This window comes from Amycolatopsis sp. NPDC050768, from assembly GCF_040654155.1.
Classification (GTDB): Bacteria; Actinomycetota; Actinomycetes; order Mycobacteriales; family Pseudonocardiaceae; genus Amycolatopsis.
This window is the reverse complement of record NZ_JBFAHL010000018.1, coordinates 54,973-110,824: the sequence shown is the minus strand read 5'-3', so window position 1 is coordinate 110,824 and position 55,852 is coordinate 54,973. Positions and strand designations below refer to the sequence as shown.

52 protein-coding genes (2 of these 52 running past the window's edge) are annotated in these 55,852 nt (G+C 69.6%); 22 read left to right on the top strand and 30 right to left on the bottom strand.

Annotation, left to right across the window (positions count from 1 at the left end; all coding sequences use genetic code 11):
• Positions 1-1,866, bottom strand: partial view of an acetolactate synthase large subunit gene (locus AB0H62_RS39140; RefSeq protein WP_220237607.1) — the 5' portion only. The gene continues 39 nt to the left of window position 1, outside the view; only the first 1,866 of its 1,905 coding nucleotides appear in the window; its start codon is at positions 1,864-1,866; its stop codon lies off the left edge, out of view.
• Positions 1,867-2,199: 333 nt separating this feature from the next.
• Here AB0H62_RS39140 and AB0H62_RS39135 point away from each other — a divergent pair, with 333 nt between their 5' ends.
• The gene (locus tag AB0H62_RS39135) at positions 2,200-2,736 is read left to right on the top strand and encodes a PH domain-containing protein (protein ID WP_220237606.1); all 537 of its coding nucleotides are present in this window, start codon (positions 2,200-2,202) and stop codon (positions 2,734-2,736) included.
• A 72-nt stretch (positions 2,737-2,808) separates the two neighbouring features.
• A complete protein-coding gene (gene ilvD / locus AB0H62_RS39130) occupies positions 2,809-4,653 on the top strand; it encodes a dihydroxy-acid dehydratase (RefSeq protein WP_220237605.1) in 1,845 nt (614 codons plus the stop codon).
• Positions 4,654-4,831: 178 nt separating this feature from the next.
• Here ilvD and AB0H62_RS39125 read toward each other — a convergent pair whose 3' ends face one another.
• Positions 4,832-5,407 (bottom strand): DoxX family protein, encoded by a 576-nt coding sequence (locus AB0H62_RS39125; protein ID WP_220237604.1) that lies wholly within the window; start codon positions 5,405-5,407, stop codon positions 4,832-4,834.
• A gap of 66 nt (positions 5,408-5,473) precedes the next feature.
• Positions 5,474-6,382 (bottom strand): 2-hydroxyacid dehydrogenase, encoded by a 909-nt coding sequence (locus AB0H62_RS39120; protein WP_220237603.1) that lies wholly within the window; start codon positions 6,380-6,382, stop codon positions 5,474-5,476.
• Positions 6,383-6,440: 58 nt separating this feature from the next.
• On the opposite strand from AB0H62_RS39120, the gene AB0H62_RS39115 reads away from it, so the two are divergent.
• Entirely contained in the window at positions 6,441-7,655 is a 1,215-nt protein-coding gene (locus tag AB0H62_RS39115; RefSeq protein ID WP_220247436.1) for a PQQ-dependent sugar dehydrogenase, read from the top strand.
• Between the two features lie 554 nt (positions 7,656-8,209).
• Here AB0H62_RS39115 and AB0H62_RS39110 read toward each other — a convergent pair.
• From AB0H62_RS39110 to gatC, 4 genes are read right to left on the bottom strand one after another with little or no spacing between them, the layout of a single operon-like run.
• A complete protein-coding gene (locus tag AB0H62_RS39110; RefSeq protein WP_220237602.1) occupies positions 8,210-8,728 on the bottom strand; it encodes a hypothetical protein in 519 nt (172 codons plus the stop codon).
• The gene (gene gatB, locus AB0H62_RS39105) at positions 8,729-10,234 is read right to left on the bottom strand and encodes an Asp-tRNA(Asn)/Glu-tRNA(Gln) amidotransferase subunit GatB (protein ID WP_220237601.1); all 1,506 of its coding nucleotides are present in this window, start codon (positions 10,232-10,234) and stop codon (positions 8,729-8,731) included. It lies immediately after the preceding gene.
• Positions 10,231-11,748 (bottom strand): Asp-tRNA(Asn)/Glu-tRNA(Gln) amidotransferase subunit GatA, encoded by a 1,518-nt coding sequence (gatA, locus tag AB0H62_RS39100; RefSeq protein WP_220237600.1) that lies wholly within the window; start codon positions 11,746-11,748, stop codon positions 10,231-10,233. The genes gatB and gatA overlap by 4 nt, the downstream gene beginning before the upstream one ends.
• Positions 11,745-12,044 carry an Asp-tRNA(Asn)/Glu-tRNA(Gln) amidotransferase subunit GatC gene (gene gatC / locus AB0H62_RS39095; protein WP_220237599.1) on the bottom strand — a complete coding sequence of 100 codons (300 nt, stop codon included), beginning with the start codon at positions 12,042-12,044 and terminating at the stop codon, positions 11,745-11,747. Before gatC ends, gatA begins: the two co-directional genes overlap by 4 nt.
• A 221-nt stretch (positions 12,045-12,265) precedes the next feature.
• On the opposite strand from gatC, the gene AB0H62_RS39090 reads away from it, so the two are divergent.
• Positions 12,266-12,919: an amino acid-binding protein gene (locus AB0H62_RS39090; RefSeq protein ID WP_220237598.1), complete on the top strand. Its 654-nt coding sequence runs from the start codon at positions 12,266-12,268 to the stop codon at positions 12,917-12,919.
• Positions 12,920-13,362: 443 nt separating this feature from the next.
• Here AB0H62_RS39090 and AB0H62_RS39085 read toward each other — a convergent pair whose 3' ends face one another.
• The 4 genes from AB0H62_RS39085 to AB0H62_RS39070 are packed head-to-tail and all read right to left on the bottom strand — an operon-like array spanning position 13,363 to position 17,833.
• On the bottom strand, positions 13,363-13,854 hold the full coding sequence (locus AB0H62_RS39085; RefSeq protein WP_220237597.1) for a GNAT family N-acetyltransferase: 492 nt from the start codon (positions 13,852-13,854) through the stop codon (positions 13,363-13,365).
• Positions 13,847-16,021, bottom strand: coding sequence for an NAD-dependent DNA ligase LigA (gene ligA / locus AB0H62_RS39080; protein WP_255637615.1), 2,175 nt, complete (start codon positions 16,019-16,021; stop codon positions 13,847-13,849). Before ligA ends, AB0H62_RS39085 begins: the two co-directional genes overlap by 8 nt.
• 11 nt (positions 16,022-16,032) lie before the next feature.
• Positions 16,033-16,749, bottom strand: coding sequence for a hypothetical protein (locus AB0H62_RS39075; protein WP_220237596.1), 717 nt, complete (start codon positions 16,747-16,749; stop codon positions 16,033-16,035).
• Positions 16,750-16,795: 46 nt separating this feature from the next.
• Positions 16,796-17,833 (bottom strand): methionine synthase, encoded by a 1,038-nt coding sequence (locus AB0H62_RS39070; protein ID WP_220237595.1) that lies wholly within the window; start codon positions 17,831-17,833, stop codon positions 16,796-16,798.
• A gap of 132 nt (positions 17,834-17,965) precedes the next feature.
• On the opposite strand from AB0H62_RS39070, the gene AB0H62_RS39065 reads away from it, so the two are divergent.
• The 4 genes from AB0H62_RS39065 to AB0H62_RS39050 all read left to right on the top strand — a co-directional run bounded on the left by AB0H62_RS39065 (position 17,966) and on the right by AB0H62_RS39050 (position 21,776).
• On the top strand, positions 17,966-18,670 hold the full coding sequence (locus AB0H62_RS39065) for a scramblase (protein WP_360591697.1): 705 nt from the start codon (positions 17,966-17,968) through the stop codon (positions 18,668-18,670).
• A 106-nt stretch (positions 18,671-18,776) separates the two neighbouring features.
• Positions 18,777-19,820: an MBL fold metallo-hydrolase gene (locus AB0H62_RS39060; RefSeq protein WP_220237593.1), complete on the top strand. Its 1,044-nt coding sequence runs from the start codon at positions 18,777-18,779 to the stop codon at positions 19,818-19,820.
• A 57-nt stretch (positions 19,821-19,877) separates the two neighbouring features.
• Complete coding sequence (locus tag AB0H62_RS39055) at positions 19,878-20,330, top strand: GNAT family N-acetyltransferase (RefSeq protein WP_220237592.1); 453 nt, start codon at positions 19,878-19,880, stop codon at positions 20,328-20,330.
• A 126-nt stretch (positions 20,331-20,456) separates the two neighbouring features.
• Positions 20,457-21,776, top strand: a complete 1,320-nt coding sequence (locus tag AB0H62_RS39050) for a DUF222 domain-containing protein (RefSeq protein ID WP_220237591.1) — start codon at positions 20,457-20,459, stop codon at positions 21,774-21,776.
• 9 nt (positions 21,777-21,785) lie between these two features.
• Here the strand turns inward: AB0H62_RS39050 and mnmA are convergent, their stop codons facing one another.
• From mnmA to AB0H62_RS39030, 4 genes are all read right to left on the bottom strand, one after another.
• Positions 21,786-22,877 carry a tRNA 2-thiouridine(34) synthase MnmA gene (mnmA, locus tag AB0H62_RS39045; protein ID WP_220237590.1) on the bottom strand — a complete coding sequence of 364 codons (1,092 nt, stop codon included), beginning with the start codon at positions 22,875-22,877 and terminating at the stop codon, positions 21,786-21,788.
• A gap of 3 nt (positions 22,878-22,880) precedes the next feature.
• Complete coding sequence (locus AB0H62_RS39040; protein WP_220237589.1) at positions 22,881-24,077, bottom strand: cysteine desulfurase family protein; 1,197 nt, start codon at positions 24,075-24,077, stop codon at positions 22,881-22,883.
• A 64-nt stretch (positions 24,078-24,141) separates the two neighbouring features.
• Positions 24,142-25,512 (bottom strand): MFS transporter, encoded by a 1,371-nt coding sequence (locus AB0H62_RS39035; protein WP_220237588.1) that lies wholly within the window; start codon positions 25,510-25,512, stop codon positions 24,142-24,144.
• Positions 25,513-25,557: 45 nt separating this feature from the next.
• A complete protein-coding gene (locus AB0H62_RS39030; protein WP_360591693.1) occupies positions 25,558-26,844 on the bottom strand; it encodes a LuxR C-terminal-related transcriptional regulator in 1,287 nt (428 codons plus the stop codon).
• Positions 26,845-26,993: 149 nt separating this feature from the next.
• Here AB0H62_RS39030 and AB0H62_RS39025 point away from each other — a divergent pair, with 149 nt between their 5' ends.
• Positions 26,994-27,899 (top strand): NADP-dependent oxidoreductase, encoded by a 906-nt coding sequence (locus tag AB0H62_RS39025; RefSeq protein ID WP_220237587.1) that lies wholly within the window; start codon positions 26,994-26,996, stop codon positions 27,897-27,899.
• Positions 27,900-28,445: 546 nt separating this feature from the next.
• On the opposite strand, the gene AB0H62_RS39020 is transcribed toward AB0H62_RS39025, so the two are convergent.
• The 4 genes from AB0H62_RS39020 to AB0H62_RS39005 all read right to left on the bottom strand — a co-directional run bounded on the left by AB0H62_RS39020 (position 28,446) and on the right by AB0H62_RS39005 (position 32,067).
• Complete coding sequence (locus AB0H62_RS39020) at positions 28,446-29,351, bottom strand: lysophospholipid acyltransferase family protein (protein ID WP_360591691.1); 906 nt, start codon at positions 29,349-29,351, stop codon at positions 28,446-28,448.
• Positions 29,348-30,130, bottom strand: a complete 783-nt coding sequence (locus AB0H62_RS39015) for a GNAT family N-acyltransferase (protein WP_220237585.1) — start codon at positions 30,128-30,130, stop codon at positions 29,348-29,350. Before AB0H62_RS39015 ends, AB0H62_RS39020 begins: the two co-directional genes overlap by 4 nt.
• A gap of 163 nt (positions 30,131-30,293) precedes the next feature.
• Positions 30,294-31,253, bottom strand: a complete 960-nt coding sequence (locus AB0H62_RS39010; protein WP_220237584.1) for an electron transfer flavoprotein subunit alpha/FixB family protein — start codon at positions 31,251-31,253, stop codon at positions 30,294-30,296.
• Between the two features lie 28 nt (positions 31,254-31,281).
• Positions 31,282-32,067: an electron transfer flavoprotein subunit beta/FixA family protein gene (locus tag AB0H62_RS39005; protein ID WP_360591688.1), complete on the bottom strand. Its 786-nt coding sequence runs from the start codon at positions 32,065-32,067 to the stop codon at positions 31,282-31,284.
• Positions 32,068-32,310: 243 nt separating this feature from the next.
• Here AB0H62_RS39005 and AB0H62_RS39000 point away from each other — a divergent pair, with 243 nt between their 5' ends.
• A complete protein-coding gene (locus AB0H62_RS39000; protein WP_220237582.1) occupies positions 32,311-33,147 on the top strand; it encodes a DegV family protein in 837 nt (278 codons plus the stop codon).
• Here the strand turns inward: AB0H62_RS39000 and AB0H62_RS38995 are convergent.
• Positions 33,128-33,553, bottom strand: coding sequence for a hypothetical protein (locus AB0H62_RS38995; RefSeq protein ID WP_220237581.1), 426 nt, complete (start codon positions 33,551-33,553; stop codon positions 33,128-33,130). The genes AB0H62_RS39000 and AB0H62_RS38995 overlap by 20 nt on opposite strands.
• A 53-nt stretch (positions 33,554-33,606) precedes the next feature.
• Here AB0H62_RS38995 and AB0H62_RS38990 point away from each other — a divergent pair, with 53 nt between their 5' ends.
• The 3 genes from AB0H62_RS38990 to AB0H62_RS38980 are packed head-to-tail and all read left to right on the top strand — an operon-like array spanning position 33,607 to position 36,414.
• Complete coding sequence (locus AB0H62_RS38990; RefSeq protein WP_220237580.1) at positions 33,607-34,380, top strand: class I SAM-dependent methyltransferase; 774 nt, start codon at positions 33,607-33,609, stop codon at positions 34,378-34,380.
• Positions 34,377-35,909 (top strand): glycoside hydrolase family 57 protein, encoded by a 1,533-nt coding sequence (locus AB0H62_RS38985; RefSeq protein ID WP_220237579.1) that lies wholly within the window; start codon positions 34,377-34,379, stop codon positions 35,907-35,909. The genes AB0H62_RS38990 and AB0H62_RS38985 overlap by 4 nt, the downstream gene beginning before the upstream one ends.
• A 16-nt stretch (positions 35,910-35,925) precedes the next feature.
• The gene (locus AB0H62_RS38980; protein WP_220237578.1) at positions 35,926-36,414 is read left to right on the top strand and encodes a glutathione peroxidase; all 489 of its coding nucleotides are present in this window, start codon (positions 35,926-35,928) and stop codon (positions 36,412-36,414) included.
• Between the two features lie 79 nt (positions 36,415-36,493).
• On the opposite strand, the gene AB0H62_RS38975 is transcribed toward AB0H62_RS38980, so the two are convergent.
• Positions 36,494-38,296: a sugar-binding domain-containing protein gene (locus AB0H62_RS38975; protein ID WP_360591685.1), complete on the bottom strand. Its 1,803-nt coding sequence runs from the start codon at positions 38,294-38,296 to the stop codon at positions 36,494-36,496.
• A gap of 79 nt (positions 38,297-38,375) precedes the next feature.
• Here AB0H62_RS38975 and AB0H62_RS38970 point away from each other — a divergent pair, with 79 nt between their 5' ends.
• On the top strand, positions 38,376-39,629 hold the full coding sequence (locus AB0H62_RS38970) for a glycosyltransferase family 4 protein (protein ID WP_220237576.1): 1,254 nt from the start codon (positions 38,376-38,378) through the stop codon (positions 39,627-39,629).
• 12 nt (positions 39,630-39,641) lie between these two features.
• On the opposite strand, the gene AB0H62_RS38965 is transcribed toward AB0H62_RS38970, so the two are convergent.
• Positions 39,642-39,770, bottom strand: a complete 129-nt coding sequence (locus AB0H62_RS38965; protein ID WP_255637610.1) for a hypothetical protein — start codon at positions 39,768-39,770, stop codon at positions 39,642-39,644.
• Between the two features lie 142 nt (positions 39,771-39,912).
• On the opposite strand from AB0H62_RS38965, the gene AB0H62_RS38960 reads away from it, so the two are divergent.
• From AB0H62_RS38960 to AB0H62_RS38950, 3 genes are all read left to right on the top strand, one after another.
• Positions 39,913-40,068, top strand: a complete 156-nt coding sequence (locus AB0H62_RS38960; protein ID WP_220237575.1) for a hypothetical protein — start codon at positions 39,913-39,915, stop codon at positions 40,066-40,068.
• Between the two features lie 5 nt (positions 40,069-40,073).
• Positions 40,074-40,694 (top strand): phosphoribosyltransferase family protein, encoded by a 621-nt coding sequence (locus AB0H62_RS38955; protein ID WP_255637609.1) that lies wholly within the window; start codon positions 40,074-40,076, stop codon positions 40,692-40,694.
• 152 nt (positions 40,695-40,846) lie between these two features.
• On the top strand, positions 40,847-41,425 hold the full coding sequence (locus AB0H62_RS38950; protein ID WP_220237573.1) for a metallophosphoesterase family protein: 579 nt from the start codon (positions 40,847-40,849) through the stop codon (positions 41,423-41,425).
• A 51-nt stretch (positions 41,426-41,476) separates the two neighbouring features.
• Here AB0H62_RS38950 and AB0H62_RS38945 read toward each other — a convergent pair whose 3' ends face one another.
• Positions 41,477-42,259: a class I SAM-dependent methyltransferase gene (locus tag AB0H62_RS38945; RefSeq protein ID WP_220237572.1), complete on the bottom strand. Its 783-nt coding sequence runs from the start codon at positions 42,257-42,259 to the stop codon at positions 41,477-41,479.
• Positions 42,260-42,318: 59 nt separating this feature from the next.
• Positions 42,319-42,777, bottom strand: coding sequence for a nuclear transport factor 2 family protein (locus AB0H62_RS38940; protein WP_220237571.1), 459 nt, complete (start codon positions 42,775-42,777; stop codon positions 42,319-42,321).
• A 94-nt stretch (positions 42,778-42,871) separates the two neighbouring features.
• Between AB0H62_RS38940 and AB0H62_RS38935 the strand changes: the two genes are divergently transcribed.
• Complete coding sequence (locus AB0H62_RS38935) at positions 42,872-43,450, top strand: TetR/AcrR family transcriptional regulator (RefSeq protein ID WP_220237570.1); 579 nt, start codon at positions 42,872-42,874, stop codon at positions 43,448-43,450.
• Between the two features lie 370 nt (positions 43,451-43,820).
• On the opposite strand, the gene aceB is transcribed toward AB0H62_RS38935, so the two are convergent.
• Both aceB and aceA read right to left on the bottom strand, forming a co-directional pair.
• Positions 43,821-45,428: a malate synthase A gene (gene aceB / locus AB0H62_RS38930; RefSeq protein WP_220237569.1), complete on the bottom strand. Its 1,608-nt coding sequence runs from the start codon at positions 45,426-45,428 to the stop codon at positions 43,821-43,823.
• Positions 45,429-45,494: 66 nt separating this feature from the next.
• Positions 45,495-46,784, bottom strand: a complete 1,290-nt coding sequence (gene aceA, locus AB0H62_RS38925) for an isocitrate lyase (protein WP_220237568.1) — start codon at positions 46,782-46,784, stop codon at positions 45,495-45,497.
• A 229-nt stretch (positions 46,785-47,013) separates the two neighbouring features.
• Here aceA and AB0H62_RS38920 point away from each other — a divergent pair, with 229 nt between their 5' ends.
• Both AB0H62_RS38920 and ilvA read left to right on the top strand, forming a co-directional pair.
• The gene (locus AB0H62_RS38920) at positions 47,014-48,441 is read left to right on the top strand and encodes a short-chain fatty acyl-CoA regulator family protein (protein ID WP_360591680.1); all 1,428 of its coding nucleotides are present in this window, start codon (positions 47,014-47,016) and stop codon (positions 48,439-48,441) included.
• A gap of 358 nt (positions 48,442-48,799) precedes the next feature.
• Positions 48,800-50,056 (top strand): threonine ammonia-lyase IlvA, encoded by a 1,257-nt coding sequence (gene ilvA / locus AB0H62_RS38915; RefSeq protein ID WP_354880368.1) that lies wholly within the window; start codon positions 48,800-48,802, stop codon positions 50,054-50,056.
• Positions 50,057-50,101: 45 nt separating this feature from the next.
• Here the strand turns inward: ilvA and AB0H62_RS38910 are convergent, their stop codons facing one another.
• The 3 genes from AB0H62_RS38910 to AB0H62_RS38900 all read right to left on the bottom strand — a co-directional run bounded on the left by AB0H62_RS38910 (position 50,102) and on the right by AB0H62_RS38900 (position 52,778).
• Positions 50,102-50,446 (bottom strand): nuclear transport factor 2 family protein, encoded by a 345-nt coding sequence (locus AB0H62_RS38910; protein WP_360591677.1) that lies wholly within the window; start codon positions 50,444-50,446, stop codon positions 50,102-50,104.
• Positions 50,447-50,491: 45 nt separating this feature from the next.
• Positions 50,492-51,952 (bottom strand): alpha/beta fold hydrolase, encoded by a 1,461-nt coding sequence (locus AB0H62_RS38905; RefSeq protein ID WP_360591675.1) that lies wholly within the window; start codon positions 51,950-51,952, stop codon positions 50,492-50,494.
• Positions 51,953-52,052: 100 nt separating this feature from the next.
• Entirely contained in the window at positions 52,053-52,778 is a 726-nt protein-coding gene (locus AB0H62_RS38900) for an FCD domain-containing protein (RefSeq protein WP_360591673.1), read from the bottom strand.
• 77 nt (positions 52,779-52,855) lie between these two features.
• On the opposite strand from AB0H62_RS38900, the gene AB0H62_RS38895 reads away from it, so the two are divergent.
• Both AB0H62_RS38895 and AB0H62_RS38890 read left to right on the top strand, forming a co-directional pair.
• Positions 52,856-53,737, top strand: coding sequence for a carbon-nitrogen hydrolase family protein (locus AB0H62_RS38895; protein WP_360591671.1), 882 nt, complete (start codon positions 52,856-52,858; stop codon positions 53,735-53,737).
• On the top strand, positions 53,734-55,068 hold the full coding sequence (locus AB0H62_RS38890) for an APC family permease (RefSeq protein ID WP_360591669.1): 1,335 nt from the start codon (positions 53,734-53,736) through the stop codon (positions 55,066-55,068). Before AB0H62_RS38895 ends, AB0H62_RS38890 begins: the two co-directional genes overlap by 4 nt.
• Positions 55,069-55,143: 75 nt before the next feature.
• Here AB0H62_RS38890 and AB0H62_RS38885 read toward each other — a convergent pair whose 3' ends face one another.
• Positions 55,144-55,852, bottom strand: the 3' portion of a protein-coding gene (locus tag AB0H62_RS38885) for an acyltransferase (RefSeq protein WP_220237559.1). It continues 47 nt past the right edge of the window; only the last 709 of its 756 coding nucleotides appear in the window; its start codon lies beyond the right edge, outside the window — the gene reads right to left on this strand; its stop codon occupies positions 55,144-55,146.

Sequence of the window (55,852 nt, the reverse complement as noted above, 5' to 3'; positions counted from 1 at the left end):
GAGGGTCTCGGCGGCTTCCTGCGAAACCTCGTCGTCGTCGAACAGCGGCCGGATGCCGCGGACGGCCATGATCTCGTCGTTGCCGGTGCCCGCGGCCACCATCGGCCACACCTGGGCATCCTTCCCCACGACGAAATCGATCACGACAGGACGGTCGTTGATCTCCATCGCGCGTCGGATCGTCGCGTCGACGTCCTCCTTGGTCTCACAGCGCAGCCCGGCGCAGCCGAGGGCCTCGGCCAGCAGCGTGAAGTCGGGGATGCGGTGCTTGTGGGTACCGAGATCGCTGTTGGAGTACCGCTCCGAGTAGAAGAGGTTCTGCCACTGCCGGATCATGCCGAGGTTGCCGTTGTTGATCACGGCGACCTTGATCGGCGCGCCCTCGATGGCGCACGTGGCTAGCTCCTGGTTGGTCATCTGGAAGCAGCCGTCGCCGTCGATCGCCCACACCTGCGTGTCGGGCAGGCCGAACTGCGCACCCATGGCCGCCGGGACGGCGAAGCCCATGGTGCCGAGGCCACCGGAGTTGATCCATGTACGCGGCTTCTCGTACTTCACGAACTGCGCGGCCCACATCTGGTGCTGGCCGACGCCGGCGGTGAAGACCGCGTCGGGACCGGCGAGCTCACCGATGCGCTCGATGACGTACTGCGGCGACAGCGAACCGTCGTCGGGCCACTCGTAGCCGGCCGGGTAGGTGTCGCGCCAGGAGTCGACCTGCGTCCACCAGTCGGTGAGGTCCGGCTGGTGCCCGTGCTCGAACTCGGCCTTCACGGCGGCGATCAGCTCGCCGATGATCTCGTTGCAGTCACCGACGATCGGCACGTCGGCCTTGCGGTTCTTGGAGATCTCGGCCGGGTCGATGTCGGCGTGGATCACCTTCGCGTCGGGCGCGAACGACGACGTCGCGCCGGTGACGCGGTCGTCGAAGCGGGCGCCGAGCGCGATCAGCAGGTCGGACCGCTGCATCGACGCGACCGCGGCGACGGTGCCGTGCATGCCGGGCATGCCGACGTGCTGGCGGTGCGAGTCGGGGAACGCGCCGCGCGCCATCAGCGTGGTGGCGACCGGGATGCCGGTCAGCTCGGCCAGCTCCAGCAGCTGCTGCGAGGCCTCGGCCTTGATCACGCCGCCGCCGACGTAGAGAACGGGCCGGCGCGCGTTCGCGATGAGCTTCGCGGCTTCGCGCACCTGCTTGCCGTGCGGGCGCAGCGTCGGGCGGTAACCCGGCAGCCGCATCTCGGGCGGCCAGGAGAACGAGGTCATCTCCTGCAGCACGTCCTTGGGGATGTCCACCAGCACCGGGCCGGGTCGGCCCGTGAGCGCCAAGTGGAATGCCTCGGCGATGGTCCGCGGGATCTCGGCCGGGTCGGTGACGAGGAAGTTGTGCTTGGTGACCGGCATGGTGATGCCGCAGATGTCGGCTTCCTGGAACGCGTCGGTGCCGATCAGCGCGCGCGACTGCTGCCCCGTGATGGCGACGACGGGCACGGAGTCCATGTTGGCGTCGGCCAGCGGGGTGACCAGGTTCGTGGCGCCCGGGCCCGACGTCGCCATGCAGACGCCGACCTTGCCGGTCGCCTGGGCGTAGCCGGTGGCGGCGTGCCCGGCGCCCTGCTCGTGCCGGACGAGGATGTGGCGGAGCTTCGTGGAGTCGAGCAGCGGGTCGTACGCCGGGAGGATGGTGCCACCGGGAATGCCGAAGACGACTTCGGCGCCAACGGCCTCGAGCGAGCGGACGAGCGACTGCGCGCCCGTGACCCTTACCGGGGTTCCCGCCGGCGGCGCCGGCTTCGGACGTGCTCCGGGGACACCGGGCGCGGTCGGCCCGGGCTTCGCGTCGCTGCGCGACGTGGCACTGGTCATCGGTTCTGCCTCGTGGGTTCTCGGTGTCACTCGTTCGGGTTGTCTGGAGCCGTACAGCCGGTCGGAAACCGGTTCTACGCAACAAAAAACCCCCGCCGACCGTAAGGTCGCACGAGGGTCGCGCGTCGACGCAGCGGACTCTTCCTAAGCGTCGACGCGCTGAGGAAGTACGAGGCCGGTCTGCGTTGTCACGGCGCTGACGTTAGACCGGCGTCCGCGCGAGTGTCAACTCTGCGAGACGGCGGTTCCGCATGCTGGACCGCCAGTACTGCTCTTCGGGCGACCCCTCGACCCGGGCGCAAGCACGCCGGAGACGCGGTGCACCATTCATTGGTGGCCGAAAAAGAGCAGGACCAGCGCGCGGACGAAGGCCGGAAGGCCGTGTTCAAGATCCCCAGCACGGCGTACATGGCGATCGCGCTCCTGACCGTGTGTGTGACACCGATCGCACTCGGGGAGATCAACGGGCTGCAATGGCTGTACATCTTCCCGATCGCGCTGTTCGTCTTCGTCGTGCGCACGCGCACCGTCGCGACGCGCCAGGGCCTGGCCGTGCGGACGGTGTTCGGCAAGCGCGACCTCCCGTGGTCGTCGCTGAAGGGACTCGCGATCACCGGCAGGGCGCGTGTGCGTGCCGTGCTGGGCGACGACACGCAGGTCACGTTGCCCACGGTGAGAACGCGCCATCTTCCGGTGCTCGCGCTCGTGAGCGAGGGGAAGATCAAGGACCCCTCGGGTGTGCTGAGTGACGAAGAGCTGAAGCCGGCCGCTGAAAAAGCAGCTGCGAAGCCGGCCGAGAAGGCCCCGGAGCAGACCCCCGAGGCCACGTCCGCCGAGACCGGCGGTTCCAAGGCCGAGCCCAGCGAGTAGAATTGGTAGGACCAGTTTGCGGAGCGGTCTCGTGACTCCGCCTGGACCAGCCTTCTGACCTGGGAGAATGCCGTGCCGCACCTCCGTTCCCGGACCACCACCCACGGCCGCAACGCGGCGGGCGCGCGCGCCCTCTGGCGCGCGACCGGGATGACCGACAGCGACTTCGGCAAGCCAATCGTCGCCATCGCCAACTCCTACACGCAGTTCGTGCCGGGCCACGTGCACCTCAAGGACCTCGGGGAGATCGTCGCCGAGGCCGTGAAGGAAGCCGGCGGCATCGCGCGCGAGTTCCACACGATCGCCGTCGACGACGGCATCGCGATGGGCCACTCGGGCATGCTCTACTCGCTGCCCTCGCGCGAGATCATCGCGGACTCCGTGGAGTACATGGTCAACGCGCACCAGGCCGACGCCCTCGTCTGCATCTCCAACTGCGACAAGATCACGCCGGGCATGCTCAACGCCGCCATGCGCCTCAACATCCCCACCGTGTTCGTCTCCGGCGGGCCGATGGAAGCGGGCAAGGCCGTGGTCGTCGGCGGCGTCGCCCAGGCACCCACCGACCTGATCACCGCGATCGCCGCGTCGGCGAGCAGCGAGGTCGACGAGGACGGGCTGTCGATCGTCGAGCGCTCAGCGTGCCCGACCTGCGGTTCCTGCTCCGGCATGTTCACCGCGAACTCTATGAACTGCCTCACCGAAGCGCTGGGCCTGTCGCTGCCGGGCAACGGCTCCACGCTGGCCACGCACGCCGCGCGCCGCGAACTGTTCTCCGGCGCCGGGCGCACGGTCATCGACCTGTGCAAGCGCTGGTACGGCGAGGACGACGAGTCGGCGCTGCCCCGCTCGATCGCCACCCGCGCCGCGTTCGAGAACGCGATGGCGCTGGACATGGCCATGGGCGGCTCGACCAACACCGTGCTGCACATCCTCGCCGCCGCACAGGAAGGCGAGGTCGACTTCACGATCAGCGACATCGACGACATCGGCCGCCGCGTGCCGTGCCTGTCGAAGGTGGCGCCGAACTCCGACTACCACATGGAAGACGTCCACCGAGCCGGCGGCATCCCCGCCATCCTGGGCGAGCTCTACCGCGGTGGCCTGCTGAACACCGGCGTCCACTCGGTCCACTCCCCCGACCTCGACTCGTGGCTGAACGAGTGGGACATCCGCGCCGAGTCGCCGTCGCAGAAGGCGCTGGAGCTGTTCCACGCCGCGCCGGGTGGGGTGCGCACCACCAAGGCGTTCTCGACGGAGAACCGCTGGTCGTCGCTCGACACCGACGCCGTCGGCGGCTGCATCCACGACGTCGAGCACGCGTACACGAAGGACGGCGGCCTCGCGATCCTGCGCGGCAACCTGGCCGAGAACGGCGCCGTGATCAAGGCCGCCGGCATCGACGAGGACCTGTGGCACTTCGAAGGCCCGGCGCGGGTGCTCGAGAGCCAGGAGGAGGCCGTGTCGGCGATCCTGAAGAAGGAGATCCAGCCGGGCGAGGTGCTGGTGATCCGTTACGAGGGTCCTGCCGGCGGGCCGGGCATGCAGGAGATGCTGCACCCCACCGCGTTCCTTAAGGGCTCGGGCCTGGGCAAGAAGTGCGCGCTGATCACGGACGGGCGCTTCTCGGGCGGCTCGTCGGGCATCTCCGTCGGCCACATCTCGCCGGAGGCAGCGGCGTGCGGCCTGATCGGCCTGGTCGAGAACGGTGACCGCATTCTGCTGGACGTCCACGAACGCCGCCTCGAGCTGCTGGTCGACGCCGAGATCCTGGCGGAGCGCCGGTCGAAGATGGAGACGGCGGAGCGGCCGTGGCAGCCGAAGGAGCGTCAGCGCCCGATCACGGCGGCACTGCGCGCGTACGCCCGGATGGCCACCTCCGCAGACACCGGCGCGGTGCGGGACCCGAACAAGTGAGCTTGACGGTTGAATGAGACGGGCCGTCCATCGCCGAGGGGGTGGACGGCCCTTTTCGTTCGTTGCCGCTGAGTGGCGACGGCGGTCTTCGTGCTGGTCAGCGGCCCGGCAAGAGCTCCGGATCACTCCGTCCGCCGGGCGGCGGCACTGCTTTTGCCACTCCGTGGCAAACCCCAGGTCAGCGGGTCAAAACGATGACCACCACCGAAGCCGCCGCTGCCAGCAGCAGCGAGACGACACCCAGGGGCAACGGCCGCTTGCGCCACGGCGTGTTCCGCTCCAGCGAGATCCGGCCGGCGCCGGTGAAAATCAGCGCGAGGGCCACCACGCCGATGAGGAGTTCGAACTCCCAGCCGCGGCCGTCGCCCTCGAAGAAGCCGCCGTGGAACTTCGCGAAGACGGCGCTGGCGGCGACGCCCAGGATCCCCGCGGCCGCGAGCGGCGTGAAGAGGCCCACGAGCAGCAGCGCGCTGCCGCCGACCTCGACGATGCCGGTGACCCACGAGAGCAGCGTGGTCTGCTTGTGGAAGCCGAATGTCTCGAGCAGGTGCGCGAACCCCGTGATGCCGGGTCCCCCGAACGCACCGAACAGGTGTTGCAGGCCGTGCGCCCCCACGATCGCGGCGAGCCCCAGGCGCAGGATCAGCAGGCCGAGGCCCAGGCCGCCCTGGCGCACCTCGTCGTCGTTGTCGTTCGTCGTGTCCCCGACCCCGGACAGCAGGCCGCTCTGGTAGTCGTCCCCTTGACTGGTCACGCGCGAAGGGTAGGGGATCCCGACCCCGGCCGCGAGCGAGCGCGCCGAGGTCAGGGGCCCTTCGCGTCAGTATTCGCGGTGCACGATGTTGTCGGGCAGCTCGCCGCCCGCGTAACGCGCGATCTCGGCCGCGGCGACGGCGTACGAGCGTCGCCGCACACCGGCGACGGCCCCGCCGACGTGCGGCGTGAGCAGCAGACCCGGCGCGTGCCACAGCGGGTGGTCGGCCGGCAGCGGCTCGGGGTCCGTCACGTCGAGCGCGGCACGCAGGCGGCCGGCGGTGAGCTCGGCCAGGAGCGCGTCGGTGCGCACGACCGGTCCCCTCGCGGCGTTGACGAGGACGGCACCGTCGGGCATCGCGGCGAGGAACTCGGCGTCGACCATCCCCCGCGTGCGCGACGTGAGGGGGACCATCAGCACCACGATGTCGTGGTGCGGCAACAGCTCGGGCAGCTCGGCGACGCCGTGGACCCCGTCGCGCGCCGACATGCCGACCATCGTGCAGCGGACGTCGAACGGTTCGAGCCGGCGCCGCAGCTGCCGCCCGAGGTCTCCGGCGCCGACGATGAGCGCGTGCTGGCCCTGGAGCGTTTCGGCGGAGCGGCGTTCCCAGTGGCGTTCGCGGTGGGCGTCGGCGAACACGTCCAGCTTCCGGTACATCGACAGCAAGACGGCGACGACCCATTCGGCCGTACTGCCGCCGTGGGCGCCGCGGCAGGTGGAGAGCAGGACGCCGTCGGGAAGCTTGCCGACCCAGTCCTCGGCGCCGGCGGAGAGCAGCTGCACGAGCTTGAGGTTCGGCAGTTCGCGCCACAGCTGGTCGCCCGCCGGGTGACGGCCGGGGATGAGGACCTCGGCCTTCGCGGCTTCCGGCGGCACGGGGTCGCCCCACTGGTAGCGCACGGCCTGCACCATCGGGAGCTCCGAGAGCGCCTCGACGCCCTCGTCGTCGGGGACCAGCACAGTCAGCGTCATGATCGCCACGTTAGCCACTTACTCCGCGCTCACGTGGGGGCACCTAGGCTGGAGCATCATGCGTACCCGGTACCGGTGGTCGGCGCCGCTGGCCCTCCTCGCCTCTGGCGGACTCCTGCTGTCGGGCTGCGCGCGGTTCGACGACACCGCGGCCGGCCAGACGTTCAGCGCCGCCCCCGTGCCCAGCCCCGAGTCGCCGCCGCAGGTGCAGGACCCGAACGACCCGTCCGGCGACGGCCAAGGCGGCGTGGGCCAGGGCGGTCAGCAACAGTCGCCCACGCCGATCCCGCCGCCGCAGGGGTGCAAGGACTTCGACAAGGCCGTGATCGCCACGTGCCTGGACACGGTCGCGGCCGTCGCCGGCCTGCCGGGCGACGGCTCGACGCCCGCGGCTCTCGCCGGTGAACGGAAATCGGGCCGCGTGGTTCTCGCCACAGCCGGCCGCGACGCGACGCCGTTCGAGCAGCTCGACGTCGTCGCCACCGGTGACGGCGGCCTGACCTCGCTGGTGCTGTCGCCGAGCTACGTCGAGGACCAGCTGGTGTTCGCGTATATCACCACCGCGACCGACAACCGCGTCGTGCGCTTCGCGAAGGGCCAGCCGCCGAAGCCGGTGCTCACGGGCATCCCGAAGGGCGCGACCGGCAACCGCGGCGCCCTCGTCGGCGACGGCCGCGGCGCCCTGCTCGTCGCGACGGGCGACGCAGGCAACCCCGCGTCAGCGGCCGACCCGAAGTCCCTGGCAGGCAAGGTGCTGCGCATCGACACATCGGGCAGCCCGGCCGCCGGCAACCCGACCGCGGGCTCCGCTGTGTACGCCTCGGGCCTCCACACCCCCGGCGGCCTCTGCATCTCCCCCGACGGCAAACGCGTGTGGGTCACCGACCAGACCTCCGGCCCCGACGCGCTGTACCGCGTCCAGGCGGGCCAGACCCTGTCGACGCCCGCGTGGACCTGGCCGGACAAGCCAGGCGTCCGGGGCTGCGCCGACTTCTCCGACTTGGACGGCACCCTGAGCATCGCGTCGTCCGCCGGCCTGCAGAACCTGCCGGTCAACCCGGACGGCGCTGTGACCGGCAAACCCAGCGTCAGCCTCGACGGCAAGGGCAAGCCCCCCACGACCTACGGCCGCCTCGCAGCCATGAGCATGATCAGCCCCCAACTGGCGGTCGCCGGCACCACCAACAAGGACGGCGGCAAACCCGTCTCCAGCGACGACCGCGTCGTCCTCATCACGATCGTCCAAACCGAGGGCGGTCCGGGGAAGGACTGAGGTCCGGCTTCGGGTCTGACCTGGGGGTTTGTGGTTGTCGCCGTTGAGCGGCGACAGGTGGTTCCGAGCTGGTCCTCGCCCGGCTCGTTGCCTCAGCTGATCGCCCGAGCGCGCTCCATCGACCGATGAACGCTCGGACTCCAGCCACCTTTCGATAGCTCGAAGCTTTTCGCCGTTCGGCGGCGATTGGTCGTCGCACCTCGGCGCCGCCGAACGGCACCGCAGCGGTCGCCACTCAGGGGCGAATCGCGGTCGCCGCTCCGAGACGAGCTGGCAGTCGCCATTCAGCGGCCAATCCGGCCACCATTCCCTGGCGAAGCGGCAGTCGCCACTCAGTCGCCAATCCCGGTTGCCATTCCCAGACGGGCCGACGGTCGCCTTTCAGCGGCGAATCATGTTCCCGCTCACAAGCGAAGCAGCAGCAGTCGCCACTCAGTGGCCAATCCCGATTGCCGCTCCCAGGCGAGCCGGCAAATCGCCGTTCAGAGGCGAACGCGTTGCCGCCCACAGGCGAGATGACCGTCGCCGTTGAGAGGCAACGGCGGTTTCGCCCCTCAGCGGCGAGACCGTGGAGCGCGGCTTTCCGCCCGCGCCGCCCGGATGTCCAGGATCGACGCGGCGATCGACACCAACACGGCGAGCAGCGCGACGTACCGGCCGACCCCCGGGTTGATCATCACGCCGGCGGTTTCCAGGAACGCCCGCTGGTCGCTGTCGAAGACCCAGTCCAGCGTCGTCCAGCCGATGACCATGAGCAGCAGCGCGGCGAGGTCCGCGACGAGCCACAGGTGCGGCAGGCCGCTGACCCGGACCTTCCTGACCTGCCCGAAGAACACCACCGCGAGCCCGACCAGCACCAGCACCAGCGGCGGGAACCATGAAAAGAAGTCCGAGTGCCAGGCCGAGCGCACGACATCGTCGTGGGGCAGGGAGTTGAAGGCGTCACGGACATCGGCCGTGGCCGTGTCGGCGGTGAGGACCGTCCAGGGAAGAAACAGCGCCACGAGCGCGAGCAGCCCGGCCCCCTGACCGAGCCACTCGCGCCACGTGACGCGTTTGACGGAGAACGCCACTCAGGAGCCGACGCGCTCGATGATGAGCTCACGCACGCGCTTGGCGTCGGCCTGGCCCTTGGTGGCCTTCATGACCGCGCCGACGATCGCGCCCGCCGCGGCGACCTTGCCGCCGCGGATCTTCTCCGCGACGTCCGGCTGCGCGGCCAAAGCCTCGTCCACGGCGGCGATCAGCGCGGAGTCGTCGGAAACGACCTTCAGCCCGCGCTTGTCCACCACCTCGCGCGGCGAACCCTCGCCGGCGAGCACGCCCTGCACGACCTCCTTGGCGAGCTTGTTCGTCAGCTCACCCGAGGACACGAGCGCGATCACCTCGGCCACCTGCACCGGCGTGATCGCCAGCTCGGCGAGCTCGACCTCGCGCGTGTTGGCCTCCTGCGCCAGCGTGTTGACCCACCAGCCGCGGGCTTCGTCCGGCTTCGCGCCGGCCTCGACCGTGGCCGCGACGAGGTCGACGGCGCCGACGTTCAGCAGGTCGCGCAACGCTTCGTCCGACAGGTTCCACTCGGTCTGAATCCGCTTGCGCCGCTCGGCCGGCATCTCCGGCAGCGTCTTGCGCAGCTCCTCGACCCAGTCGCGCGCCGGCGCGATCGGCACCAGGTCGGGCTCCGGGAAGTACCGGTAGTCCTCCGCGGTCTCCTTGGTGCGCCCGCCGGACGTGGTGCCGTCGGCCTCCTGGAAGTGCCGCGTCTCCTGCTTGATCGAGCCGCCGTCAGCGAGAATCGCCGCCTGGCGCGTCATCTCGTACCGAACGGCGCGCTCGACGCTGCGCAGCGAGTTGACGTTCTTCGTCTCCGTGCGCGTGCCGAACTCGGTGGCGTCCTTGTCCATCAGCGACACGTTCGCGTCGCAGCGAAGGGACCCCTGGTCCATTCGGACGTCGGACACGTCGAGCGCCCGCAGCAGGTCACGCAGCGCCGAAACGTACGCGCGCGCCACCTCCGGCGCCCTCTCTCCGGTGCCCTCGATCGGCTTGGTGACGATCTCGATCAGCGGCACGCCCGCGCGGTTGTAGTCCAGCAGCGAATAGTCCGCGCCGTGGATCCGGCCGGTCGCGCCGCCCATGTGCAGCGACTTGCCGGTGTCCTCCTCCATGTGCGCGCGCTCGATCTCCACGCGCACGACCTCGCCGTCGTCGAGCGTGACGTCGAGGTAGCCGTTGAAGGCGATCGGCTCGTCGTACTGCGAGGTCTGGAAGTTCTTCGGCTGGTCCGGGTAGAAGTAGTTCTTCCGCGCGAAGCGGCACCACTCGGCGATCTCGCAGTTGAGCGCCAGCCCGATGCGGATCGCGCCCTCCACGGCCTTGCCGTTCACCACGGGCAGCGCGCCGGGCAGGCCGAGGCACGTGGGGCACGTCTTCGTGTTCGGCTCGCCGCCGAACTCGTTGGCGCAGCCGCAGAACATCTTCGTCTTCGTGTTGAGCTCGACGTGGACCTCGAGCCCGAGCACCGGGTCGAAGCGCTCGATGACCTCGGCGTAGTCCATCAACTCGGCCACGGCAGTCACTTCGTTCCTCCCAGCTCCGGGACCTGGTGCACGAGCGACCCGCCGGCGGCGGCGTCGCGTGCGGCCTCGTAGGCGGCGCCGACGCGGTAGAGCCGGTCGTCGGCGAGCGCCGGGGCCATGATCTGCAGGCCGACCGGCAGGCCGTCCTCGTCGGACAGTCCACTCGGGACGCTCATGGCGGCGTTGCCCGCGAGGTTCGACGGGATGGTGCAGAGGTCGGCGAGGTACATCGCCATCGGGTCGTCCACGCGTTCGCCGATCTTGAACGCCGTGGTCGGCGTGGTCGGCGACACGAGCACGTCCACCTGCTCGAACGCGGAGGTGAAGTCCTGCGTGATGAGCGTGCGCACCTTCTGGGCCGAGCCGTAGTAGGCGTCGTAGTAGCCCGACGAAAGCGCGTACGTGCCCAGCATGATGCGGCGCTTCACCTCGGCGCCGAAGCCCTTTTCGCGCGTCAGGGACATGACTTCTTCGGCGCTGTGCGTGCCGTCGTCGGCCACGCGCAGGCCGTAGCGCATCGCGTCGAACCGCGCGAGGTTCGAAGACGCCTCGCTCGGCGCGATCAGGTAGTAGGCCGGCAGCGCGTAGACGAAGTGCGGGCACGAGACCTCGACCACTTCGGCGCCCAGCGCGCGCAGCTGCTCGACGGCGGCGTGGAACGACCGCAGCACACCGGCCTGGTAGCCGTCGCCGGCGAACTCCTTCACCACGCCGACGCGCACGCCCTTGAGGTCGCCACTGGCCCCCTCGCGCGCCGCGGCGACGACCGGCGGGACCGGTGCGTCGATCGACGTCGAGTCCATCGGGTCGTAACCGGCGATGACCTCGTGCAGCAGCGCGGCGTCGAGCACCGTCCGCGCGCACGGGCCGGCCTGGTCGAGCGACGACGAGAAGGCGACGAGGCCGTAGCGCGAAACCCCGCCGTACGTCGGCTTCACGCCGACCGTGCCCGTGACGGAGCCCGGCTGGCGGATCGAGCCGCCGGTGTCCGTGCCGATGGCCAGCGCCGCCTCGAACGCCGCGATCGACGCCGACGAGCCGCCGCCCGAACCGCCCGGGATGCGGGCGTGGTCCCACGGGTTGTGCGTGGGGCCGAAGGCGGAGTTCTCAGTGGACGAGCCCATGGCGAACTCGTCCATGTTCGTCTTGCCGAGGATGACGACGCCGGCTTCGCGCAGCCTGCGCGTAACCGTCGCGTCGTACGGCGGGATCCACCCCTCCAGCGTGCGCGAACCGCACGTGGTGGGGATGCCCTCGGTGGTCAGCACGTCCTTCAGCGCCAGCGGCACGCCCGCCAGCGACGACGCGGGCTGCTCCCCCGCGGCCAGCTTCTCGTCGACGGACTTGGCCGCGCCGAGCGCGCCTTCCGTGTCGACGTGCAGGAACGCGTGGACGTGGTCGTCGACCTCGGCGATCCGGTCCAGGTGCGCCTGGGTGACCTCGACCGCGGAGACCTCGCGCGAGTGGATCTTCGCCGCCAGCTCGGCGGCGGTCAGCTTGACGAGTTCACTCACTGTTCTTCTCCCAGAATCCGCGGCACCCGGAACCGGCCCTCCTCGGCGGCCGGCGCGCCGGCCAATGCCTGCTGCTGCGTCAGGCAGGGGCGGATCTCGTCCTCGCGGAAGACGTTCGTGAGCGGCACGGAGTGCGAGGTCGGCGGGACGTCTGCCGCGGCGACCTGACTCACCTTCGCCACCGAGTCCAGGATCTGGTCGAGCTGGCCCGCGAAGACGTCCAGCTCGTCATCGGTGACGGCCAGCCTGGCCAGCTTGGCGAGGTGCGCGACCTCGTCTCGGGAAATGTTGGGCACGCGGGTGACTCCCGGGGTGTGCTGTGCGGGTGCGGTCGGAAGCTGCAAGTCTATGGTGGCGGCGCCGGACAGCTCGACCGGGTTATGGCCGGACCTGCTGCGACCCGGGGAGTCCCGTTCGCCGGACGGCGGTCCCCAAGTAGTACCCGGTCTGTCACAATCGGCGCCCGGTTACCGCGTTCCGCGACAAGACGGAACGCCTGAGGCGAGAGGGGCGTGTGGTGTCGTTCCTGCTGCGGGTCCAGCTTCCGGACTCCCCCGGCACCCTCGGCGCCGTCGCGACGGCGCTCGGCACCGTCGGCGCCGACATCCTCAGCGTCGACGTCGTGGAGCGCGGCGGCGGGGTCGCCATCGACGACCTCGTGGTCGAGCTCCCGTCCGGCCGCCTGCCGGACGCCCTCATCACCGCGGCCGAGAGCATCGAAGGCGTCGAGGTCGACGCCGTCCGGCCGTACGCCGGGATTCTGGACACCCACCGCGAGCTGGAGCTGGTCGAGGAGATCGCGGCCCAGCCGAAAACCGGGCTCGACCTGCTTGCCGAAGGTGTGCCGAAAATCATCCGCGCCGGTTGGGCCGTCGTCGTGGAACACCGGGAATCGGGCACGCGGCGGCTGGCTTCGTCGAGCGCTGCGCCGGAGAACCCGTTCACGGACCTGCCCTGGCTGCCGCTGGAGCGCGCCACCGTCCTCGACGGCGAAGAGGACTGGATCCCGGAAACGTGGAAGGAGCTGGGCACGGAGCTCGCGGCGACGCCGCTGGGCAAGCCGGGCAAGGCTCTTCTCGTGGCTCGTCCGGGCGGTCCCAACTTCCGTGCCGCGGAGGTCGCCCGCCTGGCCCACTTCGCCGGAATCGTCGCCGTCGTTCTGGACGGCTGACGGGTCCCGGATTCAGGCGCTGAGCTGGGATTCGCCGCAGAACGGCGATGCCTTCCGTCGGCGCGCGACGGTCCCCTCAGGGCGGCGTTTCTGACCGTTCGACGGGGTCGCCGCTGAGGGGCAATGACGTCTCAGCCGAGAAGCGCTGGCCCAATCCACGCGCGAGCACGCCCGCCCGTCGGCGACACCGATCCGTGGTGTCGCCGACGGGCGGCAACACTCCAAGTCGGCGAACCACAGCCTCCCGGCGCTCGGACCGCTCGCCCAGCCGTCGCCGACGCGGGTTCGCTGTCGAGCACCTCAGCACCCCGCGACTACACGAGATCCGCCGCCACAATCAGGCCAGCAATCGAACCCTGCCCGCGTCCCTCCGGACACCCGATCCCAGCCCGGCGCGAACCGTCGCCTCTCAGCGGCAAAAGACCCTGACCAGCCGAAACAGCCTACAGATCGTACTCAAACGCGATCAAGCTGATGTTCGGAAACGGCTTCCAATCCCGCTCCGGCAATCGCCGAAACCCGATGCGCTCATACAGCCGATGAGCCGTCCGCATCCGATCAAGACTGCTCAACACGACTTTCCCCAACCCCAGCTCCCGTGCCCGCTCCAGCACCGCCCGCGTGAGCGCCTCGCCGATCCCACGCCCACGCGCCGATCCGGCGACGGCCAGCATCCGGAACTCCAGCTCACCCTCACGTGAGATCTCCGCGTACGACGTGCCCGGTCGCACCACCGCGACCGTCCCGAGGACCACGTCGCCATCGACAGCCACCAGCAGCTCGGCGTGCTCCGCCCTGTGCGCGACGTCGCGCAGCTCGTTCTCGTACCCAACCTCGTCGGAGAGCAGGCCGTCCAGGCGGTACGCCTCGACCGTCAGCTCCCCCACCACCGCGAGCTCCTCGTCCCGCGACACCCTGATCTCGACGTCACCCATCGGAGGGCTCTTCGTCCGGCTCGGCGGTGCCGGTATCCAGCGCCACCTCGGCGGCCGCGTCCGGACCCCGCTCAAGCAGCACGCGGAAGCCGCCCTCGTCGAGCACCGGCACCTTGAGCTGCGCGGCCTTCTCGTACTTCGACCCCGGCGCCTCGCCCGCCACGACGAACGCGGTCTTCTTCGACACCGACCCCGCCGCCTTGCCGCCGCGGGCCATGATGGCCTCCTTGGCCTCGTCGCGGGAGAATCCGTCGAGCGAGCCTGTGACCACGATCGACAGCCCCTCGAGGTGACGCGGGATCGAGTCGTCGCGTTCCTCTTCCATCCGCACGCCGGCGCGTCGCCATTTTTCGACGATCTCCCGGTGCCAGTCGACTTCGAACCACTCCTGCACGGCGTGCGCGATGGTCGGCCCGACGCCGTCGACGTCGGCGAGCTCTTCCTCACTCGCCTCCTCGACGCGCTCGATCGAGCCGAACTCGCGCGCCAGCGCCTGCGCTGCTGTGGGCCCGACGTGGCGGATCGACAGCGCGACGATCACCTTCCACAAGGGACGGTCCTTCGCCACGTCGAGGTTCGTCAGGAGTTTCCGCGCGTTGGCCGAGAGGTCGCCCGCCTTGGTGCGGAACAGTTCCACCTCGGACAGCGCGTCCTCGCTGAGGTCGAACACGTCGCCCTCGTCGGCGACCACGCGCGCGTCGAGCAGCGCGACGGCCGCCTCGTACCCGAGCACCTCGATGTCGAACGCGCCACGCCCGGCCAGGTGGAACAGCCGTTCCCGCAGCTGCGCGGGGCAGAAACGGGTGTTCGGGCAGCGGATGTCCTTGTCGCCTTCCTTCTGGTAGGCGAGTTCCGTGCCGCATTCCGGGCAGTGCGTGGGCATGACGAACTCGCGCTCGTCGCCCGTGCGCGCGTCGACGACCGGTCCCATCACCTCGGGGATGACGTCGCCCGCCTTGCGGATCACAATGCGGTCGCCGATCAGCACGCCCTTGCGCTTGACCTCTTCCGCGTTGTGCAGCGTCGCGCGCGCCACCGTCGAACCCGCGACCTTCACCGGCTCCGTGACGGCGAACGGCGTGACGCGCCCCGTGCGCCCGACGCCCACCTGGATGTCGAGCAACGTCGTGATCGCCTCTTCCGGCGCGTACTTGTAGGCGATCGCCCAGCGCGGCGCGCGCGAAGTGGTGCCCAGCCGGCGTTGCAGCGCGACTTGGTCGACCTTGATCACGACGCCGTCGATCTCGTGCTCGGCGTCGTGCCGGTGCTCGCCCCAGTACGCGATGTGGTCGGTGAGCTCCTTCGCCGTGTGCAGCACGCGCGTGTGCGGCGAAACCGGCAGCCCCCACGCCACGAGCGCGTCGTACGCGTGCGACTGCGTGACCGGTTCGAAGCCCTCGCGCTTGCCCAGGCCGTGGCAGATCAGCCGCAGCCGGCGTTCCTTGGTGATGCGCGGGTCCTTCTGCCGCAACGACCCGGCGGCCGTGTTGCGCGGGTTCGCGTACGGCGGCTTGCCCGCTTCGACCATCTTCGCGTTGAGTTCCAGGAAGTCCTCGACGCGGAAGAAGACCTCGCCGCGCACCTCGATGAGCTTCGGCACGGGGAACTCGTCGGTGCCGGTCAGCTCGTCGGGGACCTGCTCCAGCGTGCGGATGTTGAGCGTGACGTCCTCGCCCGTGCGGCCGTCGCCGCGGGTCAGGCCACGCGTGAGCTTGCCGTCCTCGTAGAGGAGGTTGATGGCCAGGCCGTCGATCTTCAGCTCGGCCAGGTACTCCGTGGAACCGATCTCCTTCTCGACGCGCTCCACCCAGGTGAGGAACTCGTCGGTGTCGAAGACGTTGTCCAGGCTCAGCATGCGTTCGAGGTGGTCGTACGCGGTGAACCCGGTGGAGAACGTGCCGCCGACGTTCTGCGTCGGCGAGTCCGGCGTGACCAGCGCCGGGTACTCGTCCTCGAGCGCCTGCAGCTCGCCGAGGAGCGCGTCGAACTGCCCGTCGGAGACGATGGGCGAGTCCAGCACGTAGTAGCGGAACTGGTGCCCGCGGACGTCCTCGGCGAGGGCGCCGTGGCGTTCGCGCACGTCGGCGGGGACGTCGGTGACGTCCTGGGCCGCCACTGCCGGTTCGGCGGGGGCGGCCAACTGGTCGTGGGGAAGGTCGCTGCTCACGGGTGGTAACCCTAGCCGGAGGTGCCGACAGTTTCGTCCTCTTGCCCGTTCAGACCCCGGACCAGGTCACGGAGCTCCAGGAGGCTGATCGTGCCCTCCGGTTCGGTTTCCGCTGTCTCGACGCGGCGTAGCCGTTCGGCGGCGACGCGCTCACCGAGCGTGGCGTCCAGAGGGAGGAAGGTCATGGTGGTGCGCGCCGCCGGCTCGAGGTCGGCCAGCGCGGGGTGGTAGACGGCCACGTCGACCACGTCCTCGTCCACCTGCGCGACGACACGCACGTCGGCCAGCGCGATGCGGTGGTCGCCGAGGTTCACGGTGACCTCGGTCGGGTCCGGGACCGGCGGCACGGAGTCGTGGTGCTCCCAGATGGCGTCGTCCGGCGGGGCGGCGGCCTTCCAGGCGTCGGTGAACGGCCGCAGTTCCGGATCCTCCTGGCCGGTGACCACGAGGGCGTAGATGGCCTGACGGCCGCGTTCCAGGGAGAAGTGCAGCCGCGGGTGCAGAGCCTCGACCAGCACGCAGAGATCGTGCTCGACGCGGTGCGGTTCGCGGTCGCCCAAGGCCGCGTTGACCACCGGGAGGAGCTCGAACCAGCCTTCCCAGAACTTCGCCGCGGCCGCCTCGACGTCGGACGGCACGAGCTGGGCCGGCCACGGCGTGCGCGGGTCGGGCGGCGCGGCTTTGGCGTCGGTATCGGCGCGGGCAGCGCGGCGGCGGAACAGGCCCATGGAACATCCCCCGTTGTCGATCGTTGCCCGACACGCTACCGCGAGCTCACCACGTCTCGGGCGGCTCCATGAAGGCCTTGCCGAGGTCGCGGGTGAGGGCGAGCGCGCGGCGCATCCACTCGTTCGTCGCGCCGGCCATGCCGCAGGTCGGCGTCGGGACGGCGCGTTCGGCCAGGATCGACCGGTTGAACCCGAGGCGGTCCACGAGCCTGAACGCGGGTCCGGCGACGTCCTTCAGCGTCGGGCGCGTACCGGGATCCGTCGCCGGGACGAGGCCGAGGAACAGCGACGTGCCGCCGTCCCACGTTTCGCCGATCGCGTCCAGCGTCTCGGCCGAGGCCTTGCCGAGCAGCGTGACGTCGAACGCGATGGCGTCCGCGCCGGCGGCCCTGAGCAGCGCGAGCGGCGGCTTCGGCGCGCAGCAGTGCACGACGACGGGCTGGTCCGTGATCGCCCGCACGCCCTCGATCATGGTCGACAGGAGCTCCCGCGCTTCCGGCTCGGGGACGGCCGCCACGTTGCCGTAGCCCGACGGCGTCGACAGGCTCCCGGCAAGCACCGCCGGCAAAGACGGCTCGTCGATCTGCACGACGATCGGCGCCCCGATGCGCGCCTTCAGCTCGGCGACGTGCTGGGCGAGGCCGTCCAGCAGCGAGGACGTGAAGTCCCGCAACGCACCGCGGTCGGTGAGGACCCGATGCCCGCGCGGCAGCTCGATGCCGGCACCGAGCGTCCACGGCCCGGCCACCTGTGTCTTGAACACCGGCGGCACGACGCCGGCTTTTTCACGCGCTTCCTGCACGGCGTCGAGGTCCCACTGCAGGAGGTCGCGCCCCCGCCGGTGATCGTGCCCGGGCCTCCCCGCGACGCGGTACCCGCTCGGCACTACCTCCACGGCCAGGTCCACGAGCAGCGCCGCGGTGCGGCCGAGGATGTCGGCCCCCACCCCACGCCCCGGCAACTCAGGCAGGTGCGGGAAGTCGGGCAGCTCGCCGAACACGACGGCAGCCGCCTCGGCCGGGTCCGCCCCGGGCATCGAGCCGATCGCCGTGGCGGCGCCGTCTGGCCAAGCTCGTTCAGTCACGGGCGAATTCTCGCCGAACCCACCCGCATGCCTCCCACCGCCCTCGCCGGGGTCACCCGAGTGAGCCGGACATTCGCCGCATATCCCTTTGCCAGCACCGAATACGCGGAGACAGCGATACTCTGGATGGCCATGACGAGCTCCTCGCCACCACCGCCGGGCCGGCACCCCGACGAGGTGAGTCCCACCCGGCTGCGCCGGTGGGACGACGAGCCGCGCATCCCTGAACGCCGCTACCCAGGCCGCGCCTTCGGCGGGACCTTGTTCACCGAAGCTGTCCTCATCGTCAGCCGACGCGCCGAGGTCGTCGAGACCACCGAGGAGTTCAGCGTCTTCGACCGCGACGGCACTCGCGTCGGCGGCGTGGCCGACGTCAGCCAGGGCTTCCTACACAAGGCCGCGCGCCTGTTGCCGAAGTACGACCAGTACGTCACCCACAAGTTCGAGGTCCGCGACGCCAACCACAGCACAGTGCTGAAAGTGGCGAGACCGGCCAAGGACCTGCGCACGCGCTTCGTCGTCACCCGCGCCGACGAAACCCCGATCGGCGAAATCGTCCCCACCCGCACCCCGGGCGAGACCCGCTTCACCTTCGTCGTCGACGGCCGCACAGTCGGCCGCGTCGCCGCCTCCGGCCAGCAAGCGTGGGACGTAACCATCAAGAACCACGCCGACACCGAGGTCGCCCGCGTCAGCCGCTCGCCATCCGGGCCCTCGCCGATCGCCGGCGACACCTACCTTGTCGAAATCCCGCGCCAGCTGCCCGAACCCCTGGCCAGCATGGTCGTCGCCACAACCCTCACGATCGACACCGCCCTCACCCGCCAGACCTCCTGAACACGTGACCGTTGTCTCAGGCCGCCCAGGTGGACACCACGCCGGTGACGGCCCAATGTGAGGCGAAAGGCCGGGACGCCGAAGTCCTGCCTGGACGGAGGTCGCCGTGGAGCCGTTGCCCGAAGACAGCAACCGGAACTGGACAGAACCGGGGGTCTACGAAGTGGCCTCCGGCGTCTACCGGATCCCGTTGCCGTTGCCGAACGACGCCCTCCGCGCAGTGAACGTCTACGCAGTCACCGACGGCACCACCCTCGCCCTCGTCGACTCCGGCTGGGCCCTCACCGAAGCACGCCAACTCCTGGCCGAGGCGCTCAAGGGCATCGGCGCCGAACTCGGTGATGTGCGCGAGTTCCTCGTCACCCACGTGCACCGCGACCACTACACCCAGGCCGTCGCCCTTCGGCGCGAATTCGGCAACAAGATCTCCTTGGGCCAGTTGGAGGAACCTTCGCTGAAGGTCACCGCCGACCCGGACCAGCTCCCGATGCACGCCCAGATCGAGCTCCTCCGCCACTCCGGCGCCGACGAAGTCATCGCCGCTCTGGGGCGAATGTTCGCCGACGTCCCCCGCCGCACCGACCTCGACCTGTGGGAGGACCCGGACGAGTGGCTCACTCCTGGCCGCCGCCAAGTCCTGCCGAACCGTGAGCTCGAAGTGGTCCACACTCCTGGCCACACCACCGGCCACGTCGTCTTCCTCGACGACGCCGCAGGCCTGTTGTTCTCGGGCGACCACGTACTCCCCCACATCACGCCGTCGATCGGCTTCCAGCCCGTGCCGGCCGAGTTGCCGCTCAACGACTACCTCGACTCACTGCGCCTGGTCCGCGCCCTGCCCGACCAGCGCATGCTGCCGGCGCACGGCCCGGTGGCGGACAGCGTGCACAAACGCATCGACGAACTGCTCGAACACCACCGCCAGCGCCTCGAGAAGATGGCCGCCCAGGTCGACGCCGGAGCCAGCACCGCGTTCGAGACCGCCAGCCGGCTGGGCTGGACCCGCCGTGGCCGCAAACTGTCCGAAATGGACGCGTTCAACCAGATGCTCGCCGTCCTCGAAACGGGCGCCCACCTCGACCTCCTGGTGTCGCAGAACAAGCTGACGGTCCAGCAGATCGGCGGAGTTCGCCACTACCGGACGAACTGATCGGCCACCAGCGGCGAGAGCTCCAACCACAACGGCCACGCTGGAATACTGATCACCATGCCCGGTATCACCGTGAGGAAAGCGCGCCGCGACGACGTCGAAGCCATCGTGCGCATGCTCGTCGACGACCAACTCGGGGCGACCAGGGACTCAGCCGACGACCTCGAGCCCTACCTTCGCGCGTTCGAAGCCATCGACGCCGACCCGCAACAGCTTCTGGTCGTGGCAACGTCGAACGACGAACCCGTGGCAACGCTGCAACTGACGATCATCCCCGGCCTCGCGCGTCAGGGCGCCCTGCGCGGGCAGATAGAAGCGGTGCGGGTCCGGGGCGACCATCGAGGCGCCGGGCTCGGTGGAGACCTCATCCAATGGGCGATCGACGAGTCCCGCCGGCGCGGATGCGCCCTGGTGCAACTCACCTCCGACACCTCCCGGACCGCAGCGCATCGGTTCTACGAACGACTCGGTTTCGTGGCCAGCCACACCGGTTTCAAGCTGCACCTCTGACCTTTCCTCCGACTGTCCATTCCGCACAGTTCATCCTGGCCGCCGCAGCACCCGACGACTCCACGTTGCCACGAATCCCCGGTGACGCCTAGAAAAGTGCGCGAACGGCCCATTCGTACCGTTTTGATGACCACGCACCAGCCGATGCGTATCGTCGCCGCCATGACCAAATCGAAGTCGGCGAACGCAGCCGCCGACGATTCAAACAACACCCCCGAAACCGCCGATCTCGACTTCCTTCTCCGTGCCATGCAAGCGAATCTCGAGATTTTCGAGCGCTTGCAGACAGGGCAGCTCATGCAGGTGGCCAAGGACGCGGGTCACCAGATCGCCCGACTTCAAGCGCTTCAACTCCACTGCCTCGCCGGGCTGCGCAGACGAAGATCGGACGCCCGAGAACTGGCCTCTGAAGTGGCGTTGACCTTGCACCTCACAGACAACCGGGCCGGCGCCATGATTTCCGCGGCCGAGGCCCTGGCGAACCGACTCCCTCGGACCTTTCGCCTGATGGACAGCGGGTTCGTCGACCTGTATCGCGCCATGAAGGTCACCGAGGGCACTGTGTGGCTGTCCGATCACCACGCCCGAATCGTCGACACCCTGCTCGAAGACCGCCTATCCGACAAGAACCCGACACAGATCCGCAAAGCCACCGCGTACGCCGCGATGAGGACCGACCCCGAAGGAGCGGCGAACCGCGTCACGCAACGGCGCGCTGAACGCCGGACCGTGCTCCACCACCAGTCCGAGGGCATATCGCAGCTCTCCATCGACAACGCACCCACGGAGAAGGCCACTGCCGCTTATCTCCGTATCGACAAAATCGCCCGGGCTCTCAAGACGAGCGACGAGAAGCGGACGCTCGACCAGTTGCGCGCGGACGTCGCGCTCGACCTCCTGCTGACGGACAAGGGTGGCGTCGCCGAGCAGGCCGAGGTCTACCTGTACGTCGACCTCCAGACCTACCTGGGGCTTAACGACGACCCAGCTGAGCTGGCCGGGCACGGGCACGTTCCGGCCGAGGTCGCCCGGCACATCGCGACCGGTCCCGACACGACGCTGCGGCGGATCATCACCGACCCGCTCACCGGGCAGGTGATCGAAGTCGGCAAGTTCCGTTACCGGCCGAGCATCGACGTCGAGGAGTTCGTGCGAGTCCGGGACCGCGAATGCCGTCAACCCGGTTGCCCGCGGCCTGCGCACAACTGCCTGACCGAACCGACGCCGACGAAGACCGGGTCGGCAACCGACACTGACGGAACACTGAGCTACTGCATCCACCACAGGCGCCTCAAGAATCGCACCGATTGGAAGTATCAGGTCCTCGACGACGGAAAGCTCGTCATCACGACGCCGACCGGCCAAAAGGTCGAGAGCATCCCGCCCCCGCTCCACGAGCCTGGCTCGCAGGTCGAGCACCCCGTGGAGACCCGAAAGGGAGCCTGAGCGACGAGGTCAGCGCGTACTGGAAATCTTCGCGCTGCCGAGTACGAGATCGCCGGCACCTGCGTCCGGCCGGTACAAGACCACGACCTGCCCCGGAGCAACGCCCCGGAGCGGCTCACGCAGCTGGACGCTGACGTGCTCGCCGTCGGCCTCGGCCACCGCTTCGGCGATGCCACCGTGCGCACGAACCTGCACGACGCATTCGGTCGGACCGTTTAGCGCGCGACCACTGGGCCAGATCACCCGGTCGGCCTCGATCAGTTCAACACCAAGGCCGGTCGACGAACCGACCTTCACCGTGCCCGAAACAGGCTCGAGCGAAAGCACGTACCGGGGTCGCCCGTCAGTGGCCGGCGCGTCAATGCCGAGGCCCTTGCGCTGGCCGACGGTGAAGCCGTGCACGCCCGTGTGCTGCCCGAGAACGGCTCCGGTCTCCGCGTCGACCAGCTGACCCGGTCGCTGCCCCAGTCGGTTCTCGAGGAACTGCTTGGTGTCGCCATCGGGGATGAAGCAGATGTCGTGGCTGTCCGGCTTGTGAGCCACCGAAAGGCCACGCTGCTCCGCCTCGGCGCGGACGTCGGACTTCCACGAGTCGCCCAGCGGGAACATCGCGTGACCGAGCTGTTCGGGCGTAAGGGAAGCCAGCACGTATGACTGGTCCTTGCCCTCGTCGGCGCTCCGGCGAAGCTCGAGCTCGCCATCAACCGTCGCGAGGCGCGCGTAGTGGCCGGTGGCCACGGCATCGAAGCCGAGTGCCATTGCCTTCTCCAGCAACGCCTCGAACTTGATCTTCTCGTTGCAAGTCACGCACGGATTGGGAGTTCGGCCGGCCGCGTATTCGCCGACGAAAGTCTCGACGACCTCTTCGGTGAAGCGCTCGGCGAAATCCCAGATGTAGAAGGGAATCCCGAGGATGTCGGCTGCGCGGCGGGCGTCGTGCGAGTCCTCGATGGTGCAGCAGCCGCGCGAGCCCGTCCGCAGCGTGCCTGGTTTCGCGGACAGCGCCAGGTGCACACCGACGACATCGTGGCCAGCGTCAACCGCCCGCGCCGCAGCGACGGCCGAGTCGACTCCTCCACTCATTGCAGCCAGTACCCGCATCGCTTACACCTCTTGCTTCTGGGTCTGCTTGCGCATGCCGGCAAGTCCCGCCTGCCGCGCCCGGGCGACGACCCCGCCGATCTCCCGCGCGAGCGCGGTCACGTCATCCAATGTCGACGTGTGGCCCAGCGAAAAGCGCAGCGAGCCGCGGGCGGCCGCGGCGTCAGCGCCCATCGCCAGCAACACGTGGCTCGGCTGGGCGACACCCGCGGTGCAGGCCGAGCCGGTGGAGCATTCGATTCCCTTGGCGTCCAGCAGCATCAGCAGGCTGTCGCCGGCACAGCCGGGGAAGGTGAAGTGAGCGTGGCCCGGCAGGCGCTCGCCGCGTCCGCCGTTGAGGATCGCGTCGGGGATCTCGCGCTGGACGGCCGCGATGAGTTCGTCGCGGAGCTTCTCCACGCGCGCGGCGTATTCGGCGCGGCTCTCCGCAGACACGCGGACGGCGGTGGCGAAGCTGACGATGGCCGGGACGTCGAGGGTGCCGGAGCGCACGCTGCGTTCCTGGCCGCCACCGTGGAGAACCGGGGTGCACTCGGTGTCACGGCCGAGCAGGAGAGCGCCGACGCCGTACGGGCCGCCGAGTTTGTGGCCCGTCAAGGTGAGGGCGGAGGCGCCGCTGGCGGCGAAGTCGACAGGGACGGCGCCGACGGCCTGGACGGCGTCGGTGTGCAGCGGGATGTCGTGCTCGGCGCAGATGGCGGCGAGCTCGGCGATCGGGTTGATGCTGCCGACCTCGTTGTTGGCCCACATGACCGTTGCGAGGGCGACGGTCTCGGGCGAGGACTCGATAGCGGCGCGCAAGGTGGCCGGCGAGACGCGGCCCTGGTCGTCGACCTCGAGCCAGGTGATTTCGGCGCCGCACTGGGACTCGAGCCATTCGACGGTGTCGAGGACGGCGTGGTGCTCCACGACGCTGCACAGGATGCGGCGGCGGGCGGGGTGAGCGCTCTGGCGAGCCCAGTAGATGCCCTTGACCGCGAGGTTGTCACTCTCCGTGCCACCGCCGGTGAAGATCACCTCGGAAGGCCGGGCGCCCAGGGCTTCGGCGATGATCTCGCGGGATTCCTCCACGACGCGGCGTGCACGACGTCCCGAAGAGTGCAGCGCGGAGGCGTTGCCCACGGTGGACAAAGCCTCAGTCATCGCCGCTACGGCTTCGGGCAGCATCGGGGTGGTCGCCGCGTGGTCGAGATAGGTCATCGCCACATCAGGGTAGTCCGCTCCAGCCCGTGACGAAGTCCACCCTGGGCGCGAAAGTGGCCTGTCACACCTTCTGCGGCCATCGGCTGGTCACACGAACCCCCAGCAAAGCGAGCAGAACGAGGGCCGCGACGAGGATCGCCATCGCCGGAGACGGGTGGACGGCCGAGGCGACGACGGCCAGCAGGACGCCGCCGAGGCCGATGAGCAGGGCCGAGCCGACCCAGTCCGCCAGCTGCATGGCGGAGGTGTTGAAGCCGCGTTCGCCTTCCGGGGAGTAGCGGAGCAGGAGGACGGAGATCGCGGGCATGGCGATGCCCATGCCAGCGCCGCCGACGGCGCAGACCACGAAGGCCAGCCACGCCGGGCACCAGGGCTGCGCGACGAAGCCGAAGCCCACCAAAGCGACGGCGACCAGGGCGAAGCCGATGCGGAGCGTCGCCTCGCGGGACCAGTCGAGGAACCTTCCCTGCAGTCCGGAGGCGGCCGACCAGCCGAGGGCGGTGATCGTCAACGGCAGGCCGGCCAGGGCGGGGCCGTAGCCGTGGACGGCGCTCATCGTGAGGGGCAGGTAGGCCTCCATCCCGGCGTAGGCGCCGGAAAGCAGGGCGCGGGAGGCGACGACGGTGGGCAAGCCGGGGCGGAAAGTCAGGGTGCCCGTGGGGAGCAGCTTCCGAAGTGCCAAACCGAGGGCCACGAGGCCGGCGGCGCCGTAGCCGAGGGCGAGAGGCGACGGGTGCTGGCCCGCCCACGTCAAGGCGGCGACCCCGAGCGCGGCGACGACCGCCGGGACGACACTGGCGCGGCGGGCCTCCGCGGCCGGGACGTGGTCGGGCAAGCCGCGGACGACGACGACCAGCAGCGCGACACCCATGGCCACCAGCGGCACCAGGCCGAGGAACACCCAGCGCCACCCGACGCTGACGGTGATCAGGCCGGCGACCGAAGGGCCGATCACCGCGGGCAGCACCCACGCGGCGGCGTTCGCGGCGTAGATGACGGGGCGTTCGCGGTCGGTGAACGTCAGGGCGATGAGCAGGGACACCGCGACCAGCAGGAATCCCGACCCGAGACCCTGGAGGGCGCGGCCGGCCAGGAGCACCGGCATGGACGTCGCGGTGCCGGCCACCACCAGTCCCGCGGCGAACAGCGCCGGCCCGGCCAGAAGCGCGGGCGCCGGGCCGCGGCGGTCGCCCATGCGGCCGGACAGCACGGTCGCGACGACGCTGGCGATCAGGAACGTCGTGAACGGCCACGAGTACAGGGCGAGGCCGTTCAGCTCGGCGACGAGCGTGGGCATGGCCGTGGCGACGCCCATGCTTTCGAAGGCCACCAACGTGACGACTAGCAACAAGCCGATCGTCGTGAGCCGGTGCTCGCGGCTCCACAGCACGCTTCTTCGGGGCTGGGGCTGGGCGTCGACGATCCGGCTCATGATCGCCAGCCTGCAACCTCCAGCACTATGGAGGTCAAGTTGATTTCACGCGGTCCGGTGCACCGCGACCGGATCGAGCCTCAGGTCGCGGGCGAGTGCGGCGGCCTCGCCGCGAGAGCTGACCTCTAGCTTCTCGAGGAGGTTGCGCACGTGGAACTTCACTGTGTGCTCGCTGAGCTGCAGCTGCGCGGCGATCTGACGGTTGCGCAGCCCCTGCGAAATGCCCGACAGGACTTCGACCTCCCGCGCGTTGAGCCAGTCGAGCGGGCGCAGCTCGGGCGTTTCGACGGTGTCCAGCGGGAGTGCGGCGGTGATCGTCGCGCCCCAGCCGGGGACGGCGTCGACCTCCCAGCTGCCGCCGAGGGGCGTGATGCGTTCGGTCAGGCCGGGGTCGAGGACGACGTCGGGGATGTCGGGGGCGTCGTCGCGGACGGTGATGCGGAGGGCGGCGCCGTCGAGGCGCCAGGAAGCGCGGATGCGGGTCGTGCCAGGGCGGTCGAGGGCGGCGATGACGAGGCCGCGCGTGACGGTGCGCGCCGTGTGGGCGATGTCCTGCCGCAGCTGGCGATCGTCGGTGGGTGCCACGAGGTCGACTGCGACGTCGGCGTGGCCGACCACCGGCGAAAGCTGGTCGGCGAGCACGCCGAACGCGGCGCGAGCGGACTCCGCAGACAGCGCTTGGTCACGGTCTGCCACTGCACGCAGGTCGAGGAGCGCGCGTGCGGCCAGGTCGGTCGCCGTCTGGCGCGCGGCGGCGTCGCCGAGCCGGCCCGAGCGCAGGACGGCCAGGAGCGCGACGAGCGTGGCCGCGTGCGTCTGGCCGAGGTCGGTGACGGTCTGGGCGCGCGCGGCCGCGGCGGCGAGGTTGCTGGCGAGGACGTCGGGACCGGGGTCGACGGCGCGTTGACCGGCGTCGGTGCTGGTCAGGTGCCAGAGGCGGGCCGCGAGTCCCAATGCCTCGACGGACGGCTCAGCGTCGGAAGGCACCAGGGCGATCACCGCGCCGTTGCCGATGGCGGGGCGAGAGGTGAGCAGGATCAGGCGACGTTCGGTGCCGGCGAGCACGCCGTCGAGGACCACGGCCTCGCCCGGGATGGCCCGCTCGGCGAGGTGGTCCAGCTCCGCACTGGTCACGGCGCCGGTGATGGCCGTGTCGCCGGTGACCTTGAACGGGCTGCGCGGGCAGTCGCCCGTCTGCATCGCGGCCGCGCGGTGCGGCAGCACGGCGGCGAGCTCCTGTGAGAAGCGCGGCAGCATCTCAGGGCGCGGCGCGGAGATGACGCGCACGGCGACATCGAGCACGTGGGCCGGCTTCGTCCAGGAGGCGTCCATGTGTCCACGGTAGGCGTGTACGAAGGGACCGGTCCTGCTCTTCCGGATAGTGAACGCTGCTCGTCCGAGCGGTTCGGATCGCGACGCGGGACAGTTGACTCGAAGCAGGACGAACGACCGTCCCGAATCGAAGGAAAGTACGAGGAACCATGCGAGCCATCACCTTCGCCGCGTACGGCGGCCCGGACGTCCTGCAGCTCAGCGACGTCCCGCTACCCGAACCCGGCCCCGGACAGGTCCGTGTCGCCGTGCGGCGCGCGGGTGTGAACCCCATCGACTGGAAGGTCCGCAGCGGCGCCATGGCCCAGGGCTCCGCGCCGAAGAGCCCGCAGATCCCGGGCGCCGAGTTCTCGGGCGTCGTGGACGCGGTGGGCGACGGCGCGACGGTGGCCGTCGGCGACGAGGTCTTCGGGTGGTCGGCCACCGGCTCTTACGCGGAGTACGCGCTGGCCAAGGCCGTCGCCCGCAAGCCGGCGAGCCTGTCGTGGGAGGACGCCGCGGCGTTGCCCGTGGCCGGCGAAACGGCACTACGCATCCTGCGGCTGTTGGAGGTCAAGGCCGGCGACCTGCTGCTGATCCATGGAGCGAGCGGCACTGTCGGGCGCTTCGCCACGCAGGCGGCAGTCGCGCTCGGGGCGACCGTCATCGGAACGGCGGGGCAGCGCAGCCTCGACGAGGTGAAGTCGCTCGGCGCCATCCCCGTCCTCTACGGCGACGGCTGGCCGGAGCGCGTCCGCGAGGCGGCGGACCGGCCGGTGGACGCGGTGTTCGACGCGTCAGGCCACGGCGTGCTGCCGGATTCCGTGGAGCTACGCGGGTCGAAGGAGCGGGTGGTGACCATCGCGGACGGGGCGGCGTTCGAGCTCGGGCTGCCGTTCTCGGCCGGTGGCGCGGACGACCAGAAGCCCGAGGTGCTGGAGGAGATCCTCGAGTACGCGGGGCGCGGGCTGCAGATCGCACAGGGGACGAGTTACCCGTTGGAGGAGGCCGCGGCCGCGCAGGAGGAGAGCCAGGCGGGGCATCCGGGAGGGAAGATCACGATCGTCGTTTCCTGACGATCCGTGGGGTCGGCCGTCTCAGCCGGACAGCGATTCGGTTGAGACGCGCTCCACCTGATCGTGTGGAGGTCTCCGATCATCAAGCCGATTTCTTGGCATAATTGCCTGGTCAGTGAGTTTTGCCACTGAACGGCAATGGTGTCGGGTCTGTTGGCTGAGGTCTATCTCCGGAGGTTGGCTAGAGGGGCGCTCGCCGACGTTGCCACTGAGTGGCGACGCGCAGGAAAGGCCGTTTTCCAACGAAGGGAATCACCGCTCTCGGTGAGGTGGGAGCCCACGCAACCGATTTGCCGCTGAGTGGCGACGACGCGAGAACGGTGCAGGCCGACGTTGGCGAGGGCCGGTCAGCGGCGACTAGAGCTTGTTCGGCGTGTGGCGGCCAGTACGGATCCGAAGTCGGTCAAGGGTCGATGCCGGGTTTCGCCAGTCAGTGACGCCGGTGGCCAAGGCACGCGAGGGTCACATCGGAGCAAAACGCAGCTCGCGGGTGTCGCCGTTCAATGGCGACACCCGCGAACCTGCAGGTCAAACGACAAAGCCAGCTCAGTGAACCGGGTGCGCCTCGGCCGTCTCGACGGCGGCCTTGGCAGTAGGAGCCGGAGACACCCGCCGGCGACGCTGGGCCGGGATCCGGACCGTCCCGAGAGCCGAGTGCACCGAGGCCTCCGCAAGGGCGGCCAGCGAGCGACGGTCCTCCGCACGACCGGGGGCGATCTCCGGGCAGACGTGAGCCTCGAGGACCAGGCCGCGCAGGGAGGCCACTCGCCGCAGGGAGGCGATGAGGGACTCCGGTCCGATGAACGCCGGCATGCTGGTCTCGCGGCCGTCGGCGAGTCGGTAGCGCAGGGCGATGGGGCGGACGGGCACGCCACCGTCGATGGCGGCCTGGAAGGTGGCCGTGGTGAAGCGGCCGGAGGCGAGGCCGCACCACGTGGTGCCTTCGGGAGTGACGTTGACGAGCGAGCCGGAGCGGAGGGAGTCGGCGAGCTCGGTCATGGTGTCGGGCAGCGTGCGGAGGCGTTCGCGGTCCAGAAAGATGCTGCCGCCGCGGCGGACGAGGGTGCCGAGGACCGGCCAGCAGCCGATCTCGACTTTCGCGAGGGCGCGCATGGGGCGCAGGGCGTTGATGGCGACGATGTCCAGCCACGAGATGTGATTGTTGACCACCAGCGCTCCGCGGCCGGCGGGGGCGGCGAGAAAGTCGGCGCCGCCCCGGACGACCAGCTTCACGCCGAACGCGCGCAGCACCGAGCGGAAAATGGTCCGGACCAGGCGTTCCCGGCCCCGGCCGTGCAGCACTAGCAGCAGCGGCGCCGTCAGCAGGGCCGCCAGGACCACGCCGATCGCCGAGGCGAAGCGCAGCACGCGACGCGGGAACGAGACCGTGGCGGCACCTTCGGTGAGGCAGCCGTCGCCGCAGGGGGACGTCGGCATCCAGGCGTGGCTCATACCTGCACTCCGAGGAAGAACTTGAGGTAGCGCTCGTCGATCTTGTGCAAGTCGAGCAGGACGAAGAAGTCGGCGACGCCGAAGTCCTCGTCGAGCGCCGGCGGGCCGCAGACCTCGGCGCCGAGCCGTACGTAGCCCTTGATCAGCGGCGGCAGGACGGCGCGATCGGGGCGGGCGACGGAGTCGGAATCCCACGGGTGCAGCGGCGAAACGCGGCGCGACTCGTCGGCGTAGTGCTTGGCGCGCAACACATCCCAGACGCCGGCGGCGTAGCTGCCGCCGTCGCTCAGCGGCACGGACGCGCAGCCGGCGAGGTAGCGGTGGCCGGAAAGCAGCATGTACCGCGCGATCCCCGCCCACACCAGGCTCACGACGGCGCCGCTGCGGTGGTCCGGGTGCACACAGGAGCGGCCGGTCTCCACGAGCGTCGAGCGCAGGCCGGAAAAGGCCTTCAGGTCGAATTCGCTGTCGGAGTACAGGCTGCCGGCCTGCGAGGCGCGCTCCGGCGGCAGCATGCGGTAGCAACCGACGATGTCGCCGGTCTTGTCGTCGCGCACCACGAGGTGGTCGCAGAACTCGTCGAAGTAGTCGACATCGAGACCGGGCTTCAGGGAATTGAGGTGGGCCCCCATCTCCTCGGCGAAAACCTGGTGCCGCAGCTTCTGCGCGGCGAGCACTTCTTCGTTCGCGTGGGCCACGAGCAGGGAGTACCTCGGCGCATCGGCCGGGAGCTCGACACCCGCCTGATCAGTGCTGACGAGGAGCTGAGACGACGTCATGAACACTGTGTACCTGCGACCTGGAAACCGCGGAGAGTGCCAATCGATGACCGATTAGTGCACGTTGAGTTAATTGCAGGTTCTCAGGCTTTTCTCAGGGTCCGACAAACGCCGAAGGCCGCTGAGCGGTACATCGCCCAGCGGCCTTCGAAGCGGGAAAACCTCAGCCCTTGCGCTTGTCGACAGCCTCCGTCAGCTGCGGCGCGACGTTGAACAGGTCGCCCACGATGCCGAAGTCGGCGATCTCGAAGATGGGCGCCTCGGCGTCCTTGTTGACGGCGATGATCGTCTTCGACGTCTGCATGCCGGCGCGGTGCTGGATCGCGCCGGAGATGCCGAGCGCGATGTACAGCTGCGGCGACACCGTCTTGCCGGTCTGGCCCACCTGGAACTGCGCCGGGTAGTAGCCGGAGTCGACGGCCGCACGCGAAGCGCCGACAGCCGCACCGAGCGAGTCGGCCAGCTTCTCGACGACGTCGAACTTCTCCGCCGAACCGACACCACGGCCACCCGAGACGACGATCGACGCCTCGGTGAGCTCCGGACGGTCGCCACCGACGATCGGCTCGATGCCGGTCACCTTCGCGGACTTCGCCGCGTCCTGCGCCGGGATCTCGACGGTCTCCTCGGCGGCAGCACCGTCGGCGGCCTCGGCCTCGACGGCACCCGGACGCACCGAGATCACCGGCGTGCCCTTGGCAGCCTTGGACTTCACGGAGAACGCGCCACCGAAGATGGACTGGTCCACCGAACCGTCGGCGTTCACGCCCACTGCGTCGTAGAGCAGACCGGAGCCCAGCCGCACGGCGACGCGCGCGGCCACCTCCTTGCCCTCGGCGCTGGCGGCGACGAGCACGGCGGCCGGCGAAGCCTGCTCCGCGAGCTTCGTCAGCACGTCGACCTTCGGGGTCACCAGGTAGCTCGTGGCGTCGTCGCCCTCGGCGACGTACACCTTCGCGGCGCCGTGGCCGGCGAGCGCTTCCTTCGCCTTGGCCGCGGTGCCCGTGGGGCCTACGACGACGGCCGAGGGCTCACCCAGCGCGCGGGCGGCGGTCAGCAGCTCGAGCGTGACCTTCTTGACATCACCGTCGACGTGGTCGACGAGGACGAGTACTTCAGCCATTTTTCGTGATCCTCCTCGAAACCGTGTCTCAGATGAGCTTCTGCGCGACCAGGTACTCGGCGACCTTGGTGCCGCCGTCGCCCTCGTCCTCCACCTTCTCGCCGGCGGTGCGCGGCGGCTTCGGGGACGACTCGAGCACAGTGGACCACGCGTTGGAAAGACCGACCTCGCCCGCGTCGATGCCGAGGTCGGCGACGGTGAACGTCTCGACCGGCTTCTTCTTCGCGGCCATGATGCCCTTGAACGACGGGTAGCGCGGCTCGTTGATCTTCTCGCCGACGCTCACTAGCGCGGGCAGGTTCGCCTCGAGGTGGGTGATGCCGTCCTCGGTCTCCCGGTCGGCCTTCACGCTGGAGCCCTCGACGGTCAGCTGGCGCACGTAGGTCAGCTGCGGCAGGCCGAGCAGCTCGGCGACGATCGCCGGCACGGCGGCGCCGCGGCCGTCGGACGCCTCGTTGCCGGCGATGATCAGGTCGTAACCCTCGACCTTGCCGATCGCGGCGGCCAGCACCTTGGCGGTGGCGATGGCGTCGGAGCCGTGCAGCGCCTCGTCGGAGACGTGGATGGCCTTGTCGGCGCCCATGGACAGCGCCTTGCGGATGGCGTCGGTGGCGCGGGCGGGGCCGACGGAGATCACGGTGACCTCGCCCTCGCCCGCCTCCTTGATCTTCAGCGCCTCTTCGACGGCCTTCTCGTTGATCTCGTCGAGCACGGCGTCTGCGGATTGGCGGTCAAGTGTGTTGTCGGCACCGGAGAGCTTCCGCTCCGAGTAGGTGTCCGGTACCTGCTTGACCAGGACAACGATATTCGTCATGGGTCTTCTTCGACCTCCCGGTTGGGGCCGGCTCTCGGCCGCGGGACAGTGCTCTACTGGCCGGTAGATTAGGGCCATTCAGGCGAGGAGACCCGCCGAGGTGACGGCATTCACCTGGATGAGCAATCTTTTGGGACCATCGTCCCGGTAGTCCGCCGGTTAACCCGTCCAGCACACCGCTCGCCCGATCGGACCAACGGTGGGCTACTGGCAGTAGGCCGACAGGGGTTAACCTCCCGCACCATGCCCGCGCACATCGCCGTAGTCACGGACTCGACCTCGTGCCTGCCCGACAAACTCGCCGCCCGTTGGGGCATCGGCGTGGTGCAGGTCCAGCTGCACGTCGGAGATCAGACGGACGACGAACACCGGTTCGACCGCAACGAGCTCATCGCCGCCATGAAGTCCGGCCACAGCGTCACCACATCACCCCCCGACCCGGGTGCGTTCTTCTGGACGTACCAGGACGCCGCAGCCCGCGGCGCGTCCGCCATCGTCAGCCTGCACATCTCAGGTCGCCTTTCGGAGACCGTGCAGGCGGCGCGCGAGGCGGCGCAACAGGTCCGGATCCCCGTGCACATCATCGACAGCGGAACGGCCAGCATGAGCCTCGGTTACGCAGCGGTGTCGGCCGCGCGCGTCGCCGGCGCCGGGGGTCAGCTCGCGCGCGTGCTCGAAGCCGCCGAGCGCCGCGTGCGCGCCGCCACCGAGCTGATCTACGTGGACACGCTCGAGTTCCTCCGGCGGACGGGACGCGTCGGAGCCGCCCAGTCGCTGGTGGGTACGGCGTTCTCGATCAAGCCATTGCTCACTGTCCGTAACGGCGAGGTCTCGCCGCTGGCGCGCGTTCCCGGCACGAAACGCGCGATGAACCGGCTCGTCGACCTCGCGGTGAAGGCTGCGGGCGACCAGCGCGTGGACGTCGCCGTGACTCGCTTCGGCTCGGACGAGACCGAGGTCGTGCGACGCCTGAGGGACCGGATTCCCGGGATCACGGACGTCGTGGTCGGCGACGCGAGCACGGTGATCGGCGCACACGTCGGCCCGGGCGCGCTGAGCATCACGGTGTCGCCGACCTGACCTGCTTCCGTTCCGGCACGAACAGCACCACGAGCGGGATCACCACGCCCAGCGCGAGCGTTGACAGGATCATCACTTGGTCGACGGTCGCGAAGTGGCCGACGTGCCCGAGGTGGTAGACGAAGTGCGGCACGGCGAACAGCAGCGCCGCCACGGCCGCCAGCCGCGCGACGGCTGTGGTGCCGATCACGGCGGCGCCGATCAGCGTCGCCGCCAGCGCCAGGTTGAGGGCGCCGAAGTCGCGGATGAGGTGTTCGTCGAACGCTCCGTCCATGCTGACCCAGCCGTGACGGAAGCCGGGAAAGTCCTGGTAGAAGCCCAGGGGGGACAGGAGTGGCCACAGTCCCGTCGCCGCCGTGACGACGCCGAGCAGCACCAGCAGTACACGCGTGAGGGTCCGTTGCATAGGGCAGGAACGAGACGGCGGTCAGGAACGTGACACGCGCTAGGGTCGCGCAGGTGACCAACGCAGCCACCCGGGCCGAGGCACTGCACCTCACCGGCGAACGGACCGTCCCCGGCATCCCCGAGGAGAACTACTGGTTCCGTCGCCACGAAGCCGCCTACGTGGCCCTGCTCCCCCACTGCGCCGGCGCGACGGTGCTGGAGGCGGGCTGCGGCGAGGGTTACGGCGCGGGGCTGATCGCGAAGACGGCGCGGCGCGTGCTGGCGCTTGACTACGACGTGCCGACCACGGAGCACGTCGCGCGCCGGTACCCCGACGTAGCCGTAGCCCGCGCGAACCTCGCGTATTTGCCGTTGGGTGGCGAATCCGTGGACGTGGTCGCGAACTTCCAGGTGATCGAGCACCTGTGGGACCAGGACGGGTTCCTCGCCGAGTGTTTCCGCGTGCTGCGTCCGGGCGGGAAGCTGCTGGTCACGACCCCGAACCGGCTCACGTTCACGCCAGATTCCGACACACCACTGAACCCCTATCACACGCGGGAGCTCGCACCGTCCGAATTGGACGGTCTCCTGCGTGCGGCCGGGTTCGTCGTCCAATCACTACACGGGTTGCATCACGGGGCCCGCCTGCGGGAGCTGGAACGCGCGTATGGCGGCTCGCTCATCGACGCGCAGCTCGAGGTGGTGATGGGCTCGCTGCCCGGGCAGGCCGTGTGGCCGGCGGGGTTGCTCGCCGACGTCGCGGCGATCGGGGCGGAGGACTTCTCCGTCCGCGGTAACGACTTGGACGCGAGCCTCGATCTGGTCGCGGTGGCGGTGCGCCCGTGACTCCGCCCGCCTCGGAAGGCACTTTTTGCCTCGTCCTGCACAGCCACCTCCCCTGGTTGCCGCACCACGGCAGCTGGCCGGTCGGTGAGGAGTGGCTCTACCAGGCGTGGGCGCATTCGTACCTGCCGGTCGTCGACCTGCTGCAGCGTTTCGCCGCTGAGGGGCGACACGAGGTCCTGACGCTCGGCATGACACCCGTGCTCGCGGCACAGCTCGACGACCCGTACGCGATCCGAGCGTGCCACGACTGGCTCGGCCACTGGCAGCTGCGCGCGCAGCACGCGTCGACGCTGTGGGGCGGCGACCCGCTCCTGCGCGACCTGGCCGCGGCCGAGCACCAGACGGCCGTGCGCGCGACGGAGGAGCTGGAGACGCGCTGGCGCCACGGGTTTTCGCCGATCCTGCGGTCACTTGTGGACAGTGACACCATCGAACTGCTGGGGGGACCGCTCGCGCACCCGTTCCAGCCGTTGCTGGACGAGGACGTTCGCGCGTTCGCCCTGCGCGGAGGCCTGGCCGACACGCAGTTGCGCGTCGGGCGGCGGCCGGAGGGCATCTGGGCGCCGGAATGCGGCTACGAGCCCGGGATGGAGCGGGGTTACGCGGCCGCGGGCGTGCAGCGGTTCCTGGTCGACGGGCCGTCGCTGCACGGCGACACGTCGGCGGCGCGCACGGTCGGCTCGTCGGACGTGGTGTGTTTCGGGCGTGATCTCGAGGTGACGTACCGCGTCTGGTCGCCGAAAGCCGGCTACCCCGGCCACGCTGCGTACCGCGATTTCCACACGTGGGCGCACGAAGTGGGGTTGAAGGCGTCGCGCGTCACCGGCAAGCAGGTGCCTCCGCACGAGAAGGCGCCGTACGATCCGGCGCTCGCCGCAGACGTGCTCGGTACGCACGTGAAGGACTTCGTCGACACGGTCGTCGCGCGGCTGCGTTCGCTGCGGGCGGAGCACGGTCGCGAGTCGCTTGTTGTCGCGGCGTATGACACGGAACTGTTCGGGCACTGGTGGCACGAGGGTCCCGCGTGGCTTGAAGGAGTTCTGCGCGCGTTGCCCGAGGCGGGCGTTCGCGTGACAACGCTCAAGGGCGCCCTGGAGGCCGGCCACGTGGGCGCGCCGATCGACCTGCCGGCGTCGTCGTGGGGTTCGGGCAAGGACTGGCGCGTGTGGGACGGCGAGCAGGTGGCCGACATGGTGCAGGACAACACGGCGTTGCAGAAACGCTTGCTGGACCTCGTTTCCGGGCATTTCGGGGACCACGGGGGGACCGCTCGCGACACCGTGGCCGACCAGGCCGTCGCGGAGGCGATGCTGGCGTTGTCGAGTGACTGGGCGTTCATGGTCACCAAGGACTCCGCCGCGGACTACGCACGCCGGCGCGCCCGCGTGCACACCTCGCGTTTCGACGAGCTCGCCGAGCTGCTGCGCTCTGGCGACCGCGCTCGCGCGCAGGAGCTCGCGGCGGAGTACCGCCGTGCGGATGGACCGTTCGGACAGCTGGACGCACGACAGCTGCTGCCACACAAGTGAAAGGGACACCGAAGGAATGAGCATTCGCGACATCCCGCTGAAGACGCTCTCGGGTGAGGACACCACCCTGGGCGCGCTCGGCGGCAAGGCCCTGCTGGTGGTCAACGTCGCCTCGAAGTGCGGCCTGACCCCGCAGTACACCGGCCTGGAGCGGCTGCAGGAACGCTACGGCGACAAGGGTTTCTCCGTCGTCGGGTTCCCGTGCAACCAGTTCGCCGGCCAGGAGCCCGGGACGGCCGACGAGATCCAGACGTTCTGCTCCACCACATACGGCGTCACCTTCCCGCTGTTCGAGAAGCTCGAGGTGAACGGCGACGACCGTCACCCGCTGTACTCCACGCTCACCCAGACCGCCGACGCCGAGGGTGACGCCGGCGACGTGCAGTGGAACTTCGAGAAGTTCCTGATCAACTCCGACGGTGAGGTCGTGGGCCGGTTCCGTCCGCGGACCGAGCCCGAGGACGAGACCGTGGTGAAGGCGATCGAGGCCGTGCTGCCTGCCTGATTTTCACGGCCGGCGAAGGGCGGGGACTCCGTTGGGGGTTCCCGCCCTTTTCGTGTCGCCGTTCAGTGGCGAAACGTCTCTAGCTGGGGTTTTGTGGCTCCTGAGCGGCTTCAACGGCCGGGACCGAGCCCCGAGCGATGACCGCGCGGTTGCGGGCCGCCGCGACGTCCGCGTCGAGTTTCGTCACGCGGCGGTCGTAGGTGAGGAGGCCGTTGACCTCGTTCTCGACGTCCGTGGTCTGGGTGTAGATCGCCCCTGAGAGGCCCAATTCGCCGACCAGGGACTCCAGCCGGGTGCTGAGCTCCGCGTAACGGCGCGTGAGGTGAGCGGCGTCAGCGGTCATCTCGTACGCGTTGGGCGTGCCAGGCCAGCGGTGGTCGTCGAGGACGAGCCCGAGGCCGCCGTACTCGCCGTCGACGAGCGCGCGGTGGTCCTGCACGCGCGGCTCGCCGGGGCCGACGTACGTGTGGTCGTCGTAGACGTCGCCGGCGCCGGTGTCCGTGCGGGAGAAGCAACAGTTGACGCCACTATTGGCCACGACGAGGCGAGTCGGGTCGAGCTCCTTCACGAGCTCGGCGATCCGCGCCGTGTCGAACTCGCCCCAGCCCTCGTTGAACGGCACCCACGCGACGATCGACGGCACGTTCCGCAGCTGCCGCACCATTTCCCGCAGCTCCGCCTCGAAGCGGTCTTTGCCCTCGGGCACCGGGTCCGGCGCCGGCCCGGGCGGCCCGTCGAACGACACCACGAGCGACGGCATGTCCTGCCAGACGAGCAGCCCCAACCGGTCGGTCCAGTGGTACCAGCGCGCGGGCTCGACCTTCACGTGCTTGCGGACGAAGTTGAAGCCGAGCTCTTTCGTCTTCTCGAGGTCGAAACGCAGGGCGTCGTCGGTGGGCGCGGTGTAGCCGCCGTCGGGCCAGTAACCCTGATCGAGCGGGCCGTGGAGGAAGGTGATCCGGCCGTTGAGGGCGATGCGGGGCCGGCCGGCGGAGTCCGCGACGAGCTCCACGGTGCGCAGTCCGCCGTAGCTGTTGACCTCGTCGAGCACCTCGCCGTGGTGGTCGAGCAAGCGCACGGTGAGGTCGTAGAGATACGGATCATCGGGAGTCCACCTGTGGGGCTCCGGGACGTCCGCCCGCAACCTCGTGCCGGCGGCCCCACGAACGCTGACGATCTCGTCGCCGCTGGGTGGCGAAACGCTCAGCTCGACTTGAGCACCACCCTTGACCTTGGGAAATACGGTGAAGCCCGTGAGGTCCGGCGTGATCTCCAGGTCCTCAATGCGCTCAAACGGCACCGGTTCGAGCCACACCGTCTGCCAGATACCGGACGTCGGCGTGTAGCAGATGCCGCCCGGTGCGTTGCGCTGCTTGCCGAGGGGGAACGGCGAGATGTCGGTGCGATCCTCGGCGCGAACGGTCAGCTCCTGCGGCCCGGACGCACGCAGCGCATCGGTGACGTCCGCCTCGAACGCCGCGTAGCCACCCTCGTGGGTGACCACAAGCTGGTTGTTCACCCAGACCTTCGCCGTCTGGTCGACCGCGCCGAAGTGCAGCAGCACGCGTTCGCCATGCCAATCGTCGGGAATCTCGAACAGCCGCCGGTACCACAGGACCTCGTCGCGCCGGTTGATTCCGGAGAGTGCCGATTCCGGCGCGAAGGGGACCAAGATGCGTTCGCTGTAGCCGACGGGGCGTGGTTCCTCAGGCGACGACGGCCACCCCGCGTAGTCCCAGACGCCGTTGAGGCTGCGCCACCGCGGCCGCTCCAGCTGCGGTCTGGGGTACTCGGGGAGCACGTCGGAGGGGCTGACGAGGTCGGTCCACGGCGTCGTCAGGGGCGGGTCCGCGCGCTGCCACTCAGGCTGGCTGGAAGTCATCACCTTCGATGGTGACAGAGATCGAAGGCGGCGACAGCCGGGCCGCCCGGCGGAAGCAACTGGCGAGTAACCTCTGCCCATGCGCGTGCTGATGCTGTCGTGGGAGTACCCGCCCGTGGTCATCGGCGGGCTCGCCCGGCACGTGCACGCGCTGGCCCGGCACCTCGCCCAGCAGGGCCACGACGTGGTGGTTCTCTGCCGCCATCAGGCCGGCACCGACGCCTCCACGCACCCGCGCAGCGACCGCGACGTCGAGGGCGTGCGGCTGATCCGCGTGGCCGAGGACCCGATGCACCTGACGTTCGAGCGCGACCTCGTCGCCTGGACGCTCGCCATGGGCCACGCCATGATCCGCGCCGCGCAGGACCTGCTGCGCACGTGGCAGCCCGACGTCGTCCACGCGCACGACTGGCTCGTGACGCACCCGGCGATCGCCATCGCCGAGGCCGCGCGCGTGCCGCTCGTCGGCACCGTCCACGCGACCGAAGCCGGCCGGCACTCGGGCTGGCTTTCGCACCCGCTCAACCAGCAGGTGCATTCCGTCGAGTGGTGGCTGGCCAACCGCGCCGACGCCGTGATCACCTGCTCGCAGGCGATGCGCAAGGAAGTGGCGCACCTGTTCGAGATCGACGCTGCCGACGTCACCGTGATCCACAACGGCATCGAAGAACGCAGCTGGCGGGTCTCGGCGGCCGAGGTGGCGAAGATGCGTGAACGGCACAGCCCCGACGGCGCGCCGTTCCTGCTGTTCTTCGGTCGGCTGGAGTGGGAGAAGGGCGTGCAGGACCTGCTGGCCGCCCTCCCCCGCATCCGTCGCCAGTTCCCGGGCACGCGGGTGGTCGTCGCCGGTAAGGGGCGACACCACGACGAGCTGGTCGCGCAAGCGCGCAAGCTGCGGATTCGCCGCGCGGTGGACTTCGTCGGCCACCTCCCCGACCGTGACCTGCGCGCGCTGCTGGCGGCGGCCGACGCCGTGGTGCTGCCGAGCCGGTACGAACCGTTCGGGATCGTCGCCCTGGAGGCCGCGGCCGCGAAGGCACCGCTCGTCGCGTCGACGGCGGGCGGCCTCGGCGAGGTGGTCGTCGACGGGGAGACGGGCTTGGCCTTCGAACCGGGCGACGTCGCGGGTCTGGCCACGGCAGTCACCACCGTCCTGAGCGACGCCGCCGCCGCGACCCGCCGCGCCCGAACGGCCCAGTCGCGCCTCGCGGCGGACTTCGACTGGGGACGCATCGCCGAGGCGACCGCGGAGGTCTACCGGCGCGCGCGTATGGGCGAGCCGATCGAGCTGGGACGCCCGAAGATCGCGACGGGCAACGCGTTCGAACTCTGAGTGGGCCCGCCGTCAGAAGTGGCAGGGCCGGACGCAGGCGGCGTGCGCCTGCGCGGGCGCCGAAACCGCCGGCGCTGCGGTGAGGGCAACGGCGAAAACGGCGAGCAAAGCAGCGACGGCGGCTCTGGGTCTGCTGGTCATGACGGCTCCCTGGATATTGGGTGGGGTGCTCGAAGCATCCGTCTGTCGCTGCGCGCGAAACAATAGGGGAAGCAGTAGGTAGGCCTACCTGAACGCGGCGAGTAACTGGTTCGTCCGGCCTCGTCGCGGGAATCTGGAACGCATGGTGTTGCCGTTCATCGACCACGCAGCCGGGCTCGTTCCGGCGGTCGTCGGGATGCGCTGCGCGGCAGGCATTCGCCGTTTTTCGGCGAATGGATTGTTCAACAATCCGCGTGCCGCGAGCATCGTGTCTTGGTTGGTGGCGCGACCGTGGTGAGGACGTTGTTCTTCGATCGAATCGACGCCGGGCGGCAACTCGGGCGGATCCTGGCCAGGCAGCCGTGGGTCGAGCCCGTCGTGCTCGGGTTGCCGCGCGGGGGCGTGCCGGTGGCGGCCGAGGTCGCCCGGGTGCTCGGGGCTCCGTTGGACGTCGTGGTCGCCCGGAAGATCGGGGCCCCTGGGCGGCGCGAGTTCGGCGTCGGCGCGGTGACGGCGGAGGGGCCGCCTTACTACTCGATGCCGGCGTTGCGCGCGTTCGGGCTCACGCCGAAAGCGATGGAGCCGGCGTGTGCGCGCGAGCGGGCCGAGGCGCGTCGCCGTTTGGTGGCTTATCGCGACGGGCGCCCGGAGGTCGCAGTGGCCGGCCACGACGTGCTCGTGATCGACGACGGACTGGCGACCGGCGTGACCGCGATGGCCGCCGTCCGCGACCTCCGCGACGCGCGGCGCGTGGTGCTGGCCGTGCCGGTGTGCGCGCCGGACGCCATCGCCGAGTTCGAGGGCGAGGTGGACCAGTTCATCGCCGTCGCCGCGCCGAGGCGATTCAGCGCCGTGGGCCGCTGGTACGCCGACTTCACCCAGGTGTCCGACGCGACCGTGATGCGGCTCCTCGGGAAGGGATGAAGGGGACCTTCATCCCACTATCCACAACGGACAGTGACGAGCGCCGCCGAATGGCGAAAATCCCTGGCGCAAGGGGAGGTTCAGGGCGCAAGGTATGCCTGCGTCGCCACCCCGGCGATGGGCCGACGTCGACAACAAGGAGAAGCCCGATCATGGACGTCTGGTTCACCGCTGACACCCACTTCGACCACCAGCTCGTGGCCGGCCTGCGCGGCTTCGAGACGCCGCCCGAGCACGACGCGTTCGTCGTCGAGCGGTGGAACGCCACCGTCCGGCCGGGCGACCAGGTGTGGCACCTGGGTGACGTCGGCATGGGCCGGCTGGCACGATTCGCCGACACGCTCCGGCAGCTGAACGGCGAGATCCACCTCATCACCGGCAACCACGACGAGCCGTGGCCCGGACTGCGCCAGGCACATCGGCACCAACGCGCGTGGCTGGAGCACTTCGCCACGGTGCAAGCGTTTGCGCGGCGCCGGATCGCGGGGCAGAACGTGTTGCTCAGCCATTTCCCGTACGAAGGTGACCACGTCGGCGAAGCCCGCGGGTCGCAGTACCGCCTGCCCGACGAGGGACTGTGGCTGCTGCACGGTCACGTCCACAGCGCGTGGCGCAAGCGGGGCCGGCAGCTGAACGTCGGGATGGACGTCAACGACCTTCGCCCTCTCCACCTCGACGCCGTCACCACCGAGTTGACCGAGCTCGGAAGTCCGGCCGAAACCAGCCTCTGAACAGCCAAGCCCTGCGGCCGACCTCTTGTTGCCACTCAGTGGCGACAAGACTCAGGGCACGCGACCGGTCAGGATCGTCACGCGAACCGGTTCGCGGAACGGCGCGTGGGGCTCGATCGCCGAACGGATGCGGTTCTCGAAGGCCGGCCGTTCGCCGCTGGGTGGCAACTCGTCCTCGCCCATGGCCGAGTAGACGCCGCCGATGATCTCGTCCGCGGTGAGGTCGCCGGTGTAGTCGATGGTGCGGACGCCGACGTCGTAGCCGGCGCCGACCAGCGCGGCGCGATAGCGGTCCTGGCTGGCGTCGTCCGTTCCGCAGGCCGCGGTGAGGGGCTGGCCGAACCAGTCGGACAGCACGGCGAGCAGCGCTCGAGACCAGTCGCTGTCCTGGCGCCACAGCGGCGAACCGTTGGTGACTACCGCGATGCCACCGCCCGGCCGGAGCATCGACTTCACGGCGGCGAACAGCGTCGCGTGGTCCATCCAGTGCAACGCCTGCCCGATGGTGACGGCGCCGAGCCCGTCGAGCAGGGAATTCAGCGCGGTGACGTCGGTGTCACCACCCAGGAGCCACGACGCGTTGGTCACGCCGGCGTCGGCCGCGGCGCGGCGGGCGCGCGAAAGCATGTCGGACGATGGGTCCATGCCCGCGACCGCGCGGACCCGCGCAGCCATCGGCACGGCGAGCTGTCCCGTGCCACACCCGAGGTCGAGGACCACGTCGTCCCCGGCCAGGGCGAACTCGGCGGCGATCGCATCGAACACCGCCGTCGGGTAACCGCGGCGGTAGCGGTGGTAGAACTCCGTGACTTCTCCGCTGAATCCCAGGCTCATGACTGGATCCTGGCTGCACTTCAGCGAGAAATCACGCGCGTTCGCTCACGGCCGAGGGATCAGAAGATGGGGAACTCCTTGCCGTGCTCGGCTTCCGGGCGCTTGCCGAAAATCCAGCGTTCGCTTTCCGCGATCGGGCGGTCGTTGATGCTCGCCTCGCGGCGGCGCATGAGGCCTTCGTCGCTGAACTCCCAGAGCTCGTTGCCGTAGCTGCGGAACCACTGACCCTCGGCGTTGTGCGACTCGTACTGAAACCGCACGCCGATGCGGTTGCCACGGAAGCCCCACAGTTCCTTGCGCAGCGCGTAGTCGAGCTCGCGCTCCCACTTCTGCGTCAGGAACTCGACGATCTCCGCGCGGCCGACGACGTACTGGTCGCGGTTTCGCCACACGGAGTCCTCGGTGTAGGCGAGGGAGACCTTCTCGGGGTCGCGCGTGTTCCAGGCGTCCTCGGCGGCCTGGACTTTCTGGCGGGCGGTGTTCTCGTCGAACGGCGGGAACGGCGGGCGCGGTGTCATGGCGTTCTCCTGCGCGGATCGCGGGAGAACGTGCGTTCTCCCTGGTGTCGGCTAGCATAGAGAACGTTGATTCTCCACACCAGAGGGACACGACGTGAACACCGCGGAAGCCACCGAACGGCTACTCGAGGCAGCCGAAGACCTGTTCTACGCCCAGGGCGTGCAGTCCGTGGGTATGGACGCCGTGCGCAGCCGCTCCGGCGTCTCACTCAAGCGGCTCTACCAGGTGTTTCCTTCAAAGGATGACCTCGTAGCCGCCTACTTGAACACGCGCGACGAACGCTGGCGCCGGTCGCTGCGCGAGTTCGTCGCCGTGCGGGGCGACGACCCGCTGGCCGTTTTCGACTGGCTGCACGACTGGTTCAGCGAGCCCGACTTCCGGGGCTGCGCGTTCGTGAACTCCTTCGGCGAGTTCGGGACGCTCGCGCCCGGCGTGGCCGCGGCCATCCACAACCACAAGGACGAAGTGCGGGCGTACCTGCGCCGGCTCGTCGCCGACGACGACCTCGCCGACCAGCTTTTCTCCCTCATGGAGGGGGCCACGGTGCTCGCCGCGATCAAGGGTGACCCCGGTGAGGCCGGCACGGCCCGCGCGGCCGCCGCGACGCTGTTGGCCGCGCAGCGCCGATCCGGCGGCCCTGTTGGCCGCGAGACGCTGATCCGGCAGCCGTGAATTCGCCGATGAGCGGCCGGCTGGGCCGTCGCCGCTGAACGGCGATCGGCGCGTTCGTCGACAAATCGCCACTCAATGGCGAGCCGTAGCTGTACCGCGCAGCCGATGGATGACCCCCGGCGATCTGCGCCGGCACGTCGAAATGGCAGCTCCGGAGCCTGTCGCCGATCAGCGGCAACAGAGCCATCGCCACCCAGGGGACAGACCCAAAAAGCGCCGCCCACCAGCGCCTAGCCACTGGACGGCAACAGACGAAAACCCGGGTCCGGTGGCGGGGAGCCTCCGCCACCGGACCCGTCTCGCCGCACCGTCCCAAAGCGGTGCGGGAAACCGGCCGCCCCCGGTCAGGTCAGGGGCGGCCGGAGCGTGGTCACCGCGCGTCGCACAGGTGGCGGGCGTAGGCGCTCGTCGTGAGGAAGCCCGGGAGCTTCTCGCCCAAGGCGGTCTCGGTGAAGATGGCGCGGGCGTCGTCGAGGCGGTGGCCGGCGGGCAGATCGGCGCGGACCGACTCGAACTCGTCGTCCAGGAACTCCACGGCAAGCTCGCGCGTCAACGCTGTGCCGTCCGCGAACTTCGTGCCGTTGCGGATCCACTGCCACACCTGGCACCGCGCGATCTCGGCCGTCGCGGCGTCTTCCATGAGGTTGTGGATCGCGGCGGCGCCCGTGCCGCGCAGCCAGGAGTCGATGTAGCGCAGGGCGACGTTGATGTTGGCGCGAACGCCGGCCTCGGTCACCTCGCCGCCGGCGGAGGCGACGTCGAGCAAGTCCGCGGCGGTGACGTCGACGTCCTCACGCAGGCGGCCCAGCTGGTTGGGCCAGCCGCCCAGCACGCTGTCGAAGACCTCGCGACAGACGGGGACCAGGCCGGGGTGCGCGACCCACGAGCCGTCGAATCCGTCGCCCGCCTCGCGTTCCTTGTCCTGGCGGACCTTCTCGAACGCAGTCGCGTTGGCGTCAGGATCCTTACTCGGGATGAAAGCTGCCATCCCGCCGATCGCGTGCGCGCCGCGGCGGTGGCACGTGCGGACCAGCAGTTCGGTGTAGGCACGCATGAAGGGGACCGTCATCGTGACCTGCGCGCGGTCCGGCAGCACGAAGTCGGCGCCGTGCTCGGAGAAGTTCTTGATGACGCTGAAGATGTAGTCCCAGCGCCCCGCGTTGAGGCCGGCAGCGTGCTCGCGCAGCTCGAAGAGGATCTCGTCCATTTCGAACGCCGCGGTGATCGTTTCGATCAGCACGGTCGCGCGGACCGTGCCCCGCGGGATACCGAGCTCCTGCTGCGCGAACAGGAAAACGTCGTTCCACAGGCGCGCCTCGAGGTGGTTCTCGAGCTTCGGCAGGTAGAAGTACGGGCCGCTGCCGCGCGCGATCAGCTGGCGCGCGTTGTGGAAGAAGTACAGCCCGAAGTCGACCAGGCTCGCCGACAGGGGGCGACCGTCGATGCGGATGTGCTTCTCCACCAGGTGCCAGCCGCGCGGGCGGGCGACGATCGTCGCCGGGTCGTCGCCGATCGTGTAGTGCTTGCCCGACTCGGTGGTGAAGTCGATGTTGCGGCGGATGGCGTCGAACAGGTTCAGCTGGCCGTCGACGATGTTGTGCCACGTCGGCGAAGTCGCGTCCTCGAAGTCGGCGAGCCAGACCTTCGCGCCGGAGTTCAGGGCGTTGACGGTCATCTTGCGGTCCGTCGGGCCGGTGATCTCGACGCGGCGATCCTCGAGACCGGGCGCCGGCGGCGCGATGCGCCAGCTGTCGTCGGCGCGGATGCGGCGTGTCTCGGGCAGGAAGTCCAGCTGCTCCTCCCCCGTCTTCACGCGCTCGCGACGGCGACGGCGCTCGTCGAGCAGCTCGCGGCGGCGGCCGGCGAAGGCGTTGTCGAGCTTGGCCACGAACTCCAGCGCGGCCGGGGTGAGGATCTCGGCGAACCGGTCACCGGCGGGACCGGTGATTTCGATGCGGTAGTTCAGCTTGTCGGCCATCTCGTACCTCCGCGAGGGAAAGAAGGGGTGCGGGCCGGCGACCGGGTCGCCGGCCCGCGGAAAACGTCAGTGGAACTGGTCTTCTTCGGTCGAACCCTTGAGCGCGGTGGTCGAGCTCTCCGGGTTCAGGGCCGTGGACACCAGGTCGAAGAAACCGGTGCCGACCTCGCGCTGGTGCTTGGTCGCGGTGTAGCCGCGCTCCTCGGAGGCGAACTCGCGCTCCTGCAGGCCGACGTAGGCGGTCATGCCTTCACGGGCGTAGCCGTGGGCCAGGTCGAACATCGAGTAGTTCAGCGCGTGGAAGCCGGCGAGGGTGATGAACTGGAACTTGTAGCCCATGGCGCCGAGCTCGCGCTGGAACCGCGCGATGGTGTCGTCGTCGAGGTGCTTCTTCCAGTTGAACGACGGCGAGCAGTTGTAGGCCAGCATCTGGTCCGGGTACTCGGCCTTGATCGCCTCGGCGTACTTGCGGGCGATCTCGAGGTCCGGAGTGGACGTCTCCATCCACAGCAGGTCGGCGTACTGCGCGTAGGCCAGACCGCGGTCGATGCAGGGCTCGATGCCGTTGTTGACCTCGTAGAAGCCCTCGGCGGTGCGACCGCCCGTCAGGTACTTCTGGTCGCGCTCGTCGACGTCGCTGGTCAGCAACGTCGCGGCCTGCGCGTCGGTGCGGGCGACGACGAGGGTCGGCACGTTCAGCACGTCCGCGGCCAGACGGGCGGCGTTGAGCGTGCGCTCGTGCTGCTTGGTCGGGATCAGCACCTTGCCGCCGAGGTGGCCACACTTCTTCTCGGACGCGAGCTGGTCCTCCCAGTGCACACCCGCGGCGCCGGCGGCGACCATGCCCTTCATCAACTCGAACGCGTTCAGCGGGCCACCGAAGCCCGCCTCGGCGTCGGCGACGATCGGCGCGAACCAGTCGATGTCAGTGTTGCCCTCGGCCCAGTTGATCTGGTCGGCGCGGCCCAGCGCGTTGTTGATGCGGCGGACGACGGCCGGGACCGAGTTGGCCGGGTAGAGGCTCTGGTCCGGATAGGTCTGGCCGGCCAGGTTGGCGTCGGCCGCAACCTGCCAGCCGGACAGGTAGATCGCCTTGAGGCCTGCGCGAACCTGCTGCACGGCCTGGTTGCCGGTGAGAGCGCCCAGCGAGTGGACGTAGTCCTCGGTGCGCAGGAGCTCCCACAGCCGCTCCGCACCGCGACGGGCAAGCGTGTGCTCTTCGACGACGGAGCCACGCAGCTTCACCACGTCGGCGGCGGAGTAGGTCCGCTGGACGCCCGCCCAGCGGGGGTCGGTCTTCCACTGCTCGGCCAGCTCGGCCGCCGCCTGGTCGAGCTGCTTGGCCTGCTCGGTCATCGGACTCTCCCGTGTTGCGAAGTTTGCGATTGCTCGCCTTGCCTGGTTACGACCCTGACACGAGCACGAAAAGGCGGTCCATAGCTCCAATTTGCCAATTTATGTGAAGGATGCGTAGCATCTTGCAAAGCTTGCGAATCACTGGTTGGCAAGTCGGGTGAAAATCCACGGCCTTGATCGTTCACGTAATCGTTCAGGGCCGGAAACCTTCCGGCCGATCGGAGGAGCGATGGACAAAACTTTCGCCGGGGCGCGGCTACGGCATCTGCGTGAGAGCCGTTCCATGAGCCAGGCCGACCTCGCTCGTGTGCTCGAGATCTCACCCAGCTACCTGAATCAGATCGAGCACAACTCACGGCCGCTGACCGTGCCGGTGCTGCTGCGGATCACGCAGGCGTTCGGCGTCGACACGGAGTTCTTCGCCAACAACGACACGTCTCGCCTGGTCGCGGACGTGAAGGAGGCGCTGCTCGACGAGGTCGTCGGTGTCGAGGTGACCACGAGCGAGCTCAACGAGCTGGCCTCCAACCTGCCTTCGATCGCCCAGGCGCTGGTGAAGCTGCACCGCAGCTACCGCAACGCTGTGGAGACCACGGTCGTGCTGACCACGGAAAACGGCCTCGGCCTGCACGGCAGCGCCGCGGCACCGTTGCCGCATGAAGAGGTGCGCGACTTCTTCTACGAACGGGAGAACTACGTCGCGGAGCTCGACGAGCGCGCCGAACGCATGGCCGCGGAGATCCCGTTGCGCCGAGGCTCGGCGCTGACGTCGCTGAAGGATCGCCTCTGGCAGCGCTACGGCGTGGAGGTGACGAGCGAAGGACTGAACGAAGCCGCAGGTCAGCAGCACCGCTACGAGCCGGCGACGCGCGTGCTGCGGCTCGCGCCGAGCTTGCGCGTGGGGCAACAGGCGTTCCGGATGGCTTCGCAGATCGCGTTGCTGGAGTACGACGACCTGATCACCGAGCTGGCCGACTCATGGGCGTTCTCGGGGCCGACCGCGCGGACACTTGCGCGCGTGGGCCTGGCGAACTACTTCGCCGGCGCGCTGATCCTGCCGTATGGCCCTTTTCTGACCACGGCGGAGAAGTTCCGCTACGACATCGAGCGGCTGTGCGACCACTTCGGCGTCGGCTTCGAGACGGTGTGCCACCGCCTGTCGACGCTTCAGCGGCCGAAGCAGCGGGGCATCCCGTTCTCGTTCGTGCGCGTGGACCGGGCGGGGAACATGTCGAAACGCCAGTCGGCCGCGGGGTTCCACTTCTCGCGCGTGGGTGGCGCGTGTCCGCTGTGGAACATCTACGAGGCGTTCGGCTCGCCTGGCAAGATCCTGACACAGATCGCGGCCCTGCCCGACGGCAAACGCTACTTCTGGGTCGCGCGCACGGTCTCGCGCAACATCGGCGGCTTCGGCAGCCCGGGCAAGACGTTCACCGTCGGACTCGGCTGCGAACTCCGTCACGCGGGACGGCTCGTCTACTCCACCGGCCTCGACCTGGACGAGCCGGCCGCGGCGACGCCGATCGGGATGGGCTGCAAAGTCTGTGAACGCCCGGCTTGCTCGCAGCGCGCGTTCCCGGCGATCGGCAAGCCGCTGACGGTCGACGAGAACACCAGCACGTTCGTCCCGTACCCGGCGGTGCCGAAGAGTTCATGAGCTGTGGAGGCGAATGTAGGTGTTGGACGCCGGCAGGTAGGCGAGCCCGAGGCCGATCAGTGACAACACGCTGAGCATGAGCCACCACCGAATACACCAACACCAGGCACCAAGGGGGCGGCGAGCAATCCGACGCCACCGGACGCCGGCGGCTGTGCGCCCATGGCCGGCAACACCGCGGTCTTGCCCATGAAGAAGGCGGCAGTCAGCGCGACCGAGACCGGCCGGTCAGGCTCGTCCGAAACGATCATGACTGCGCAAATTAGGCCGTTCCCACAACACGTGGTGACGGCTGACCGCCAGCTGCCGCCCGCACCGCCTCGGACGTCGCGATGAGCGGGAAGTAGATTCAACGATCGTGCAACGGATCGATACCGTCAGTGCCCAGATGGTGGAACAGGCCGCTGAGCGGCTCACGGGTGTGGTCACCCGGACGCCGCTCGAGCCGAACGCCCGGCTGTCGTCCCGCGTCGACGCGCGGGTGTGGCTCAAGCGGGAGGACCAGCAAACGGTCCGCTCGTACAAGATTCGCGGCGCCTACAACTTCATCGTCCAGCTCGACGAGGCCACGCGCTCGCGCGGCGTCGTGTGTGCGAGCGCCGGTAACCACGCGCAGGGTGTGGCGTACGCGTGTCGCCGCTTGGGGGCCAACGGCCGCGTGTACGTGCCGGGCACCACGCCGCGGCAGAAGCGCGAGCGCATCGCGACGCTGGGCGGTGCGCACATCGAGGTGATCGTCGTCGGCGAGACGTACGAAGACGCGTTCGCCGCCGCCAACGACGACGCCCAGCGCACGGGCGCGACGCTCGTGCCCGCGTTCGACGACCCTCGCACCGTCGCCGGCCAGGGCACGGTGGCGCTGGAGGTCGTCGAGCAGCTCGGCTTCGTGCCGGACGTGCTCGTGGTGCCCGTCGGAGGCGGCGGCCTGCTGGCCGGCATCGCGACCTGGGTGCGCGAGCGGCACCCGGAGATCCGCGTCGTGGGCGTCGAGCCAGCCGGCGCGATGTGCATGGCCGCGGCGCTGGAGGCCGGCAAGCCGGTGCGGATCGACGCGGTGGACTCGTTCGTGGACGGCGCCGCGGTCCGTGAGGCCGGCGGCGTGACCTACCCACTCGTGCGCGACAGCGGCGCCGAGCTCACCTCCGTGCCCGAGGGCGCCGTGTGCACGGAGATGCTGGCCATGTACCAGGCCGACGGCGTGATCGCCGAGCCCGCGGGCGCGCTGGCGTCGGCCGCACTCGGGACCACGGTCCTGGTCGAACCCGAGCAGACGGTGGTGTGCATTGTCTCGGGCGGCAACAACGACGTCAGCCGCTACAGCGAAATCCTCGAGCGCTCGCTGATGCACGAAGGGCTGAAGCACTACTTCCTCGTCAGCTTCCCCCAGGAGCCGGGCGCGCTGCGGCGCTTCCTCGACGAGATCCTCGGACCGGAGGACGACGTCGCGCGCTTCGAGTACGTGAAGCGCAACAACCGCGAGCTCGGGCCGGCGCTGATCGGCATCGAGATCCCGCGGCCGGCCGAGCTGCCCGGCCTGCTCAAGCGGCTGGAGGCGAGCCCGCTGCAGGTCGAGCAGGTGGAGCCGGGGAGCCCGCTGTTCCATTTCTTACTGTGACGTTTCCGCTGGTCAGAAGCATTCGCCACTGAACGGCAACGGGATTCAGTCGAGTTCTGCGCTGCCCTCGCGATAGATCTTGGCGGAAGCGATGCGGCCGTTTCGAAGGCGGTGGAAGCCGGCGATCGGGAACGTGTGCTCCGCTCCGCCGTGGGTGAGTCGCTCGGTCAGCTGGGCGGCCATGCGGTCGCCGTCGATCAGGATCTCGTCGATGGTCAGGGTCGGCAGGAGCTGGGTCATGGCGTTCTCGAAAAGGTCGGCCAGCTCGGCGCGGCCACGGGCAACCGTCGTGCCCGTGATCCAGACGGCATCGTCGGTGAAACCCGCGAGCAGAGTGGTGAGGTCGCGGTTGTTGAACGCGGCCACGTGACGCCGCAGGATCTCGCTCACGAGGTGAGGTTATCCGCGGCGTCACGTGGTTTCGCCGTTCAGCGGCTACGCCTTCGGAGCCGGGATCGGCTCGCCGGGGCAGGACTGCGTGGTCGTCTGGCCGGTGTCGAAGAACGTCACGGCCGCGGCGGCGCAGGGCAGGCTCGAGAGCGAGCCGTGGGCGTCGTCTTCGACGGTCATGAGGGAGCCGCCGATTTGCCGTTGCATGGCGAGGGCCCAGCCGATGGGCGTGACCGGCTCGAAGGCGTGGCCGACGAGCTGCAGAGGGCTCTTGCCGGCGCTGAACTGCCACTGCGTCGCGGGCACTGGCCAGCCGACGCACATCTGCTCGTAGACGCCGAACGAGCCGGCGACCGGGTTGGCCTTGATGCGGTCGAGGCGGTGCTGCCAGACCGTGTCGAAGTCGCGGGGGCTGGGTGATTCGTTGCAGAGCAGTGCGTTCTGCTGGAAGAAGTTGCCACCGGTCCGTTCGGTGTCCCAGCCGAAGCCGGTTTTCGGCGAGGCCGCGGCGTCGGGCTGTGCTGCCGGAGCGCCGCCGTCGCGGATGGCGGAGAGCTGGCCGGCGGCCTCCACCCACTGGCGGCGCGGGTAGGCGAAGAACTGGTTGACGGTTTCGCCGTTGAGCGGCGAACCGTCGGGGCCGGTGCGCGGGTGCGCGGCGAGTTCGGCGCGCAGGTCGAGCAAAGCCTTCTCGACCTGGGGTTCGATGCCGCCGAAGTGGTAGACGGAGTCGTAGCGCGCGACCCACGCGGCGAACTCGCGGAACGTGTTCTCTCCCGCGGCGGCCTGGTCGTCGTCCATCGTCGTGACGCTCAGCTCGGGCGGCATGACGGAGTCGAGCAGCATCTTGTCGACGTGGCTGTCGAAGAGCGTCCGGTACTCGGCGCCGAGGGCCGTGCCCCAGGAGACGCCGTAGTAACCGATCTTCTGTTCGCCCAGCGCTTCGCGGATGCGGTCGACGTCGCGGGAGATGTTGGGCGTGGTGAACGACTTCACGAGCGCGGGGTCCTTCGCGAAGCACGCCGCGTTGGCCGCGGCCTTGTGGTCGGCGAGGAACCGCGCCTGGTCCTTTTCGGACAACGACGGGTCGGGCTGGGCGTCGTCGTCGTCGCACTGGAGGCTCGCGCTGTAGTCGACGCCGCGCGGGTCGAAGCCGATGAGGTCGTGGTGCTCCAGCAGGCCGGACGCCTTGCTCTCCGACATCGTGAGCGGCATCTTCATGCCCGATTGGCCGGGGCCGCCGGGGTTGAACACGATCGCGCCCGTGCGCGTGCCCGTCGCGCGGATTCGGCTGACGGCGATGTCGATCGTGCGGCCGCCGGGGTCGGAGTAGTCGAGAGGCACGGTCACCAGCGCGCACTCGGTGCGCTGGTCGTCGGCGTCCCAGCCCTTCGCGATGGACACGCAGGGTTTCCAGTCGAGCCCTTGCGCGGACGCGAGCGCCGGCACGAGGGGGACCATCGCGACGGCCGCGACAACCGGGACGAGTAAACGGAACTTCGGCATGTTGATGATCATCGGACCCGCGCGCGATGACCCGGATCAGCCGATCGGCTGATGTGCGTCACCGATGAGCCGAGATCAGTCCGTAGTGGACTGTCGTGCGTCAGGAACCTGTCACGTCCGGCAGGCCGACGAACATCGTCCGGTGCAGATCACCGACGTGGGCGCGGGTCATGATCGCCGCCTCGTCGGGATTGCGCGTGGCGATCGCGCGGACGAGCACCTCGTGCTCCCGGTTGGACGCCCGCAGCGCCGACATCCGGTACGGCAGGTAGAAGCGGTACAGCTCCCGCAGCACGAGTTCGTACTGCCTCGACGCCGCCGCCGGCGCGCCCGAGGCGGCCACGGCGAGGTGGAACTCGGCGTCGAGCTCGTGGAACTCGGCCCACCCGGCGGCGTCGTCCATGCGGCGGACGAGGTCACGCAGCCGGTCGACGTCCTCGTCGGTTCGCCGCGTGGCGACGAGCTGGACGAGCCCCGCCTCGATAACGAGCCGGTGGTCGATCAGGTCGTGGACCTCGTCCGCCGACTCGCGGTACGCGTTCACCGCCCCGACCCGGCCCGCCGGCGCGTCGGGGGCGACGCTCGTGCCGCCGTTGCGGCCGCGGCGGCGCACCAGCACGCCGTCTTCACACAAGGACACCAGCGCCCGGCGCACGGTGATGTCGCCGACGCCCAGCGCACGCGCGATTTCGCCGTTGGGCGGCAACCGCTCCCCCGGGCCCAGCAGGCCCAGCTCGATCGCGAGGGCGATGCGGGCCCGCACCGTCTCGAGCGCGGACAGGCGCCGGATGCCCGTCAGCGCCGGTGAACCCAGGTCGGCAGCCATGCGGAGACCATACCCAACAAAACATCTCAAAGTGAACACTATTGTTTAAGTGAGCAAGATGGACTATTTTTCGGCGCATGCCCCGCCCCCTGCCGATCGCGCTGGCACAGTTGCCACCGCGGCCGTACACCGAGTCCGTCGTGGCATTCGCGGAGCAGGTCGGGACCGTGCTGGCCGAGCACCCCGGAACCCGCCTCGTCGCCTTTCCCGAACTGCACCTCTGCGGTGTCGAAGGGACCGCTGACGAACGCGCCGAGCAGCTCAACGCCGCCGCGCAGCCCCTCGACGGCCCGCGAACCCGCGACCTGGCCCAGCTGGCCGGCGACCTCGGCGTGTGGCTTTCGCCGGGCAGCGTCTGCGAACGCGGCGAGCACGGCGAGCTGTTCAACACCGCCCTCGTCTTCTCCCCTGAAGGCGAGCTGTCCGGCAGCTACCGCAAGGTGTTCCCGTGGCGGCCGTATGAGCCTTATGACCCGGGTGACCGTTTCGTGGTCGCCGATCTCGCCGATGAGGGGCGAATCGGCTTCTCGATCTGCTACGACGCCTGGTTCCCCGAGGTCACGCGCCACCTCGCGTGGCTCGGCGCGGAGCTCGTGCTCAACCCGGTGCAGACCACCACTCCCGACCGCGCGCAGGAGCTCGTGCTCGCGCGCGCCAACGCGATCACCAACCAGGTTTTCGTGGCGAGCGTGAATACGGCCGGGCCCATCGGGGTAGGAGACAGCATCCTGGTGGACCCCGAGGGCACCGTGCTCGGCGAGCTGCCGGGCGCCGCGTCCGGCGTGCTCGCGAGCACGGTCGACCTGGACGAGGTCGCCCGCGTCCGTCGCGAAGGGACCGCCGGCGTCAACCGGATGTGGGACCAGTTCACGCCGGGTGACAAACCGCTGGAACTCCCCCTGTACGGGGGCCGCATCGAGCCGGACCGGTGGCGTCCGCGAGGAGAAGGAGCCCGATGAGCACCACGAAGGTGACCCCCGGAGCCAAGCTCGAACGACGGCTCGGGCTGCCCGGCGTCGTCCTTTTCGGACTCGCGTACATGGCGCCGCTGATCGTGCTGGGCACGTTCGGCGTCGTGGCGACGACGACCGCGGGCACGGTGCCATCGGCGTACGTCGTGGCGCTGGTCGCGATGCTGTTCACGGCCGCGAGCTACGGCAAGATGGCCGCGACGCACCCCGTCGCCGGCTCCGCTTACACCTACGTGCGCAAGGCCATCGACTCCCGGCTCGGCTTCCTCGTCGGCTGGGCGGTGCTGCTCGACTACTTCTTCCTGCCGATGGTGATCTGGCTGATCGGCGGCGCCTACCTGTCGGCGCAGTTCCCGGACGTGCCGAGCTGGCTGTGGCTGATCGCGTTCATCGTGCTGACGTCGCTGCTCAACGTGCTGGGCATCAAGATCGCCGAGAAGGCCAACTTCGTCCTCATGGCCTTCCAGGTACTCGTGATCGTGTTCTTCGTGGTGCTTTCGCTCAAGCAGGTGCTCGCCGATGGCCACTCAGTGGCGAGCGGTGACCCGTTCTTCCACCCGGGCAGCACGTTCGGCACGATCTCGGGCGGCGCCGCGGTGGCGGCGTACTCGTTCCTGGGCTTCGACGCCGTGACGACGTTGACCGAGGAAGCCGTGGAGCCGAAGCGGACGATCCCGCGCGCGATCCTGCTGACGGCCCTCATCGGCGGCGGCGTGTTCATCGTGCTCGCGTACGTCACCCAGCTCGTGCACCCGGGTTTCGTGTTCGACGACGAGTCGTCGGCCGCGTTCGAGATCGCGCGCCACATCGGTGGCTCGCTGTTCGGGGCGTTGTTCCTGGCGGGGCTGGTGGTGGCGCAGTTCGCGTCGGGCATCGCCGCGCAGGCGAGCGCGTCGCGGCTGATGTTCGCGATGGGCCGCGACGGGGTGCTGCCGCGGATCTTCGGCCGGTTGCAGCCGAAGCTGAACACGCCGGCGTTCGCGATCGGGCTGACGGGCATCGTCGGGCTGGTCGCGCTGGCGCTGGACGTGACCACGTCGACGTCGTTCATCAACTTCGGCGCGTTCACGGCCTTCACGATGGTCAACGTGAGTGTGATCGCGACCTGGATCCGCACGCGGCACACGACTTCGCGCAACGTGCTGACGTGGCTGGTCGCTCCCGCGATCGGCGCAGTGGTGGACCTGTGGCTGCTGGTGAACCTCGACGGGCTCGCCCTGACCTTCGGCCTGGTGTGGCTGGGGATCGGGATCGTCTACCTGGTCGTGCTGACGCGTGGGTTCCGCCGGCCGCCGCCGGAGATGTCGTTCGAGGAGTGACGGGTTGTCGCCGCTGGATGGCCAAGTTGCCGTTCAGCGGCGACAACCAGGTCGTCGCCGCAGAGTGGCAAAACGTCAGCCCTCGCCGAGCGTCTTCTGCAGGGCCTTGTTCGCCTTGCGCGCCATGTCGGCGACGGCTTCGCGGCGGGCGGCGTCGGCGGCGTAGTCGTCTTGGCGGTTGCGCACCACGCGCGCGGGCGAGCCCACCGCGATGGAGTAGTCCGGGATGTCGCCGCGGACCACGGCGTGCGCGCCGAGCACGCAGCCGCGGCCGACACGCGTTCCCTTGAGGACACTGACCTTCGTGCCGAGCCACGTGTCCGGACCGATGCGCACCGGCGACTTCACGATTCCCTGGTCCTTGATGGGCACGTGGATGTCGGCCGTCACGTGGTCGAAGTCGCAGATGTACACCCAGTCGGCGACGAGGGTGGCGGCGCCGAGCTCGATGTCGAGGTAGCAGTTGATCACGTTCTGCCGCCCGAACACGGACTTGTCGCCGATGCGAAGGGACCCCTCGTGGCAGCGGATCGCGTTTCCGTCACCGATGTGGACCCAGCGGCCGATCTCGAGCCGGCCGTAACCGGGACGGCAGTGGATCTCCACGTTCTTCCCGAGGAACACCATGCCGCGCAGGATGATGTGCGGGTTGGCGAGCCGGAACTTGAGCAGGCGGAAGTACCGCACGAGATACCACGGCGTGTACGCCCGATTGCGCAAGACCCAGCGCAGCGAGTCACGCGTCAGGAACTTCGCCTGGTGCGGGTCGCGCCGGGCCCGCCGC

What these genes read in the sequence shown, in the direction of transcription:
- AB0H62_RS39120 (WP_220237603.1), bottom strand. Translation starts at nt 6,382, where the DNA reads ATGACGCTGACTGTGCTGGTCCCCGACGACGAGGGCGTCGAGGCGCTC.
- AB0H62_RS39115 (WP_220247436.1), top strand. Translation starts at nt 6,441, where the DNA reads ATGCGTACCCGGTACCGGTGGTCGGCGCCGCTGGCCCTCCTCGCCTCT.
- AB0H62_RS39085 (WP_220237597.1), bottom strand. Translation starts at nt 13,854, where the DNA reads ATGGGTGACGTCGAGATCAGGGTGTCGCGGGACGAGGAGCTCGCGGTG.
- AB0H62_RS39075 (WP_220237596.1), bottom strand. Translation starts at nt 16,749, where the DNA reads ATGGGCCTGTTCCGCCGCCGCGCTGCCCGCGCCGATACCGACGCCAAA.
- AB0H62_RS39065 (WP_360591697.1), top strand. Translation starts at nt 17,966, where the DNA reads ATGACGAGCTCCTCGCCACCACCGCCGGGCCGGCACCCCGACGAGGTG.
- AB0H62_RS39055 (WP_220237592.1), top strand. Translation starts at nt 19,878, where the DNA reads ATGCCCGGTATCACCGTGAGGAAAGCGCGCCGCGACGACGTCGAAGCC.
- AB0H62_RS39050 (WP_220237591.1), top strand. Translation starts at nt 20,457, where the DNA reads ATGACCACGCACCAGCCGATGCGTATCGTCGCCGCCATGACCAAATCG.
- mnmA (WP_220237590.1), bottom strand. Translation starts at nt 22,877, where the DNA reads ATGCGGGTACTGGCTGCAATGAGTGGAGGAGTCGACTCGGCCGTCGCT.
- AB0H62_RS39040 (WP_220237589.1), bottom strand. Translation starts at nt 24,077, where the DNA reads ATGACCTATCTCGACCACGCGGCGACCACCCCGATGCTGCCCGAAGCC.
- AB0H62_RS39035 (WP_220237588.1), bottom strand. Translation starts at nt 25,512, where the DNA reads ATGAGCCGGATCGTCGACGCCCAGCCCCAGCCCCGAAGAAGCGTGCTG.
- AB0H62_RS39030 (WP_360591693.1), bottom strand. Translation starts at nt 26,844, where the DNA reads ATGGACGCCTCCTGGACGAAGCCGGCCCACGTGCTCGATGTCGCCGTG.
- AB0H62_RS39025 (WP_220237587.1), top strand. Translation starts at nt 26,994, where the DNA reads ATGCGAGCCATCACCTTCGCCGCGTACGGCGGCCCGGACGTCCTGCAG.
- AB0H62_RS39020 (WP_360591691.1), bottom strand. Translation starts at nt 29,351, where the DNA reads ATGAGCCACGCCTGGATGCCGACGTCCCCCTGCGGCGACGGCTGCCTC.
- AB0H62_RS39015 (WP_220237585.1), bottom strand. Translation starts at nt 30,130, where the DNA reads ATGACGTCGTCTCAGCTCCTCGTCAGCACTGATCAGGCGGGTGTCGAG.
- AB0H62_RS39010 (WP_220237584.1), bottom strand. Translation starts at nt 31,253, where the DNA reads ATGGCTGAAGTACTCGTCCTCGTCGACCACGTCGACGGTGATGTCAAG.
- AB0H62_RS39005 (WP_360591688.1), bottom strand. Translation starts at nt 32,067, where the DNA reads ATGACGAATATCGTTGTCCTGGTCAAGCAGGTACCGGACACCTACTCG.
- AB0H62_RS39000 (WP_220237582.1), top strand. Translation starts at nt 32,311, where the DNA reads ATGCCCGCGCACATCGCCGTAGTCACGGACTCGACCTCGTGCCTGCCC.
- AB0H62_RS38995 (WP_220237581.1), bottom strand. Translation starts at nt 33,553, where the DNA reads ATGCAACGGACCCTCACGCGTGTACTGCTGGTGCTGCTCGGCGTCGTC.
- AB0H62_RS38980 (WP_220237578.1), top strand. Translation starts at nt 35,926, where the DNA reads ATGAGCATTCGCGACATCCCGCTGAAGACGCTCTCGGGTGAGGACACC.
- AB0H62_RS38975 (WP_360591685.1), bottom strand. Translation starts at nt 38,296, where the DNA reads ATGACTTCCAGCCAGCCTGAGTGGCAGCGCGCGGACCCGCCCCTGACG.
- AB0H62_RS38970 (WP_220237576.1), top strand. Translation starts at nt 38,376, where the DNA reads ATGCGCGTGCTGATGCTGTCGTGGGAGTACCCGCCCGTGGTCATCGGC.
- AB0H62_RS38965 (WP_255637610.1), bottom strand. Translation starts at nt 39,770, where the DNA reads ATGACCAGCAGACCCAGAGCCGCCGTCGCTGCTTTGCTCGCCGTTTTC.
- AB0H62_RS38960 (WP_220237575.1), top strand. Translation starts at nt 39,913, where the DNA reads ATGGTGTTGCCGTTCATCGACCACGCAGCCGGGCTCGTTCCGGCGGTC.
- AB0H62_RS38950 (WP_220237573.1), top strand. Translation starts at nt 40,847, where the DNA reads ATGGACGTCTGGTTCACCGCTGACACCCACTTCGACCACCAGCTCGTG.
- AB0H62_RS38945 (WP_220237572.1), bottom strand. Translation starts at nt 42,259, where the DNA reads ATGAGCCTGGGATTCAGCGGAGAAGTCACGGAGTTCTACCACCGCTAC.
- AB0H62_RS38940 (WP_220237571.1), bottom strand. Translation starts at nt 42,777, where the DNA reads ATGACACCGCGCCCGCCGTTCCCGCCGTTCGACGAGAACACCGCCCGC.
- aceB (WP_220237569.1), bottom strand. Translation starts at nt 45,428, where the DNA reads ATGGCCGACAAGCTGAACTACCGCATCGAAATCACCGGTCCCGCCGGT.
- aceA (WP_220237568.1), bottom strand. Translation starts at nt 46,784, where the DNA reads ATGACCGAGCAGGCCAAGCAGCTCGACCAGGCGGCGGCCGAGCTGGCC.
- AB0H62_RS38920 (WP_360591680.1), top strand. Translation starts at nt 47,014, where the DNA reads ATGGACAAAACTTTCGCCGGGGCGCGGCTACGGCATCTGCGTGAGAGC.
- AB0H62_RS38905 (WP_360591675.1), bottom strand. Translation starts at nt 51,952, where the DNA reads ATGCCGAAGTTCCGTTTACTCGTCCCGGTTGTCGCGGCCGTCGCGATG.
- AB0H62_RS38900 (WP_360591673.1), bottom strand. Translation starts at nt 52,778, where the DNA reads ATGGCTGCCGACCTGGGTTCACCGGCGCTGACGGGCATCCGGCGCCTG.
- AB0H62_RS38895 (WP_360591671.1), top strand. Translation starts at nt 52,856, where the DNA reads ATGCCCCGCCCCCTGCCGATCGCGCTGGCACAGTTGCCACCGCGGCCG.
- AB0H62_RS38890 (WP_360591669.1), top strand. Translation starts at nt 53,734, where the DNA reads ATGAGCACCACGAAGGTGACCCCCGGAGCCAAGCTCGAACGACGGCTC.